The sequence below is a fragment of the Novosphingobium sp. ES2-1 genome, assembly GCF_015169775.1.
GTDB lineage: Bacteria > Pseudomonadota > Alphaproteobacteria > Sphingomonadales > Sphingomonadaceae > Novosphingobium > Novosphingobium subterraneum.
The window spans coordinates 230,686-287,101 of sequence record NZ_CP063447.1 but is presented as its reverse complement, the minus strand read 5'-3'; the positions used below and the strand labels follow the sequence as shown (position 1 = coordinate 287,101).

Sequence of the window (56,416 nt, the reverse complement as noted above, 5' to 3'; positions counted from 1 at the left end):
AGGATAAGCTTCTTGAATGCGGCCGAGCCGGTAACGTTGGTGCGCTCGCCGACGTTGACGAAGCGCGAGCCGGTAAATGTATCGGTCATGGAAATCAGGCAGCCATTACAAAAGGTTCAAGCCCGGCGAGTCGGGTAACGGTGGCAGGCACGGCCATCTTGCGGGGCGGCAGGGCTCGCACCGCCTGCGCCATCGCCGCGATGTGAGCCGGCGTGGAACCACAGCAGCCGCCGAGCACGTTGACCTGGCCTTGGGTTGCCCATTCCTTGACGAGGCCCGCCGTGGTCTGCGGCATCTCGTCATATTCGCCGAGCTCGTTCGGCAGGCCGGCGTTGGGATAGACCATGATCAGCGTGTCGGCGATTTCCGACAGCGCCTTCACGTGCGGGCGCAGCTGGGTGGCGCCGAACGAGCAGTTGAGGCCAATGGTGAGCGGCTTGGCATGGCGGATCGCGTACCAGAATGCCTCGACCGTGTGGCCCGAAAGGTTGCGGCCCGAAAGGTCGGTCAGCGTCATCGACATCATGATCGGGATCTCGCGACCGAGTTCCTTCTCGACCTGGCGCACCGACATGACGCCGGCCTTGGCGTTGAGGGTATCGAACACCGTCTCGATCAGGATGAAGTCCGCGCCGCCTTCGACAAGGGCATGGACCTGCTCGGCATAGACGTCGACGAGGTGGTCCCAGTCGATCTCGCGGAAGCCGGGATCGTTGACGTCGGGGCTGAGCGAGAGGGTCTTGTTCGTGGGGCCGATGGCACCGGCGACGAAACGGGGGCGCTTTATACCCTTTTCGGCATCCTGTGCAGTGAACTCATCGGCCACGCGGCGGGCGAGCCTTGCCGATTCCACGTTGATCTCGCGCACCAGATGTTCGGCGGCATAGTCAGCCTGGCTGATGCGGTTGGCGCTGAAGGTGTTGGTCTCGGCAATGTCGGCCCCGGCTTCGAAATAGGCGCGGTGGATCGATTCCGGCACTTGCGGAGCGGTCAGCGCCAGGATGTCGTTGTTGCCCTTCTGGTCCTTGGCCAGGCCCAGCGTCCCGGCGTAGTCGGCTTCGGACAGCTTGAAGTTCTGGATCTCGGTGCCGAACGCGCCATCGGTGATCAGGATACGCTTGGCAGCCTGCTCAAGGAAAGCGGTGCGGGCGGCGGAAGGAAGCAAGGTCACGCGGCTTTCTCCAGCGCTGGAGCCTTGGGGCGAAGGCCAAGCAGGTGGCAGATCGCGTAGGACAGTTCGGCGCGGTTGAGGGTGTAGAAGTGGAAATCGCGCACGCCGCCGGCATAGAGGCGACGGCAGAATTCGGCAGCGATGGTCGCGGCGACAAGCTGGCGCGAGGCGGGATGGGTGTCCAGCCCTTCGAACAGTCCATCCATCCAGGCCGGGATCGCCGCGCCACAGGCCGCGGCAAACTTGCGCGTCTGGGCGACGTTGGAGACCGGGAGGATACCGGGCAGCACCGGTGCGTCGATGCCCGCTGCTGCCAGTTTGTCGCGGAAGCGGAAGAAGGTTTCGGGCTCAAAGAAGAACTGGCTGATCGCGCGGGTGGCACCGGCATCAAGCTTGCGCTTGAGGTTGTCGATGTCGGCTTGGCTGCTCGGCGAATCCGGGTGCGATTCCGGATAGGCGGCCACCGAAATCTCGAACGGAGCGATCTGCTTCAGGCCGGCCACCAGTTCGGCAGCGTTGGCATAGCCGTCCGAGTGCGGCGTGAACGGCACGCCGGGTGCGCCCATGTCGCCACGCAGGGCCACGATGTGGCGCACGCCCGCTTCCCAGTAGCTTTCGGCGACTTCGCGGATCTCGGCCTTGCTGGCATCGACGCAGGTCAGGTGCGCGGCAGCGGGAAGGCGGGCTTCCCTGATGATGCGGGCGACAGTGCCGTGGGTGCGGTCCCGGGTGGAGCCGCCCGCGCCGTAGGTGACCGAGACGAACTTCGGCTGCAGCGGCCCCAGCGTTTCGACCACGTCCCACAGTTGTGCCATCAGCGCGTCGGTCTTCGGTGGGAAGAATTCGAACGACACATTGATGTCGCCTGGCAGCCCGGCGAAGAGCGGGGTGTCGAGCGCAGTGCGGGCTTCGCGCAACTTGTCGTAGGTGGGTTGATCGTAGCTGGCGTTCATGGGGCTTTCCGGCTTTGCCGTGGTTCAAGTTGCGCCACGCTGTCTTCCCGGCGCGTGCCGGTCCAGAGCTTGACGACGAGTTCATGACCCGCGAGCGCGCGGGTTTCGTGGGGCACGAAACCGGCATCGCGCAGCATCGCCTCGATCTGGGCATCGGAGAAGCCGAGGCGCGCGTGGGCGTGGGTCTGGCGCAGGTCTTCGCGATCGTGCGCGGCGAAATCGACGATGGCGATGCGGCCGCCCGGCGCGGTGACGCGGGCAGCGCCCGCCAGCACGGCTTCGGGTGCCTGGGCATAGTGCAGGACCTGGTGGAACAGCACCGTGTCGAAGCTGCGCGCGGCGAACGGGATCTGCGCGAAATCGCCTTGCACCAGCTCGACACTGTCGGCGCGCAAGTGCTGGAGCCGGGCGCGGGCAATGCGCAGCATGTCGTGGCTCTTGTCGAAGGCGACGACGTGGCTGGCATGCGGTGCCAGCAGTTCGGCGATGCGGCCGGTGCCGGTCCCGACATCGAGCACGCGGCCCAATCTGCCTTGGGATGGCGTTGCCTCGCCTGCAAGATCGAGCAGCATCTCGGTCAGCGCGGCTTCTACCGGGCCATCTTCGATATGGAGCGAGCGCAACTCGTCCCACTCTTCGGCATGGCGCGAAAACCAGTCGAGAGCGTGGGATTCGCGCGAGGCGCGGATCGCGTCGAGGTGCTGGCGGTCTTCGGCGCAGCGACGGCCGAAGGCGGTGTCCTCGTGCTCGGCCACGGCGAGCAGCCGTGCGATCGCAGCGGCCAGCGGTCTGTCCGAGCTTTCCGAGATCGAGCTGCGCAGGAACACCCAGGCGCCTTCCTTGCGACGCTCTGCCAGGCCCGAATCGCACAGGATCTTGATATGGCGCGACACGCGCGGCTGGCTTTGCCCCAGCACTTGCGCGACTTCGCCCACCGCCAGCTCCATGCTGGCAAGGAGGCGCAGGATGCGCAGGCGCGTCGGGTCGTCGAGCGCGCGAATGGCATTTTCAAGGTTCATGTGGGGCTTCATATAAAGAAACCTTTATGCCTGTCAATTGATATAAGGCTTTTGTTATATCAATTGTTATAGTTTTTCCAGTGCCTGCCTATTTTGCGCACAGGATGCATTTGCCTTAGCCTCTGGCCACTTATAGAACAGCCTCGTTCGGCTTCACGCCGGGCGGAGTTCCGTCCGCGAACAGCCCAGAAACAGCCCAGAGAGGGAATTCGATGAAGAAGTACGCAAGCCTCGCGATCGTCGCCTCAGCAGCCCTTGCCCTTTCGGCATGCGGCAAGTCCGACGATGCATCCGAAGCAGCTGCCGAGGACACGGTGGAAATGCCCGCAGACGAACTGCCGGCAATGGAGCCTTCGGCTGCAGCGGCTCCGATGGCACCTGTGGTTGATGCTTCGGCAGCAGCGGATGCCGAAGCCAACGCCGTGCGCGATACTGCCAACAATGCGGCAGCGGTGGCAGCCGCGGCACAGGCTGCGGCTGATGAAGGCGAAGATCCGCAGACCCCGGCGCAGTAAAGACACAAGCGGGCGACGCGCTCACGCGCCGCCCGCAACCTTAGCCCCCGCAACCTTAGCCATGGCGACGCCCCGCGACACATTCCGCATATTCGCCATCGCTGCACTGGTCGGCCTTGTCAGTGCGTGCGGTCCAGGCGAGGACGAGAAGCCCGGCGGCGTATCGCGCGATGACGCAAAGGCACTGGATGCTGCGGCCGAGATGCTCGATGCCCGCGCGCAGCCTGCCCTGCCGGAAGCCACGGTTCCCGTTCAGGAAGCGCCCATGCCGTCCGCAAGCTGACTGCGCAGACGCGCCACGAGCCACAGCCTGATTGCGCCGGCGAGCCCTGGCGCCACTTCCACCCTGATCCTCTCGGCATCGATCCGCGCAACCAGCGCATTGATCGGCATGCCCTCGGCGGCAGCAGCTTCGCGCAGCATGTCCCAGAACATCGGCTCGAGGCTGATCGAAGTCTTGTGTCCGGCAATCTCGACCGAGCGCTTTGCCGGCGGGTGGTACGGGTTGGTCATGCGCCAGGGATTGGAATTATTGGGGGTGGCCCGCAACCCGCCTCGCTCCTCCCCCTGCATGATGGCAAGAGGCTACGAAGCACTGAGCGAGAAGGAGCAGGCGTCCGACAACTTTCTGCAGTTATTAGCCTCTGGCAGAAAAATAAGCCGAAGTCATAAAGCTGGTCATAAAAAGCGACGATCAGTCGCACATGTCTACGCACCCAAGCGAACAACCGACACATCCCCTATCACGATGGAAGCCTCTCCTTTTACCTCGGAGAACAGCTACCAGAACGATGAGCCCAATGACAATGAGTCACCATGGAACTGTCACCCCTCCGATGCCGACTGACGATTGAGCGTGGTCCGTGCGGCTCGGCATCTGGCTCAAGCTTGCGGAAGGGGCAAGCCCCGGAACCAAGCTCGGCGCGTGCATCCTCAGTGCAATGGGAGCGGCCGCTCGTATCAACTGCTCACTCTTAGGATTGGCGCATCGTTCGCCCATTTGAACGGATTTACCGGGCCGCTCGGCTCACGTTAGTTCAGTTCGACCAAGACTACCTTCGTTGACAGCGTTGCGGCGGTTTGCGCCAATGGTGTTTACCTCGACCAGACTACGAACACGCTGGCGATGAGTGCGATCACGCTATTGGTGTTCATTGCGCTCACGGTCCTGCTTTTGACGCACCCGACAGAGCGTCTCTGACGGCGTTCAACAGATCCCTCACAAGGAGAGAGGCGGCGATTGCAGCTCGTTGGCTCCTGATCCTGATCAGCAGGAGCAGTGTGCGCCAACGGATGGACGCAGGTGCACTGGCAGCCTTGGCGCCGAAAAGACGCCATCCATGCACCAAGGGCGAGGCAGCAACCGTCAAGCAGTAGAGCAGCCCGCCAGATCGGCCCGCACCATGAAAACGGTGGAAGGCGTGCGTTTCCCGTGCGACGCGCGCCCACCGTGCGCGCAGGCGCTTCACGTCATCTAGTGCGACATGCATGACGGCAAGGTCGGATGAGAACGTCGGCAGATAGCCCATGGATCGCGCACGTATACACCAATCGCGATCCTCCGAGAGGCCCGTCCTGAAGTCACCAACGCGAAAAAACGTCTCTCGCGATGTCAACAGATTGCCGGAAAGCAGAAGGCCATCAAGGCGGAAGCTGCGCGCGACATCAAAGCCGTACAGTAGGTCGAAGAGCTGCGCCGGATTGATCTTATCGGCAGGTAGCGAGCCTACTGATACCTCGACAGGACCGCCGACAACCGCACCAGGTGTAGCAAGCAGTCGCTCGGCCACGCTTAGCCAATCAGGCTCGGGAAGACAGTCGCAATCGAGAAAGGCGATCAAATCACCTCGCGCCGCGCGCGCGCCAGCGTTACGTGCAGGTCCTGCTCCTACAATAGGTGCTTCGACAAAGGTTATGTCCAGCTGATTGAACCGGGCAGTGACGACTTTGACGCCGTCAACGCCACAAGCTGAGCGATTGTCGACGACGATGACCTCAAACGATGGCGTAGCGTCAAGGCGGGTAAGCGCCGCGAGGGTGCAAGAGAGACCCACGGAATCGTCCCTATGCGGGATGATGATGCTGAAGCGCGGCGGTGTCACGCCCGCTGCCAGATGTAGTCTCGGCGTTTGCGCCAGTTGCGCCAGCGCCGCTTCAGCCGCTCATATCGCGTCCGCCATTTGCCATCACGCAGGCTGGTCCGGTCGATTGCAAGGCTGGCGCCATCAATATGACGGCTGACGTAAAAGTTAGGGACTGCCTGAATGTTCGCCATAGGCAGATGGAATGTCGGGCACGCCGCTGCAGCTTGCGGCGGTACGATCCAGGGCCACTCGCCTGAGGGCGTTCTGCCGGCACGATGTTCCAGCTGTGCAAAAGTAACGTACTGATCACTGACGCTGTGGTGATCTGCAATGGTGATCCGGGCTTGCCTGAAACTGTCGAGCACAGCCTGGTTCAGTTCAGTTAGCGTGTGATCCTTCCAGAGAGAGCGCTCTTGCTTATCGGGACTGAAGCCGAAGGCGCGTGCGATGGTGTCAAGCAGATCATAGCGCGTTGGATCGATGAAATTGCGCGATGCGATTTCCGTCGCGACGTAATGCCCACTGAACGGTGCGCAGGGATAGTCGATGCCGCCGATGGTCAGCACCATATTGGTGACGACGGGCACCCCATACCATCGTAGCCCAAGGTCGCTCAGGCCCGGAAAGCTGTTGTGATGAATTGGTACTTCATGCCTGAGGTCCGACGGGATGTTGTAGGCATGTCGCACGCCATCTGCCGTCCGCATGATAAGCGGCAACAGGTCGAAGTTGGTGGGTTGCGCCGGTGCGATCCAGCCAAGCCGCTGAGCGATCTGCGTAAGCTCAATATTCGCTCGATCTCCGATTACAGCACCATCATTCAGCATATAGCCTGCGTATCGAAAGATCTGCGCACTTTCGAATGTAGGCGGCATGGATGCAACGGTCGCGGGCGCGAAGATGGTGATCGCGGATCGCAGCTCGCCGCTGGAAAGGGACTGGCGCAGAGTCATCAGGGTTCGATCGACGACCTCATCACAATCCGTGATCGTCCGGCAATCGTTGACCTGCAGGGATTTCCACGTGAGACGCCCCACGCAGCGCGCATGATTGCGCCAGGCGACGCGGGCGCCGAACACCAGCTCGTCGGGACTATGCCAATAGGTTCCCTTCTGCCGAATGCTGCGACGAATATCGCGGATACGGAGATCGGCATCTGCTGAACTTTGCCCGGTTTCGGAAGCAAACTGACGGATGAAAGCAACGGCTTCCTCAATCCGTTCCGAGCGCGTAAGACGTCGTAACCGCCTGCGCACCGGATCGGATTGAACAAAGCGATCTGCCTCGTTCGTCACATCAGCCCGTCAAACATGCGCGCCTCATCGCGAAGTGGTCTGCGGTTGATGCCATAGACTGCTTCAAGCACTCGTGCTCGCGCCCTGCGATACTCGGGATGGCGCGAAGGTGTGTAGGCGTAGGAAGCCTTTGCATGACGCTTGTCGATGCCTTTGATTGATAGCCCGGGATAGGAGTTAGCCTCCGCCATCAGCTTGTGCCAAATCGGCGTATCCTCCAAGATCGAGAAGTCATTGAAACGGACACGATCAATGTAGCGCTCATTCCGGACGAGGAAATCGGCGGTCATGGAGAGGTCTTCGGCGGTTTCGCCCGGAAATCCCTGAAACATTGTGCAGCGCACGGAAATCCCAGCCTCGCTGGCATGACGAATGAAGGCTTCGTTGCCTTCAACAGATGAGCCCTTATCCATCAGGTCGAGCACATGCTGGCTGCCTGATTCAAGGCCAAAGCTGACCCGACGCATTCCGGCTCGAGCCGCAGCGCGTAGTTCATTTCTGGACAGGCCATTATCTTGCCGACGGTCGACATGGACGGTCCCGATCCACTGAGCGCCCGGTACGGCCGTCTGCACATGTTCGACCAGTCCACGCAAGAGATGTGGGTTTGAATTGAGCTTGAGGTCCAGAAAAAGGAAGTTGGTTGTGGCGCAGCGCCGCGACTGTTCCCGCATTTCATTGAGGACGGATTCGACGCTCCGTGTCCGGAACGTCCTGCCATTTGCAGAAACGACGTCCGAGCAGAACAGGCAGCGCCCCCACTGGCAACCGCGGCCAGTCATGATCGGCACGATCCGCACCGGATAGCGATCCCACGGGAAATCGGTGAAATCTGGAACCGAAGAGCGATCCAATTCTCTAAATGGCGGCGCGGCAGGCGTGCCCCGCCCGTCGCTCAGGGTGATGCCGGGAACCCCGGACATGTCCTGCTTGGCGAGGATGGCGGTGACGAGTTCGGGCGCGACAAGATCGGCCTCACCGCCGTAAATTGCGGTCAAGCCGGGAATGGTGCGCCACGCTTCAGTCGTACCCTTCAAGTTGAAGGCTGGGCCGCCCAATAGCACTGGAACGCTGCGCTCCTTCGCTAAGCGGCACAGCTCCACGACGGTTGCGTGATGCTGAAGATAGGCGGACAGCAACAGGATGTCTGGCCGCTGATCCAACGCGCGGCCAACTTCACGGATCACTGTTTCGTGGGGACGCCTGTGATACCAGTAAAACGCCGATCGCATGGCATTGCGGAACACGATGAGGCCTGGAGTCGTCGAGAGGTGCAGAGCCCGCATCCATTTATGATGCAACCGATCCGGCTTTTCGCGCGCTGCGGCTGGAACGTCGTACGCCAGCGGAACGAGCAGATCAACGCGATGCCCGGCATTTCGCAGCGATGCGACCAGCAACCCCACAGCAAGCGTCGGGAATGAAGCGAAATTGTTGAGATCGACGAGGAGAATGCGTTTGCCGTCATTCGAGGACAGGCGCTTCGCACCGCGTCTGGTCACTATGTCCGACAGCGTCACCTCCGCTCCAGTGTGCAGGTGCAATGTCAGACAGGTATCTGATTCGCCGCGGTTTTGGAATACCTGGGCTCAGAACTCATTGATTGGCTGTGCTCCGCCGAGGCGTTCCTTGCCTTGGTTGACCGTGATGACTGGGCCGCAAGCTGGCAGGCAACGCACAAGTCGTTCCAGTTGCTCAACACCGTGGACTGGTGGGCGAAGGCCTCCGAGGGCGTGCGGGGCCGCGTCGGCAAGCCGATCACGCGCAGGCTCGAGAGGGTCGATTTCACGCCTGCACCGCCCAACGGCTATTGGACCGTAACCTTCAAGGCGCGCTACGCGAAGGCGGGGGACGTGACCGAGACCCTGCAAATGGCGTCGGAAGACGGCGGCTGGAAGGTGACTGCCATAACCGTCGAGTAAGCAGGCAAAGGCCCCGCCCTCTGCGTGAGGCGGGGCCTTTGCGCATCAGTACATGTGCTGGCCGCCGTTGAGCGACATGGTCGAGCCCGTGACGAAACCGCCCTCGTCCGCCGTGAGGAAGGCGACGCCACGAGCAATTTCCTCGGCGTGGCCGAGACGGCCCACCGGGATCTTGGCAACGATCTTTTCCAGCACCGGCGCCGGCACGGCGGCAACCATGTCGGTGTCGATGTAGCCCGGCGCGATTGCGTTGACGGTCACGCCGTACTTTGCGCCTTCCTGCGCCAGAGCCTTGGTGAAACCGTGGATGCCGGACTTCGCAGCGGCATAGTTGACCTGGCCGTACTGCCCGGCCTGGCCGTTGATCGAACCGATGTTGACGATGCGGCCCCAGCCGCGCTCGCGCATGCCGGGGAATGTGGCCTTGGCCATGTTGAAGCATCCGCCGAGGTTGATGCGCATCACCTCGTTCCAGTCATCGAAGCTCATCTTGTGGAGCACGCCATCGCGCGTGATGCCGGCATTGTTGACGACGATGTCGATCTCACCGACTTCGGCGGCGATCTGTGCGCAGCCGTTGATCGTGGCTTCATGATCGCCCACGTCAAAGCGGTAGGCGGGAATTCCAGTTTCCGCGGTGAAGGCGCGGGCCTTTTCCTCGTTTCCTGCATAGTTGGCGACAACCGTGCGCCCTTGCGCCTTTAGTGCCAGGCAGATCGCCTGACCGATTCCGCGCGTACCGCCGGTAACCACTGCAACTCGCGACATGCTTTACCCTCCATTGTTCCCTCTCGCGGGTAGGGTAGGTTCATGACGGAGATGCGACAAGTTGCCGAATACGTAAATGCTGCAAAAGAACGAGGAAACACAGCGCAGAATTGCTGCAGCAATGAAGCTAATAGTGTCAGATGCTGACCGCGATCAGAAGCGGAACTGCGTCCCGACATAGACGGCCTGATTGTCCTGCTTGCCATCGGTCAGCGGACGCAGGCGATCACGCTCGGGCGAGTAACGCACGCCCGCGGTGACGTTCAGGTTCTTGGTCAGGCGATAGCTGCCGCCAAGGTCCAGTTGGTAATCGCCCTGGCCCTCAAGAGTGCGCGGCGCGCGGCCAACCTGATCGCGGCCTTCGGCTTCGATCCGGGGCGCAAAGCGGCCCGGCGTCGACGCCGGGCCGGAAGCCTTGAACTTGGCCAAATCGGGCATCTCGATCCGCTGCAGGTCATGCAAAGGCGAAGGTGCGGCAGCTGGCGATGCGAAGCTGGCGTAGCCACGGGCCATGCCGAGGTTGAACGCCATCGGCGCGATGCGGACCGGCGAAGCCCCCGGCTGTGCCGTATCGGCCATTGCGGTGCGGACCGCGAAGTTCGACGAATTCAGCGCATCGACACGGACCGCAACGGTAACCGAGCGAGTCGGCCGGGTATCGGTGCCGGTGGGCGTGAAGCGGAACAGCTTGCCGTTCTTGAGCGCACGAACGGTGATTTGCGAAGCAAGGCGTTCGTCAACCGAGGCCGGCGTGAAAGAACCGATGCCACCGCGCGCCGCAAGGCTGACGGGCGCCATGTCGAAACCGCTGGAGAAAGCCGAGGTGACCGTTGGCGAAAGGGCAAGACCCACCACGACCGCCAGCCCTAGCGTCACAGGCGCGCGCAGGCGGCGGCGCATCGCACCCTTACCTGCAGCCCTGTTGCCGTTGCCGACCATGATACGTCCGTTCTACCCCAACCCGGGCTGTAATCCGCCCCATTATGCTACCGAGAGCGGCTTGCCGTCATAACGACTCCGCGCACCACTCGGACTGTTCTGTGCAATACCTCTAATGCGTGAAGGTTTCCAGTCCCACACCAGATAGAAGTAGCGGCGGAAGACTCTTCCTTGTGAGGTGTGGCGCAATATCCACAGGTGCCTGGCAAGCGACTGCGCTTTGCCGCTGTGCAGGACATGTGATGTTCAGTCACGGTTCACGCGGGCCTTGACCATTTGGCCACGCAATTTCGTGCCTCGTTCATCGTGCTTGCCGCATGGCGCGCGCCGGTGATAGAGGCTCTTTCGATCACGCGCGTTCACATGCGCGCAAACCTGCGGCAATGCCCGGAAACGGCATGCCCGCAAGCCAAGGACTGTTTCGTAGTGACCATGACCGTCAAGACCGCGCAGAGCACCCGCAAGCTGATTCTTCGTGGGCTGATGATCGGGACCATGGCCCTGGCTGTCACCGCCTGCGGCAAGAAGGAGCGCCCGCGGGCGGATCTCGCCGCCAGCCAGGTGACCACGATCGGCGTCAACGCCTACCTGTGGCGCGCAACGCTCGATGCGCTTTCGTTCATGCCTCTGCTGCAGACTGACAGCAACGGCGGCGTGATCGTGACCGATTGGTATGCCAACCCCAAGAACCCGGGCGAGCGCGTCAAGGTGACTGTCTCGATCGTCGACCAGGACTTGCGCGCCGATGCGCTGCGCGTTGCCGCCAGCCGTCAGGTCTCGCAGAACGGCCAGTGGATTGATGCCCCTGTCCAGGCCGCCACCGTGCAGAAGCTCGAAGACATCATCCTGAGCAAGGCGCGCGATCTGCGCCGCGCCGCAATCACGGGATAAGGCGCCGGTCCAGAGCAAAGGGCCGGCCTGATCTGCCGAGAGGCGAATCTTGCGTGTCGCGCCAGCGCTCCCTAGAGGAGCGCGCATGACCGAGAACACTGCTCCCGCCAGCTCTGCTCCTGAGCGCTTCGATCCCGCAATCGCCGACACCCGCTGGCAGCAGGTGTGGGACAGCCGCCAGTCGTTCCGCGCCGACGATTCCAGCACCAAGCCTCGCAGCTACGTGCTGGAGATGTTTCCCTATCCCTCGGGCCGCATCCACATCGGCCACGTGCGCAATTACACGATGGGCGACGTACTGGCGCGCTACAAGCGGATGCGCGGATTCGAGGTGCTGCACCCGATGGGGTGGGACGCCTTCGGCATGCCGGCGGAAAACGCCGCCATGGAAAAGGGCGTCCACCCCGGTGGCTGGACGCGCGACAACATCGCCAACATGAAGGCGCAGCTGAAGCGCCTTGGCTTCGCGCTCGACTGGAGCCGCGAGATCGCGACCTGCGAGCCGGAGTATTACGGCCACGAACAGTCGCTCTTCCTCGATCTCTATGCGGCAGGCCTGGTCTATCGCAAGGAATCGACGGTCAACTGGGACCCGGTCGACATGACCGTGCTGGCCAACGAGCAGGTGATCGACGGACGCGGCTGGCGTTCGGGCGCTCTGGTCGAAAAGCGCAAGCTCAACCAGTGGTTCCTCAAGATCACCGACTTTGCCGACGAATTGCTCGAAGGCCTCTCGACGCTCGACAAGTGGCCCGAGAAGGTCCGCGTGATGCAGGAGAACTGGATCGGCAAGAGCCAGGGCCTGCAGTTCCGCTTCGACCTTTCCAATGGCGAGAGCGTGGAGGTCTACACCACCCGCCCCGACACGATCTTCGGCGCAAGCTTCGTTGCCGTCGCTGCGGACCATCCGATCGCGCAGGGTGTCGCGGCGGTAAACTGCGAAGCAGCCAATTTCATCGCGCTGTGCAAGAAGGGCGGCACCACCGCCGCCGAACTGGAAACGGCCGAGAAGCTGGGCTTCGACACCGGCATCGGCGCGAAGCACCCGCTGACGGGCAAGTACCTGCCGGTCTACATCGCCAACTTCGTGCTGATGGAATACGGCACCGGTGCGATCATGGCCGTGCCGGGGCACGACCAGCGCGACTTTGATTTCGCCACCAAATACGGCCTGCCGATCCTGCGCGTGGTTGCCTCCGATCCGGCAGATGCCGACAAGCCTTTTGCCGGTGAAGCCGAGGCGGGGGACGGCGTTCTCGTCAACTCTGACTTCCTCAATGGCATGAACGTCGTCGAGGCCAAGGCTGCGGTCATCGGCCGCGCACAGAGCGAAGGCTGGGGCGAAGGCAAGACGGTGTGGCGCCTGCGCGACTGGGGCGTTTCGCGCCAGCGCTATTGGGGAACGCCGATCCCGTTCGTGCACTGCGAGGTGTGTGGCGTTGTGCCGGTGCCCAAGAAGCAGCTGCCCGTGACCTTGCCCGAGGATGTCAGCTTCGACGTGCCCGGCAACCCGCTTGACCGGCATCCGACGTGGAAGCATGTCGATTGCCCGCAATGCGGCCATCCCGCCCGGCGCGAGACCGATACGCTCGACACTTTCGTCGATTCGTCGTGGTACTTCCTGCGCTTTGCCAGCCAGCCGGAAGATCGCCCGTTCGATCCCGAAGAAATCAACCGCTGGATGCCGGTGGAGCAGTACATCGGCGGGATCGAGCATGCGATCCTGCACTTGCTTTACGCGCGCTTCTGGACCCGTGCGCTCGCCCGCATCGGCAAGATCGAGGTGACGGAGCCGTTCGGCAGCCTGTTCACCCAAGGCATGGTCACGCACGAGACATACGAGCGCCGGAATCCCGAGAATGGTCAGCCGGTGTTCTACTCGCCCACAGAAGTTGAACGCAGCAGTGATGGCGCAACGCTGAAAGCTGACGGTGCGCCGGTCGAGGTCGGCCGGGTCATCAAGATGTCCAAGTCCAAGAAGAACGTCGTGGACCCGGACGAGATCGTAGCAAAGTACGGTGCTGACGCGATCCGCTGGTTCATGCTGTCGGATTCCCCGCCCGAGCGCGACCTGCCGTGGTCGGAAGCCGGGATCGAGGGTTGCGCACGCTTCGTTCAGCGTTTGTGGCGCCTGTTCGGCCAGTACGACGCTGCCGCAGTGGGTGAAGACAAGGCGCTGGACCGCAAGGCGCACCAGACCGTCCACGCGGTTGCCTCCGACATCGAGGCATTGGGCTTCAACAAGGCCGTGGCGCGGATCTACGAACTGACCGGCGCGATTGAAAAGGCTGCGCCTTCGGCCAGCCGCTCCGCCGCGATCAGGAAGGTCCTGCTGCTCGTCGCGCCGATGATGCCGCATCTTGCCGAAGAAGCGCATGCGCGCTTCGGTACCGGCTTGATCGCCGACGAGGCCTGGCCCGAAGTCGATCCGGCATTGCTGGTCGATGATGAAGTCACCGTTGCCATCCAGGTCAAGGGCAAGCTTCGCGATACCCTGACTGTGGCCAAGGGGACGCCGAAGGAAGACCTCGAACGCCTTGCCCTCGCTTCCGAGAAAGTGCAGCGTGCACTTGAAGGGGCGGAAGTGAAGAAGGTGATCGTCGTGCCTGACCGTCTGGTGAATCTTGTCGCCTGAGCGCCTCGTCCGGATTCTCGCGCCGCTTGCGCTGCTTACCGGTTGCGGTCTGCAGCCAATGTACGCAGGCGGCGGCAAGGGCGAGGTGGCGCGGGCGCTTGCCGACGTCACCATCTCGCCGATCGAGGGGCAGTCCGGCTGGCTTGTCCGCAATGCGCTTGTCGACCGATTGGGCGCTGGCGCGGCAGGGACCGGCGCCCGCTATCGTCTTGATGTCCGGCTGGACGATCGCGTGGAGGGGCTTGGCCAGCTTTCCAACGACGCCATCACGCGCGAACGCCGTACCCTGCGCGCCCGCTACCAGCTGGTTGACACGCAGAACGGTGAGGTCGTCCTTGATGCAACCGCGGGATCGGACGCCGGGTTCGACGTGGTCAACAGCGAATACGCGGTGATCGCGGCCGAACAGACGGCGCTTGAAAACCTGTCACAGGAAGTGGCCGACCAGATCGTCACACGCGTCTCGGTCCGCCTGCGCAAGCGCTCCTGAGACGGGGCGTGAAGGTTACCCAGAAAAACTTTTCGGCAAGTGCGGCGCGCGCGGTAAATGACTGCCGCATCTTCTATTTCTGCGGGCCGGATGAATCCGGTGCCAGCGATGCCGCCGCGAAGATCGCAGGCATGTTGGGCGAGGCCGAGAAGGTCGATCTGAGCGGAGCCGAACTCAAGCGCGACCCGGTGCGCCTCGCCGACGAGGCGCGCTCGGTTTCGCTGTTCGGCGACAGGCGGATCATTCACGTCCGGGCGACCGGCGACGATGCGCACGACGCCGTCGAAACCCTGCTGCAAAGCCCTGTCGACGGCTGGCCTGTCGTGATCGTCGCCAGTTCGGCCACGGACAAGTCGCGCATTGCGAAATTGCTGGAAAGCCGCGCCGATGCGCTGGTCGGCATGTTCCATCCGCCAGACCTCAAATCGGTCGCCAGTGCGATCCGGAGTTCGGCCGATGCGATGGGTGTGCGCATGACCGACGAGCTGTCGGAGCGAGTCGCACGCGCGACTGCGCTCGATACGCGCATGGCCCGAAGCGAGCTTGAAAAGATCGCTCTCTATCTTGATGCCAGCCCGCAGGCGCCGCGAACAGCGACGGCGACTGACCTCGACGAAGTCTGCGCCGTCAGCGAGGACGACGGCATGATGCCGTTGGTCAACGCCGTTCTTGGCGGTGAGGTGCGGCGCATTCCCGCCGAGCTATCCCGCATGCGCGAACAGGGCATGAACCCGGTCGGGCTGGTCCTCGCACTTGAACGCCGCGCCGGGCAGTTGGTCCAGCTCGCTGGTCGGCTTGGGGAACGCGGAGACGTAAATGCTTTCATGCAACAGGAAAGCGATGCGCGTCGGGTGTTTTTCCGTGACCGCGCCGACCTGACCCAGCAGCTCAAGCGCTGGCGCGGTCCGCGGCTAGTCCGCCTGTGCCAAAGACTCGTTCAGCTGCATCGCGTGCTGATTGCCGACAACAGGAACGGGGAACTGGCGCTGGCTCAGGGCCTTGCGGAAATTGCGCGGGCCGCAGCACGATGATGTCTGGCGCAATGCCTTCGTTTTCAGGTGCCCCTGTGGCATAGAGGCCAGGAAAATCCTTGCCCGGCGGACGGCATCACTGTCCTGGAGTGGAGCCGCAAGTCAGGTGTGGTGGCGGCAGGGATCGGGCCCGAGCGACAGGGGTTCATGTTGGCGGAGGGCCTTCAGGTGCTACGATGCCCGGCCACGAAAGCCTGGAGACCACACAGATCTCCACCCGGGTCTCGGCCTTGAAGCTTCCCGATATCCACGCCGCCGCGCCTCCCGGCGCGCCTTGTCCTTGACCGCCATGTTCGATGCCGTGCTCGATAGCGAAGGCGGGAGGCTGCATGGCGCATGCTATCCGCGCGCGTTCCTCTGCGTCGCGCATCCAGCCCAGAACCGCCACAAGGGCAGATCCGCCGTTCCTACGCAACCCGCAGCCGCCCTATGCACGCCAAAATGCCCGGCTCGGCTCGCTTGGGAAAAGCCTCGTCAGTGTCGCTGGAGTGCGTCAAGCGGATCGATTGTCCGCATCGGAGGCGGCTATGTGGATGAACGGGTTACTGCAAGCGGCTTGCCGCCACCCGCGCCATTGCCCGCCGCCTCAGGTAGTCGGCCTCAATGTCCGAACCTTCGGCTTGTCCTCCCATAATACCCAGCGCCGCGCCCAGGCCATGCGCGGCGAGTTCTCCCAGCGCGGCGTCGGTGTCCTGTCCCAGTTCAGCCGCCAATGTCTTGAGCACGCGCGCCATCTCGGCGAACTCCACTTCGCTTTCCCACGCCGCCTTGCATTCCTCGCGGCGAACGAAGCTGTCGCGCATCTCGAAGCCCATGACCATTCTCCTCTCGCGGCGGACCAACCCGCCATGCGGAGAAGCTGTCAGGCCTCGGCAAACTGTCGCTTAACCGACCGCAGCGCACCTTGCCTGAGCCACGTGATGGTTAAGCGGTAAGATTCCTGTCAGCCGAGTCTTACCGGAGACGGATCGCCACGCTCCTCGATCAGCTTTGCCCGCGCATTCGCCCGGCAGCGCAGGTAGTCAGCCTCGACATCGCGCCCGGCCAGTTGGGCAAGGTGATTGAGCGCTCGGCCGAGCCCGCGTTCGGCAAGCACGCCCAGCATCGGCTCGACTGGCACGGCAAGCTCCGCCGCCAAGGCCTTCAGGGCCCGCACCATCTCCGCAAATTCGAACTCCGTCAGCCTTGCGGATTCGTATTCTTCCTTGCGCAACAGGGCCTTGCCGAGGTCAAAGGTCATGGGCCAACTCCTCCAGGCAGGATATGGCCCTTGAGATCAGTTGGACAAGCCGCCGCATCCTTGCATAGACGACGGCAACTCGGGGGATAGACGGTGACGGCAATTGCGCCCGCGATGGGCACGACGGAAGTGTTCCTGATCGCGCTGACGATCATCCTCGCCGTACCCTATCTGGTCTGGCGCCTGCTGCGAACCGACTACTGGGCGCCGCTCGTCGTCGTGCAGATCATCGGGGGCATCCTGCTTGGTCCAGGCGTGCTGGGTGCGGCATTTCCTGACTATTACGCCTTCGTCTTCAACCCGCAGGTCATCGGTTCGCTGAACGGCATCGCCTGGTGGGCGGTGATGATGTTCGTCTTCGCGGCGGGGCTTGAGCTTGACCTGACCGATGCCTGGGCCAATCGCCGCGAAACCGCAATCACCGCTGCGGGCGCACTGATCACGCCGCTGCTGTTCGGCGCGGCTGCTGCCGCATTGCTCCTGCAGACGCCCGGCTGGATCGGCCCCAAGGGCAGCTATGCGCAAGTCGTCCTCGGCATCGGCATGGCCTGCGCCGTCACCGCGCTGCCGATCCTCGTCCTGCTGATGGAGAAGCTCGGTATCTTCCGCGAACCCTTGGGCCAGCGCATCCTGCGCTACGCCAGCCTTGATGACGTGGCGATCTGGGGCGTCCTCGCGCTGATCCTGGTCGATTGGGAGCGCGTCGGGCGTCAGGGCATCTTCCTTGCGACCTTCGCCGTGGCCTCGTGGGCCGTGCGGGCCCTGTTCCGCCGCCTGTCCGAGAACGATCGCTGGTACGTCTCGCTGATCTGGCTTGCCATGGTCGGCTTTGCCGCGGACTGGTCCGGCCTGCACTTCATGGTCGGCGCGTTTCTAGCAGGGGCGGTGCTCGATGCGCAGTGGTTCACGCGCGAGCGGCTCGACGGCTTCCGCCAGTTCCTGTTGCTTGCCGTCATGCCGGTGTTCTTCCTCTCGACGGGTCTGCGCACCAAGTGGGACGTCGGCGGCCTTGCCGTGTTTGGCGCCGCCTTCCTGTTCCTCGTCGCCTCGGTCGCGGGCAAGCTTGTCGGCGTGCGCATCGCCGGACGCCTGCTCGGCTGGGCCAGGGGCGAGGCCTCGATCATCGGCTGGCTGCTGCAGACCAAGGCGCTGATCATGATCATCTTCGTCAATGTCCTGCTCGACAAGGGCATCGTCACCAACGAGACCTTCACCGCCTTGCTGCTGATGGCGGTGATGAGCACGATGCTGACCGTTCCGCTGGTCACCCCCAGGCTGAAGGCGCTGGCCAAGCCAACGCTCCATTAACGCCGTCGCGATAAGGATCGCGGGCATGGAAGCCGTCGATCTCCTCATGGCGGGCGTTGCCGCACTCGTGCTCGGCCTGTGCTGGTGCCTCTACCGCTGCGTCACGCTGCTCGCTGGCTGGCAGGTTGCCGTCGCCCATGTCTGGCGCGGCGGCTACAGCGATCTCGAGCGGCTGGACGACTTCGTCCACCTGCAGCAATCGATCGGCACCCTGCGCGGCTTCGACATCCGCGATGGCGAGGGCAAGCGCTGGATCGAGGACGAGGTCGTCTTCGAAACAGCCGAGGGCACCCGCGTTCATGCCATGGTCGGTCGGCAGGTGCAGCGGTCGTGGAAGCCCTCCAGCGTGTTCCGCATCTGGTACCGCCGCGATGATCCGCAGCGCGTCACTGCCTATGGCCCGGGATACTGGTTCACGATGGCCCTGCTAACCTCCGCTGCGCTCTATGCCACGTTCGCCTGGGGCATAGACTGGGCGCGAACTGGCCAGCCCCCACAATGGCTGGTCGATCTTTCGGCCGCCGAAGTCTCGCACAAGTAAGAGTGGCGCAGGCGCGCAATCTCGCTTCTCCTGTCGCAAAATACCGGAGAGGCCCTGCATGTCCGTCATCGACCCCGTCACCCGCCTGATCGCCATCGAGGAAATCAAGCAGCTCAAGGCGCGCTATTTCCGCTGCATGGACACCAAGGACTACACTGGCCTGCGTGCTGTCTTTGCCGACGACGCGGTGTTCGATGCCTCCTGCTCGCTCTCCATCGAACCCGCTGAGGACGCCGAGAACTGGACGCATGCGGGCGGTGACGCCATCGCCGCCTTTGTCGAGGCCGCAGTCGCCCCCTTGCGCACCGTCCACCACGGCCACTGCCACGAAATCGAACTGCTCTCCGAAAGCGAAGCGCGCGGCGTCATCGCCATGGAGGACCAGATCTGGGACGCCGACGGCAAGCCTTTCCTCCACGGCATGGGCCACTACCACGAAACCTACCGCAAGGAGGCAGGCGGCTGGAAGATCGTGACGAGCCGCATAAGCCGCCTGCATGTGATCGTCGGCGAGTAACCTGGGCGCATCCGGCGTGGAATGACTGCGCACGATCTGCCATAGCGCTGGCGTGAACATCGCCGACACCGCATTCCCGGAATCCGAAATCCTCGATCGTCTCCACGCCGTATTCGGCTTCAACGCCTTTCGCGGCGTGCAAGCGGACGTGGTCGAGCGCGTGCTGGCGGGTCGCTCGACGCTCGCCGTCATGCCCACCGGCGCGGGCAAGTCGCTGACCTATCAGCTGCCAGCGGTCATGCTGCCGGGCACCTGCGTCGTCGTCTCGCCGCTGATTGCGCTGATGCATGACCAGCTGCGCAGCGCCACCGCCAACGGCATCCGCGCCGCCACGCTGACCAGCGTAGATATTGACCGGGGCCAGACCATCGACCGGTTCCTGTCGGGCGATCTCGATCTGCTCTACGTCGCCCCCGAACGCGCCAGCCAGCCGCATTTCCTCGAGATGCTCATCCGCGGCCGCGTCGCCATGTTCGCCATCGACGAGGCGCACTGCGTCTCCGAGTGGGGCCACGACTTCCGCCCCGATTACCGCCTCCTGCGTCCGCTGATGGACGCTTTCCCGGACGTGCCGCGCCTCGCGCTGACTGCCACTGCTGACCGCCACACCCGCGCCGACATCCTCACCCAGCTGGGCATCCCGGAAGAGGGCCTGATCGTTGCCGGGTTTGACCGGCCCAACATCCGCTACGCCATCACGTCGCGCGACAATCCCTTGCGCCAGCTGATGACGGTCATCGCCGAAAACCCCGGCCCCGGCATCGTCTATGCCCCCACCCGCGCGCAGGTGGAAAAGCTCAGCCAGCAGCTGCAGGCCAGCGGTCGCCCCGTCCTGCCCTATCACGCCGGGCTCGATCCGCAGGTAAGGGCCGACAATCAGGCGCGCTTCGTCGCCTCCGAAGACATGGTCATGGTGGCGACGGTCGCCTTCGGCATGGGGATCGACAAGCCCGACGTGCGCTTCGTTGCCCACGCCGCATGCCCGAAATCGATCGAAAGCTATTACCAGGAAACCGGCCGTGCGGGGCGCGATGGCGATCCTTCCGTGGCAGTCATGCTGTGGGGCGCAGAAGACTTCATGCGCGCCCGCCAGCGCCTCGCCGAAGTCGAAGAGCACCGCCGCGCCGGCGAACGCACGCGGATCGATGCGCTCGCGTCCTTGGTCGAAACCGCGCACTGTCGCCGCGCCCTGCTGCTGCGCCACTTCGGCGAAAACCCGCCACCGTCATGCGGCAATTGCGACAACTGCCTGGAAGCCCCGCGCGTCACTGATGCTACCGAGGTTGCCCGCAAGCTGCTCTCCGCCGTCTACCGCACCGGACAGTCGTTTGGCTTCGGCTACGTCGAGAAAGTTCTCACGGGTGTTGCCGACGATCGCGTGACCCAGCGCGGGCACGACCAGCTTTCCGTGTTCGGCATCGTAACCGGCGATGAAGCCCCCCTGCTGCGCCCGCTCGCCCGCGCCCTGCAGGCAAGGGGTGCCTTGGTGGCCACGGAACACGGCGGCCTTGCCCTGGGCGGCGATGCCCGCGCCATCCTGAAGGGCGAAGCGGACGTGCCCCTCGTCCTCGTGCCGAAGAAGGAAGGCCGCTCAGGTCGCCGCCGCAGCGGTACAGGGGCGGCACTGAACCCTGTGGGCGATCCCCTGTTCGATGCCCTGCGCAATCTTCGCCGCGATCTCGCGCGCGAAAATGGCGTGCCCCCTTACGTCATCTTCCACGATTCCGTGCTGCGCGAGATGGCGGCTACGCGCCCGGGCAGCCTCACCGAACTCGGCCAGATCGGCGGTGTCGGCTCGCGCAAGCTTGATGCCTATGGCGATCGTTTCCTCGAAGTGATCCGGCAGTGGTAAGCTGAAAGCAAAACCCCCTCCCGGTCAGGGGAGGGGGCGTGCTCAGTTGATCGTGCCCGAGGCAATCGGCTCGGCCGGATCGTGCAGGGGCTTGCCCCGCGTCTTCCACAGCGAATAGGCCACGCCCCCGGCAATGAGCGCGAAAGTGACGCCAAGGCTGAGCACCGGCGGGAACTTGTCGCCGCCGAGCAGGAAATCGGCGACGAAGATCTTCGAGCCGATGAACACCAGCACGGCGGCCAGCGCGTATTTGAGGTAGGCGAAGCGGTCGATCATCGCAGCCAGCGCAAAATAGAGCGCGCGCAGGCCGAGGATCGCCATGATGTTCGAGGTATAGACGATGAAGGTATCGGTCGTGATCGCAAAGATCGCCGGGACCGAATCCACCGCGAACACAAGGTCGGCAAGGTTGATGACCACCAGCGCCAGGAACAGCGGCGTAGCGGCGTTGACCATCTTGCCGGTCTTCTCGTCCGGCACCTTCACGAAGAAGTGCTGGTCATGCAGCTCCTTGGTCACGCGCATGTGGCGGCTGATCCAGCGCACCGCGGGATTGTTGCCGATGTCCGGGTCATGGTCGTTGGCGAAAAACATCTTGATGCCGGTGAACACCAGGAACGCGGCAAAGATGTACAGAACCCAGTAGGCCTGTTCGACCAGCGCGGCGCCGCCTGCGATCATCGCGCCGCGCAGGAATATCACGGCGACGATGCCCCACAGCAGGGCACGGTACTGGTACTTGGGCGGAATGGCGAAGAACGTGAAGATCAGGCTGATCACGAAGACATTGTCGATCGACAGTGCCTTCTCGATGAAGAAGCCGGTGTAATACTTCATCCCCAGGTCCGCGCCCTTCTCGGCCCAGACCCACGCGCCGAACAGCAGCGCGATGGTGATGTAGAACGCCGTCAGCTTCAGCGATTCACCGATGCCCATGGCCTTGTCCTCCTTGTGGAGGACGCCAAGGTCAAACGCGGTCAGCGCCACGACAAGGCCGAGGAAGGCCAGCCAGAACCACGCAGGCGTGCCCAGCCAGTCTGCGAAAAGGAACTCCATCAGTCAGACTCCTTGTGCCCCCGCACGTCCCGCGATTGCCTCGGCAATGCTCGGGCCGCGGGGGCGTTCCTCTGTGTCAGACTGTTGCCAAGGACGCCGGAAAACCAGCGGCTTCGGGACGGCGCAGGAACAGCGCCGCAAGCCGCGCCTTCACGGCGTTCTTGAGGCTGCGCAGCCGCAGCACATCAAGCGGGTCGCGTGCGATGCGCAGCGCATCGTCCAGCTTCTGGTGACGCTCCATCAGGCGGAAGTAACGATCGGACATTGAAAGTTCCCTTGTCGAAACGGTTGCGTTCGATCGGGAATGCCGAAGCCCGCGAGGCCAAAGTCGGAAACGAGGGGAAGAGACCCGGACCCGCATGACATCGGCATTACCGATGCGGTCCGACATCACGAAGCGCACTGCCGCTATGGCCAGAACGCCGCGCCAGAGGGGCCCGGTCCGCATGAGCAATGTGGAGGGATTTGGTCCGGATTGCAAGAGGGCACGTTGAGCGGGGTCGTTCAGGTAGGTTTCCCTGAAAGGGGTGGCCACCGTCGATCGACGCTGGGCATAAGCGATGACGCTTCGAGCGCTCCACCGAGGCTGACCATATGAAGCTGCTTGACCGGCACAGGTCGATCAAATCGCTTCGTGGCGAAGTGGCCTGGTCCGGTCGTCGAGGGGATCATTCGCGTCTCCGCCATACCAATCCCTGCAGCGCGGGCCATCCGAGCGTAGGCCTCATCCAAGGGCCCGAAATCTACAGGGTCGTTGGTCGCTGCAAACTTGATGATCCATTCCTTTCCAGCGCTCTCGGTAGCCAGCACGTTGCGCCTATGATGTATCGAAACCAGACAGCTAGACCACCAGCGGATACTAAACATCTTTCAGGCTCATTGCGGTTGATCGCGGACGGTAGATCAATCATACTGCACGTGCGCTTAGGCGCTAACTGGCCAAGCGCGTCGATCAAACAGCCGCAGGCGTTGGCATGGAACCAGCGTTCAGGCGTTGCAGGACGGTTCATCCTGGACGGGTTGGGATACGTCGAGGGTGCCGATTGTCAGGCATGCCTCTATCGATCGTTCGCGAATTTGGCCCCCACCTGATCGAAGCCAAGACGCCAATCTTCTTGTCGGACTGCCTCTCGCATGTCGCACGAGAACTCGGGTTCCATCACTTCGCATTAGCCTACGAACCACGAATTCGGTTCGAGGAACGGAAATCCATTCTCATGCACAACTACCCAGCAGAATGGGCCGAGGTATATGTATCGTTCGACCTTGCTGGACAGGATCCGGTACGACGTGCCTGTGATCGAGCGCTGTTGGGATTCGAATGGCGAAACCTCGCCAAACTGATCCCCATGACCATCGGTGACCACCGCATGCTGTCTGTGGGCCGTGAGGTTGGGGTCGCGGACGGTTATACCGTGCCCCGCCACATCCCCGGAGAAGGCAGCGGATCTTGTTCGTTTGTCGTAAGCGCGCAGTCCGAACTCCCGAGAGAGAGGCTGGAGGCTGCAGAGTTGCTGGGCGGAATTGCGATAGCGGCCGCTCGAAGACTGACCGGACTGGGGCAGTACAATTGTAAGCCAGCCCTGTCGGACAGACAACGCGAATGCGTATTGTGGTCCGCCAGAGGAAAGACGGCCGCAGAGTCAGCAATCATCATGGGAATCACTGAGACGACAGTGCTCAAGCATCTGCGCGACGCCAGAGAACGCTATAACGTCCATTGCGGCCAGACACTGATCCTCTGCGCCCTCTTTGACGGGCTGATCAGCTTTCCGGACCTCTTGCGCTGGTGGAACAACATGCTGCGCTGACTCTCAAAAATTAGGCATTCTTGCGTCGGCTATTCTCAGATCTGAGAATACCGCGAGGCATCCCAGCCTGTTTGGATGCGCCATCCCCAACTGGAGATGGCACTATGCCCAACCTCACTGATGCTGCAGCGAATGAAGCCCACGCCTTTCGCACCATGTTTGCCGCGCGCAAGCGGGTATTTATCGACCTTTTGCGCTGGGACCTGCCAGTGCTTGCCGACAAGTACGAGGTCGATCAATTCGACAACCAGCACGCCGATTACCTGATACTGCTCGATGAGAACGGTGAGCACCGCGCATCGACCAGGCTGCTGCGCACCGATACCCCCCACATCTTGCGAGACATGTTTCCGGTGCTGTGCCCCGGGCCAGTTCCGTCCGGACCCGCGACCCGGGAAATAACCCGCTTCTGCCTCGATCCGCGGCTTACTGCTGCAGAACGCAAGGTCGCGCGCAACGAGCTCGTCACCGCCCTGGTCCAATACGCACTGAGAAACGGCATCACGGATTATACCGGTGTCGCCGGCCTTGCCTGGTATCGGCAAATCCGGACATTCGGGTGGCAGTGCCGGGCGCTTGGCGATGCTGTAACACATGATGGGCAAATGCTCGTCGGTCTGCACATCAGTATCGACCGGAATACCCTTGAAGGGCTCAAGCAGGCAGGTTGCTTTGCCGAGCCGACTATCGAAATGCCCGCCGCGACGGGAGGAGCGGCATGACGCCCATCACAATCGAGCCATGGCTCAATGAGCTGATGGCGCAAGGCTACTGCGTCATCCCGCAGCTTCTTTCGCCGAGAATCTTGTCCGATCTGGCTAGCGACTTAGAGGTCCCGTTCAGAACGACCCCATTCGGCCAAGGTCATTTCTATGGCTATCGGACCAAGCGCTTCGGCAGCCTGCTTCGCCGATCGACGCGGGCTCCGGAAATCGTCATGGAGCCCACTGTGCTCGCCCTGGCGCAGGCGGTGCTGGGGGCCGCCTGTGACAGAATCCAGCTCAACGTGGCACAGGCCATCGCAATCCACCCGGGCGAACTCGAGCAATTCCCTCACTGCGACCACGACATGTGGGCCGGGGTGAAGGGGGCGCACGAATATCTCCTGAACGTGGTCTGGCCTCTGGATCCCTTCACGCCTGAAAACGGTGCCACTCGGATATACCCCGGCACGCATCGTAATCCGCCAACTGATTTCTCGGAGCTTCCAGACCCCGTCATCACGGAGTGCGAACCTGGCTCTGCCATATGCTTTCTGGGCTCGACGCTTCATGGCGCAGGTCCAAACCGCTCCTCGGGCGTCCGCCGCGCGATCGTTGTCGGGTACAGTCTGGGCTGGCTCAAACCATACGAGAATATGTGGCTGGCCTATCCGCCGAAAGTCGCAAGGACATTCTCGCCCGAACTCGCGGCGCTTGTCGGCTATGCTCAGCACCGCCCCAATCTTGGAAACTACGAAGGACAATGCCCGTCCGTGCTGCTCAATCGCGGCAGGCGAGGCAAGCTCGGTGCGGTCGATGCACTACGACCCGACCAGGCTGCAATGCTCTCGGAATTTGCGCGGGGGCAGGGGGCACAGCGATGAGCCCGGCGCATGTCCTCGAACCGACATACACGGCCATCAAGCAAAAGTTGCTGGATGGAGCCTGGCCTCCGGGCTCTCGCCTGGAGAGCGCGCGGATCGCCGATCTGGTAGGCGTCAGCATGACCCCGGTTCGCGACAGTCTCAATCGCCTTGTTGGCGAGCGCATGGTGGACCTGAGGCCAGGTTTCGGCTTCCATGTGCCGCGGCTCTGCACGTTCGACCTTCGTGACCTCCTGGAGCTCAACCTTTCGCTGGTGGGACTCGCAGTGAAGCGCACGGGCCAAGCTGGGATCACTGATATCGGGACCGGCGAACCCGACCTCGCCCTGCGCTCGCGTGCGTTGTTTAGCAGCATCGCTGCAGCCGCGCGCAACGAGGCCCTGGCGGACGCAATAGAGTCGCTCAATGATCGCCTTCATCCTTTCCGGCGGATCGAGGTCGAGGTCTTGCGCGACGCCAAACAGGAAGTCGCAGATCTCGAGGCCACGGTGATAGACTCGCCCGGGCGGCAGACTGCGGTCGCTATGCGGCGTTATCATCAGCGCCGGATTTCTGCTGCGCCACGCCTCGTTGCCATGTTACAGCAAATTCATCCGACCAGAAGCTGACGCCGCTTGGTCGTTGACTCTTGCCAAGTCCCTGCAATCGCGCCATCTTCTGCGTAGGCAGCACGAACAGCTGGCATAAGCTGCCCGGACTACAATTCCGCCAGGCATCAAGCACGCCTGTCCTGATGGACCGGTGGTCGGTCATCGCCACGTGAGGCCGGCACAGACCTGACTCCAAACGCAGTCGGCAACTACCTTGCCCGGCTGCCGGGATCATGCCGGCTTCGGTGCCAATGTGTCTCCTACCAGATTTTCCCCTGCGCTGACGTCGCCGCGCGACAGCACGCTCGACAAGGCGTACCGCGAAGAGGAGGCCAGATTGAAGCGCTATTTCGATTGGAAGGCAGGGCCAGACGCATCCGCGGATCTGGTGCAGGATGTTTTTGTCAGGGCCTTGGGCAGAGGTCAGACTGAGCGCCTGGAGAACCCGGCAGGTTATCTCTGGCGCATTGCCCAGAACCTCGTGATCGACACGTTGCGTGTCCGGAAACGACGCGGACCGCTGGTCCAGTTCGACGAAACGCAGCATTCGCCCGATCTTGCCGATCAGGCTGCGATACTCGAAGCTGCCCAGTTGCAGTTACGCTACGAGACGGCACTTGCGGCACTCCCCAAGAGGACGCGCGACATATTCGTGATGCATCGGGTTGATGAGCTGACCTATCAGGAGATAGCTCTGGTCACAGGCCTCACCACTGCGGGGGTCGAATATCACATGTCCAAGGCGCTTGCACACCTTGCCAAACGTCTCGCAGTGCACAGGTGAGTCTTCAGCGATGAGTGGTGAGGGGGGATCCGACAGCGAACGCAACGCGGTCGCCACCGACGAGGCCGCGCACTGGTTTGTCATATTGAGGGGGCCTGATCCAGATCGACACCGTCCGGATTTCGTGAAATGGCGCGACGCAAGCGAGCTGAACCGCGTGGCGTTTGAGCAGGTGGCTGCCACCTTTGATGGAGCTGAGGTGCTCAAGAGGTCGGCCGCGCCGCGGCATCGTCGGCCGCCGCTTCTCCGTCTGGATACCCGTTCATGGATTGGGGGCGCTCTTGCGACAAGTGTCGCTGTCGCCCTTGCCACAGGTGTTGTCAGGGGACCACTGCTCAAGCTGCAACAGACTGCGTCAGATGGGCGTGCCACCACATTCGCTACCAGGCATGGCACGATGCGCACCGTGCAACTCGCGCAAGGCGCAAGCCTTGCATTGGATTCTGCGACTGAAGTGCACTTCGAAGAGCAAGACGGCGAGCCAGTTGTCACCGTGGTCAAGGGACGTGCCCAGTTGCGTCTTCCCGGCGGTGGGACTGAATGGGTGGTGCGTGTGGACGACAGCGAGATAATCTCCCGAAACGGCATCTTCGATGTGAGCTGGAGCGGTGGCAAGGCGCCATATGTGCAGCTCTATGCAGGAGAGGCCATGACGCGGCCCGTCCTGCAAAGCGCAGGCTATGTCGTCGGCGGGCATGGGCTTCCCACAGGCCTGTCCATGCGTCTTGCGAGAGGCCGGGCCGAGCCGCTGCAGCCGCGCTTTGCTGCAGATGAGCGAGATTGGCCACAAGGGTGGGTGCAGTATCGCAGTGTCCCTTTGGCTGACCTCTTGCACACCGTAAACCGCTACGCCGCCAAGCCCATCATTCTTTCGGATCCTGCGCTTGGTAGACTTCGCATTTCCGGTCGCTTCCGGATCGTTGATCCATCCGCGGTCGCCCTAAACCTGGGGCGCGTATTCGCCCTGACAGTCACGGAACGTCCCGAGGGATTCTACATCGATCGACCCTGAAGAAATATTTGCAACTGCAACTAGGGTCCCTGCAGATCCCGACGTCATTGCCCTCATCGCCCGGCTGCTCTCGCGCAACCGGGTCAACGAGAATGAGGGAACTATCGATGATCTGCTCACCCCGACTGCTTGCCAGTTTGCTTGGCGGCGCATGCGCCGTGCTGATCGCAACGCCCGCTCAGGCGCAAGAAGCGCGCTATGATTTCGAGATCTCCGAGACCGATCTCGGTGCAGCACTCATGGCTGTTGCCGCCAAGGCGGGGTGGCAGGTTTATGCTCCGGCCGAGGCTGTCAGCAGTCGTCGGGTCGAACCATTACGCGCAAGGATGACGGTGGAACAGGCCGTGGCCAGGCTTCTGTCGGGAACTGGACTACGGGCAAGTTTCTCAAACCGTACGATCGTCATTACCATGCCCGACAAGGCCGCATCCCCCGCTGATGCCGATGCGTCGATTGTCGTCACGGGGTCCTTGATCCGTGGTGCCGAAGTGGCAGCGCCCGTGATCAGGCTGTCGCGCGAGACTATCGTGGCTGCCGGGCAGACCGATACCGGCGAGGCTTTGCGGGCGATTCCGCAGAACTTTGCAGGTGGCCAAAACCCGGGGGTCGGAACAGGTGCGGGCCTCATCAACACCAACGTCAATTCGGCAGCCAGCGCGAATCTGCGCGGCCTCGGTCCAGACGCAACACTGACGCTGCTCAACAGCCACAGACTGCCCTACGATTCGGCTTTTGGTGGCGTCGATATCTCCGCCATACCGGTTGCGGCGCTCGAGCGCATCGAAGTTGTGCCCGACGGTGCCTCGGCCCTCTACGGTTCGGATGCCGTCGCCGGTGTCGTCAATGTGATCCTGCGGCGGAACTATAGCGGCCTTGCAACGTCCGCGCAGATCGGCGCCGCAACCGATGGCGGCTATTTTCGCCAGCAAGCCGATGTCGTGGGCGGCACGCAGTGGTCCTCCGGCGGCGCCATGCTGGCTTACGACTATGCGCACAATTCCGCCATTTCTGCCGAGCAGCGCAATTACGCATCCTCGCTCGACGCCCGGGCGTCGTTGTACCCAGAGCAAAGGCGGCACGCCGCGCTGATGACGCTTTACCAGGATTTGGGTGAGCGCCTCACCTTCAGCATGGATGTGCTCTATTCCAGGCGGACATCGCGTACGATCGGCGGTACCACATCTGCGCGCTATCTGTTCGCGCCGCGGGTCACCACGTTTTCCATCGCGCCAGAGCTGCGACTGGAAGCAGGAGGTGACTGGAGCATCAAGCTCCTGGGAGCCTTCGGGCGCGACCGCACTCGCTACCATACGACCTCCACCCCCTCGAGTAGCACGCCCACGGTAACCCAGGGTTGCTACTGCAACGATGCTACTTCGGCAGAAGTCAATGCTACCGGCCCACTCTTCGCACTGGCCGGTGGTCCCGCTCGCCTCGCCATCGGCGGCGGCTATCGCGATAATGGCATGAGCTTCACGCGGGTTGTCGGAGGGACGCTGGCACAGGCCTTCGATGTGTCGCGCCACAGCGTCTATGGATTCGGGGAAGTGTTCCTGCCCTTTGTTGCCTCAGAAAATGGCATCGCCGGGATCAACCGGCTCAGCCTGTCAGCCGCAATGCGTTACGAAGACTACCCGGGCATGGCACAGGTTGCCACGCCACGACTGGGCCTGATCTACGCTCCAGTGCACGATGTTACCCTCAAGGCCTCGTGGGCGCGCTCGTTCAAGGCGCCGACGCTGTACCAACAATATGTCGGGTACCAGGCCTACCTCCTGCCTGCAGCAGCCTTCGGGGCCGGCACAGGCGCTCAGGCGGTTCTATATACCAGCGGCGGAAATCCTGTTCTCAAACCCGAGCGGGCGCGTTCGTGGACGGTCGGGTTCGTGATTGCCCCCACAGCTTTGCCAAACCTGAACTTCGAGGCGAGCTATTTCGACATCCGTTATCGCGACCGGGTCGTCCAGCCCATTGCCGGTTCGATCGCAGCTGCCTTTACCGATCCTGCTTACGCTTCACTGATTGATCGCGACCTTGATGCAGGTCGACTGAGCCAGCTCATAGAAGGGGCACAGCTCGGTCTGCAGAACTTTACAGGCCGCCCCTATGATCCCGCCGCAGTCGTCGCGCTGGTCGACAATCGCAATCTCAATGTCGCCATCCAGAATATGAAGGGGGTCGATGCGTCTCTTAGCTGGCGCAAGGACCTGGGATCGGGTCGTTCGCTCACGGCGAATCTTGCCGGCTCGTGGCTCGACAGCGGCCAACAGGTCAACGCGGCGTTGCCCGAGGCCGATCTTGCGGGGACCCTGTTCAATCCGCCGAAGTTCCGCGGTCGCGGCAGCGTCGCTTACCAGTCGCGTGAGGTTCTGGCTTCGGCCTATGTCAATTACACCGGTGCGCTTGCCGATCGCCGCTTCGCGACGCCTGTGCGCATTGCATCACAAGCGACAGTCGATCTTGCGATTCGTTATACCGCGATTGCCGGTGCAGGTGACGAACCGGGTCTGGCCCTCTCGCTTGTCGTCAACAACCTCGCCAACAAGAAGCCGCAGATCATTCGCACGACGGGGCCGACCGATACGCCCTATGATTCGACCAACTACTCCCCGATTGGCCGATTTGTGGCCCTCGGCTTGTCGAGGCGGTGGTGATGCTGACCGGCGCGGCGCTCATGTTGGCTCAGGCTGTCGTGCCCGGGTCTTCCGTCCCTGAAACGTCTGCAGCAGTCGACCCTTGCCTGTCGCTTGAAGCGGAAGCCTTGAGGCCAGGCGAGGACAAGGGCAGCGAACTCACGTCCGGCCATTTGGCGGCTCTAGCCGATATCGGGCGTTCGGATCCCAACGAATCTGCCAGCCCATTTGGCGTATCGCCCGACGGGAAGCAGATCGCCTTCGTTGTGCGCCGGGCCAATCCGCAAGCCAATGCCTTCTGCCAGAAGCTCATGGTCGCGAGCCTGGTCAGGGAGGGAGCGCCGCCGCGAGAGATTGACCGCGGCGGCGCTTTCATCCGCGCGACATTCGCCTTGCGCAATTTCCCTGTTGTCGGCGCAGGGTACGCTCAGGTCATCACCCCGCGCTGGTCTCCGGATGGCCAGCGTATTGCCTTTCTCAAGCGCGTGTCGGAACAGACCCAGGTCTGGACCGTGAACGTGAACGGTAACGCTCCGGCGAGGCAAGCAACGGCACTGCCCGACGATGTCGAGGATTTCCGCTGGAGCACGGACGGGAAGGCACTCATTGCGCAAACGCGGCCGTCCTTGCGTGAAATGAACGCGCAGATTGCAGCCGAGGCGCGGACGGGCTTTGTGTTCGACGATCGCTTCTCGCCGCAGTTTGCGGATCGTCCCATGCCCACGGGGCCGATGATCACGTCGTATACCGCGGTAGACGATGCTGGTCTTGTGCGCCCTGCCACTGATGCCGAAATCAGTGCCTTCGCGAACCGGCGCGACAGTCTTGGCGACGAACTCCCGGTCGGCGCGCGGGGTTTTACGAGGAGAGCGGATGGCGGCGCAGCCTGGATAGAAAGCAAGGCACCCGGTCGATTGATCGCGCCGACACGCCTTGTCCTGCGACTGCCAGGCGGTGCAACGCGGCTTTGTGACACGGCGCTGTGCGACGGCGGGCGGCACCTGTGGTGGTCAGCCAATAGTGGTGACCTTTATGTGCTGCAGAAAACCGGATGGGGGCAGGGCCAGACGGGCTTGCTGCGTTGGCACGTGTCCTGGCCTCGCCCAAAGCGTGTTTTCGTGACCGAGGATGCGTTGATCGGCTGCACGATGCCTGGACCGGAGCTTGTCTGCGCGCGCGAGAGTGCCGCGCGACCGCGCCGCCTCGTCGCGATTGATCCTTCGACGGGTCGTGAGCGCCTTCTCCACGATCCGAACTCCGACTGGTCGCGGTTCAGACTTGGCACGGTCCAGCGGTTGCGGTTTCGCAATGCCTATGGTGTGGAAAGTTTCGCCGACCTCGTGCTCCCGCCGGATCACAGGCAAGGGCAGAAGCACCCCCTCGTTGTCGTCCAGTACGGCAGCGACGGATTCCTTCGCGGCGGCACCGGTGATGAAGTCCCTGTCCAGGTGCTTGCCGCGAAGGGATTTGCGGTGCTGAGCTTTGCCCGGCCCGATTTTCCGGCCTGGGTCATGGAAGCAAAGGACGAGAGCGAACTGCGCGCGCGCAATCGTACCGACTGGCTCGATCGCCGAAGTGTGCAGTCCTCGCTCGAGATGGCCATTGCACAGGCCATCACCACTGGCGCTGTCGATGCCGACCGAATTGGGATCAGCGGTTTCAGCGACGGAACGTCCACTACCCAATGGGCGCTGATCAATTCGAAGCTGTTCAAGGTTGCAAGCCTCGGCGCGTGCTGCGAGGATATGGTGTCCTATCCTCTGGCGGCAGGCCCCTATTTCGAGAGGTTCGGGCGCGAAATGGGCTACCGCTTCTTCGAGGCAGACGCCCCGGATTTCTGGAAGCCGATGTCATTGGTGCTAAACGCGGACAAGATTGAGGCACCGATTTTGGTCCAGACCGGCGACAGCGAATACGAGGCGGGTCTCGATGTCTTTGCAGCGTTGCGCAAGCAGGGCAAGGCCATCGAAATGATCGTGCTGGACAACGAGCCGCATTTCAAATGGCAGCCAGCGCATCGGCTTGCGATCTACGAGCGCTCGGTCGACTGGTTTCGCTTCTGGTTGATGCACGAGATGGATTGCTCGCCCGTCAAGCGCGATCAGTATGAGCGCTGGAAGGCCATGCCAGGCGCGCCTGCGCCCGCTGCTCTTCGCTGCAAATGACCAGATGGGGAATTTTGAGCCACGCTGGAGATCAAGGCTGCCAAGAGCGCGACCAAGCCTCAGCTTCGACAAAGTCCAGGAGCCGATAAATTATCGGGTCTTTTCCATGTGGGTCGCTGGCTATGGCCTGCTCAATCGCGACTGCATCGAGTAGTCCGTTGGCCCTCAACAGGCCACCGAGAAGCATGTCCCGGATCAGCGCCCGATTCTGGGCGAAGATCACGCGCATGGCGCTGTCGGGACCGGCCTTGGACACACGGCGTACGATGGCAGCGGGCAGTTCTTGCGAGAACGCTGCACGGGCCAGTGCCCGATTGATTCCGCCCTGGCACCAGATCCATGTCGGGATCGACAGGCACAGCTCGACTAGGGGTTGGCTCATCAAGGGTGAGAACTGTAACGGGTCTGCAGGACCGCTGGCGGAATGGATGAAGTTCTGCGTACGCAGCAACAACGCCAGGTGATCGACCTTGCCCTGATGCTTGAACGGAACCGCGAGTACCTGGTCTTCGATTTCAGCCCGCGCGTCACAGACGGGCACATCACTTGCAAGCAATCGCCGATCAGCCATCCAGGCTGCAGGTCGAGCTCCGCGCCGCGCCCGCATGGCCAAAGCCCGTGCCATGCCTGGCAATGTCGTTTGCGCGATCCGGCACATGTCGAGATAAGTTGCCGCCGTGCCGCGCGAGAGGCCCTCGTTGCGCCAGCGGTCGAGGATCGGCGCCGGAGAATGCAGATAGCAAAACAGATTGTCGCCGCCATTGCCATCGACGACCGCGCTGGCCCCAGACCGGCCAGCGGCTTCGATTGCGTGGCGCCGGACTTCCTGCATGAACGCTTTGCCAGTGGGGCGCGCCAAGCCCAGCGAAACCGGAGCGGCCAGATCGACCCTTCGGGGATCGTAGTAAGCCTCGAAGGTTTCTACGCTTAACGCATTGGCAAGCATCCGCACTGGCACGCGCTCGTCGCCGCTAGGGTCACCTGTCGCCATCGTCAGGCAGGCGAAGTCCTGACCGGCCGTCGCAAGCGCGGCTGCGATCAGCGAGGAATCGACTCCGCCCGAGGCTGATACCAGCAGGCGGCCGGATACGCTTCCCCACGCTTGCATGACGCGTTGTGCCGTCGTGCGCAATTCAACGGCCAATTCGTCAAAAGGTTGGGTCTCTCTGTCCGGCATGAAATGGCTGGCTTGCCACACGGCGACCGACGTTGCGCCTTCCTTGGTCCACGACGTCATGTGTCCAGCGGGCGCTTCTTCGATGCCGGTAAGACAGGTTCGCTGACCGCGCCAATCCGGCCGTTGGAGATGCGAGGCGAGGTCAGACCAGGAAACGCTCGCTTTGGTAACGGAGTGCGTATGCAGCAGCGTCGGGTCGCTCATGCAGGCTTGGCCCTCGGCGGTCTCCGACCGGAAAACTGGCAGCAGTCCTGACGGATCCGGGTAAACGCACAAATGCGGCCCATCGATAAGCAGGGCTGCATAGGCGCCCCAATATTCGCGCGTAAGCCATGTCGCGAAACTTGATGCGTCAGGAGCCTGAAGGATTTCTCGGGGCAGGCGGGTGACACGTCGGCCGGTCGCCCTCTCGAACAGATAGCCGATCACGACGCCGCATTCGCCAGCGTCCAGAACGTGCTCCTCGTGCTCGGCCCACAGGCGAGGGCTATCGAGTCCTGGAACACGGATCGTGGAACCGGTCGACAAAGCGAAGTGCTCGATGTTGCCCGCACTCGCGTCCGGCCAGGTCAGCAGGAAGCGGACCGGTTTCACAGGACCAGGATCGGTGTGTAGCGCGCCGCCTCTTCCACGCTTTCGTTAAGTACGAGGTGCCCGGCCTGTACCCAGCAATGGGCGGCAAAGGGTCTAAGTTTGACACCCATGATGACCTGGCAGGAGTAGCCTGAGCGCGCCAGGAGTCGGGCAAGTGCAACAGATCGCGGCAGGCATCGATCGACTGCACTTCGCACAAGCGCAGAGTCCTCGAAGGCCTTAACCAGCGCTGCCCCATTATCGCCTAGAGGTCTGTTCGCTTGTTGCCCGCGCAGAGCTGACTGCAGTTCGGACAGGACCGTGTGCATACCACGTTTGGCCAGCCTTCGCTCCGTGGCGCGCTGCTCCCAAAGCGAGCGGGCGATCAGGTATGGCGAGAAATGGCACCCCCGCAGATCGGCGCACTCTCGGGTGTGGATGTTACCCCCTTGTGCACGAAGTGGAGCGAGTGAAACGAACTGGTCTAGTCCGGCAGACTGCAACGCGGGGGCAAATGCAACGCCATTGACCAGACTGGCGAGAAAAGCGGCATTGGCACTTTCCGGCAACCGGAAGTAGCGGTCGCGAGCCAGATCGAGGAACAGCGCCGTATCTTCGATGACGCAGAAGCTCAATGCGCGGAGGGGAGTGGTCATGGGAAACTGCACCGAAGGGCGCATGCCCTGAAACAGGGGCATGCGCCCGATCCGGTCACTCGGCAGCGATGCCGGGGAGGAACCGGAGGTTGCCACCGCTGACATCGAGTTCGACGATCGCTTGGCCCTTGGTGGTGGTCGAGGCTTCACCCAGATCGATCAGGGTGTCCTCGCGGGGAGTGTTCTCGGTCATGATCTTCATCCTTCTTGGCTAAATGCGACTCCATTGTCGCAGGCCAAGGATGATCCCGACCGGCATTGCCAGCCATTTTATAATGGCTTTATTTTGAGCGGCTTGGGACAGGGATATGAAATGACCGGGACATGAAACGGATCGTTGGGGACCCACACCGCAGCCTTTAGCTTTTCGGCCTGGACATGCGCAGCGGCGACCCGGTCACTCAGGAGCAGCGGCGCAACGCAAATCAATTGCATCATGGCCCTGCAACGGCCCGGAGAAGAAGCACACTTCTTGATAAATTCATAGAATACAATGTGTTAAAGAGCATTCATATTGGTGCATTGCTCGTAATTTGCTGCTAGGCTGACGCCAAGATGCGGACGAGTCTCGATCATCTCCCAGCACACAAACAACGTGAGCTTGAGCGCGTCGTACAGCTTGTTTTCGAGGAGTTTGAAGACAGCTTTGCTCTAGCGCGCCGCGAATGGAAGAAACAGGGTCGGATCCTCAAGGTGGTGCTATACGGCTCATATGCGCGCGGTGGCTGGGTCGACGAACCCCACACTGCAAAGGGCTACAAGTCCGACTACGACCTGCTGATCATCGTCAACGATGCGCGGCTGACCGACCGGGTAAAGTACTGGTCACGGCTCGATGAGCGCCTGATGCGCGAGTACGGAGTGACCGGCACTCTCAAGACGCCAGTCAACTTCATCGTCCACACGCTGGGCGAGGTGAACGACGGCCTGGCGCATGGGCGTTACTTCTTCATCGACGTCGCCCGGGATGGCATCGCGCTCTACCAGGCAGACGAGGAGGAACTGCATCAGCCAAAGCCCAAGACACCGCAGCAGGCGGTTGCGATGGCACGGGAGTATTTCGAGGAGTGGATGCCGGGCGCCCAGCGGAAACTTGAACTGGCGAAGATTGCAGCTGAGAAGGATTACAGCAAAGACGCGGCCTTCCTCCTGCACCAGACAACTGAATGCCTTTACCACTGTGTCCTTCTCACGGTGACATTCTACACGCCACACGTGCACAACCTTGGCTTCTTGCGCACCCAAGCTGAGCGGCTTGATCGGCGGCTCGTTCATGTCTGGCCGACGGACAACCGCAAGCAGCGCGGGATGTTCGAGAAGCTCAAGGAAGCCTACGTCAAGGCCCGATATTCCAAGCATTACCGGATTTCTGGCGAGGAATTGGCTTGGCTCGCAGAGCAGGTCGAAGAGCTCGGTCGCGTAGTCCATGCGATCTGTTCGGAGCGCATAGCCGAACTCGAGGCACAGGTCCGGCGGCAGACGGCATGAGCCGTGATTTCGTTGATTGGTCCCGACAGCGTTTGACTTGGCTGGCTGGATCGAGTCAAATGCTTCTAGCGCAATTCCTGCCGAGCCGGCACGCCTGTGGAGGCGTGAATGCTTCGGTATCTGGCACTTGGCCTGGTGGCTCTCGGATTTGCCCCGTCAGCGCATGCGCAGTCTGTCGAGGTGATGGTTTTCGGGCCATCAACTTCTGCTAGTGTTGACGACCTGCGCAAATCAAAGTCGGCCTCGAGGTCCAGCAGTCCTGTAGACAGGGCACTGCGCTTCTTTCTTCGCACCACAGCCGATCCGCGGACGACACCAGCGCAGCATCACCTTGCCTATTCCTCCTGTGCTTCCGCGCCGTATGTTCCTGCACCTTGGCTCTCTGCCAAGGTCGAACGACGACGGCGGATGCATTACGCCGCTATTGCGAAAGCGGCATGCGAATCCGGTATTTTGCCAAGTCTGTTAGAGGCCTTGGTAGCCCAGGAGTCCGGTTACAGAACACTGGCCACCAGCAGAGCAGGCGCCAAAGGGCTGACCCAACTCATGCCCGGAACAGCCGATGCGATGGGAGTCGCAAGGCCATTTGAGCCGATGAGCAATTTGCGCGGTGGAGCCCGTTATCTGCGCGATCAGTTGGTCCGGTTCCGCAGAATCGACCTTGCGCTGGCAGCGTACAATGCAGGTCCAGAGCGTCGGGCGCTCAGTGAAGGCCGCATTCCAAACATCAGCGAAACGAAGGCATACATTCGATCCGTTCTGAACAATTGGGAGAGGATCGCCAAGCACGCTCGTCACGGCGAAATCTTACAGCGACAAACCCGGATGGCGGGCGGTCCATCAACCGGGAGGACGGCTGTCTTGGCAACATTTAAATAGCGGGGTTCCTCCGATGTATGGCGATGATTGCGGACTGACCGGAACGGCTACTCTGCCACGGGGATTGGCCTAAGCCGCCCTTCGTTCATCGGCACAAACATCGGCGCGAGCATGCCAAAGGGTGCAGACGCTGAAGACTTTCCAGCATCCGGTGCCTGATCGTCTAGACTGCCCTTCGTTAAGCCGATTGCGCCTATGGTCCCAAACCAGATGCGCTACCAGGCTGCGCTACTCCCCGACCGGGAGAAACCCCTGCTTCCGGGGGTTTTGGGTTTCGTCAAAGATGCTGCATGAGTCACGATATGCACCTTGTCAGGCGTAATCTGGACGTAATGAAGCGGCCTTGATCGTCTCGATTGCGGCCAGCCAATGTGGCGGCGCCCGGCAGGTTGAAGCGGGCGCGTCAATTTGTCTCATCTCATCGTGATGAGGGCTCACAGCATCAAGTGCCGCTGGCTGTGCCTGTTAGTCTTCCGGCGCGATCCGCAAAATCATGCCGTGCATTGTTTGGTCCAGCATGATCTGACATGAAAGACGTGAATTTTCCTGCCTGTGGTCTGAGCTGTCCAACAGGTCGTCCTCGTCTGCACCGTCCACTTGATTGGCTCCAATTGGCCCGGCCTCAACATAGACATGGCATGTGGCACAGGAGCAGCAGCCGCCGCAAAGTGCCAGCAGCTCGTCCAGGCCATTGTCTCGCAGTGCCTCCATCACCGAGCAGCCTGGGTTTGCCTGTATGGAGAGTTCGGTGCCGTTGCGCTTCACGACTTTCAGATCGATCATAATTTGCCTACTGAAAAAAGGGGTGAGACTGAGGAATCGCAGGCTCAGGCCATTTCGAAGCCTTCGTAATCGCAATAGGCGACCTGCTCGCAGCGGCGGCGATACTCTGGGCCTCCGCCTACATATACGAGCGTGCGTCGAACCACGCTGCCGTCGGGCTTGTGGGTGACCTTGATCCACCAAGCGTTTGTTTCGGCCATCAGCGTCCGTTCGAAGTCACGGTAGATTGCCTCGGTCCATGCGGCTTCCGCCGCTTCGCTCGGCTCGGCAGTCTCGAAGCCACGCGCCGCCATATAGAGCAGCATCTGCGTGACCCATTCAGCCTGCAGCGCACCACAGACACCGACGTTGCAGAAAGCCGAGCCGTTGTGCGGCCCGACAAGCGCGAAGAAATTCGGGAAGTTGCGCGTCTGCAGGCCCAGGTAGGTCGTCGGCCCGTCGGCCCAGGCGTCGATCAGTCGTTGGCCCTGGCGTCCACGGATGTCTATCCGGTCAAGCGAGCCGGTAACGCCATCGAAGCCGGTTGCGAAAATGATCACGTCGACCTCGAGCAGTTCGCCGCCGATGATCACGCCGTTCTCGACGAACTCGTCGATTGGCGCGGCCTTCAGGTCCACGAGATGCACGTTCTCGCGATTGTACGCCTCGTAGTAGTTCGTCTCCATCGGGACGCGCTTCGAGCCGAATGGGTGGTCGGTGGGAATGAGCTTTTCCGCAACCGTCTGGTCCTTGACCCGCTGGCGGATTTTCTTGGCCACGAAATCGGCAAGGAACTGATTGGATTCACGGCTCAGCAACAGGTCGCGAAAGCCACTGAGCCAGATGCCGTAGCCGGGCTGGTCATACAGTCGTTCGAAGAACTCCTCGCGCTCTTCGGCTGAGACCTGAGATGCCTTGCGCGGATCGCGGTGATACGGGAACGCGGTGTCGGTAGTTTTCACGTATTCGAGGATGGTCGGGTAGCGGGTGCGGATCAGGTTCATGTCCTCGTCGCTGAGCGGTGTATTGCCCAGCGGCGTGCACCAGTTCGGATTGCGTTGCAGCACGAACAGCTCGCCCGCCGTCTCCGCCGCGATCGGAATGATCTGCACGCCGGTCGCCCCGGTGCCCAGCACTGCAACGCGCTTGCCGGCGAAGTCCATGCCTGCAAGATTGCCCTGGTCATCGCGGGGCCAGCGCGAGGAGTGGAAGGCCTGGCCCTTGAACAGGTCGATGCCCTTGTAGTCCGGCATCTTCGATGCCGAAAGCGGACCGGTGGCCGAAATGAAGAAGCGTGCGTGGATCGTCTCGCCGCTGTCGAGCGTGATCTTCCACCGCTTCTCGTCGTCCAGGAAGTGCGCGCTCAGCACTTTCGTCTTGAACCTGTAGTGTCGGCGCACGTCCATCGCATCGGCCGCCGCATTCACGTAACGCAGCATCTCTGCCTGCCCCGCGAAACGCTCGCTCCACTTCCAGTCGGGGATTATCCCCGTCATCGCAAAGTAGCCGTAAGCGTAGCTCTCTGTATCAAGGCGGCAGCCCGGATAGCGGTTCCAGTACCACGTTCCACCAACGTCGTCGGCGGCGTCCACGCCGAGAACCGACATGCCTTTCCGGTGCAAGAGATACGTCTGGTAGATCCCGGTGACACCCGCGCCGACAACGACCGCATCAACCACGATAGGACTATTTGAATCTGACATTGGCGTTCCTCGGCCTTGTTCGGGCGCAGGGGCGTGCGCTTCTGACGGTACCCCTGAATCGCTGAATCCAGCCTAATTAGAATTAGGTTGGATGGCAACACGATTTGAAGAGTGTTTCAAGATTCTCGGAAATATGCCTGATGATGGGAGATATTTGAGCAAATCTGGCCCGCGAAAGCGCGGGGTTTGGTGAAATGCACTCTAACCAATCTTAGGTTAGTTGCTTACATGCCGGTCCAGTGCGGGTTCCGGCGCTCGGACCACGCGCCGATTGCCTCGGTGCGATCGCCGCTATCGGCATAGCGGCTGATGCCGGGGTAGGTGCGGGAAAGCGCCTCGGGAAGCGAGCCTTCCAGCCCTGCGAGGGCGGCTTCCTTTGCAGCTCGTGCCGCAAGGGGCGAGCAGGCCAGCAGCTTCTCCGCCCAGCGTGCCGTCGCCTGTTCAATGCAGTCGGGTGCGACGACTTCGTTGACGAGCCCGTATTGCGCGGCTTGCACGGCATCCAACGGCTCGCTGGCGAGGATCATCGCCATGGCGACATGGTGGGGCAATTGCCGCACTGCCCGGTGCACCACTCCGCAGTGTTCGATGATTCCCGCGCGAGCTTCGGGAAAGGCGAATCTCGAGGTTGTGGCAGCGACGATGATGTCGGCGCACATCGCGATCTCGAAGCCAAGCCCCAGAACGTGGCCGTGCGTTGCACAGATCACCGGTTTGGAGATCGGCCGCAGCCGCCCCCCAATGCCGGTGATCCCGCCTCCGAACGACAGGCCGCTGCTGCCCGTGGGCGGTGCGTGCATGTCACCCCCGGCGCAGAACGCGCGTTCGCCGTTGGCGCGCAGGACGATGACCCAGATTCCGCTCTCGGTCTCGAACTTGTCCCACGCTGCGCCGAGAAGCTGGTCCATCTCCTCGTTTAGGGCATTGAGCGCTTGCGGCCGGTTCAAGGTAATGTAGCCGACGTGCCCCACGGTGGATGTTTCGATCAGCGCCATTTGTCCTATCCTTCCCCGGTTCCCGCCTGGGCCTAGTTCAGTCTTTTGACTCAGTGTGCCAGCATGCCGGCATCGACGAGGTGTTCCGCGCCCGTGATGTAGGAAGCCTCGTCCGACGCCAGGAACAGCACGAGGTTGGAAACCTCGGACGGGTCGGCGATGCGGCCGAGGGGGATCTGCGACAACGCATCACCGCCCACCTCGTCTGTGGCCTCGACCATCATCGGCGTCTGGATGAAGCCCGGGTGCACGGAATTGACGCGGATGTTGTACTTGCCGAATTCCACGGCAGTCGCCTTGGTCATTCCGCGCACGGCAAACTTGCTGGCAACGTAGGCAAGGCTGGGAAAGCCGTAGTTTGCGGCCATTCCGGCAATCGACGAGATGTTGACGATCGAGCCTTTTTGCGCCTTGACCATGACGGGCAGGACCGCGCGCATCCCGAAGAAGACCGCGTCCTGGTTCACAGCGCAGACCTTGCGGTAGCCGTCGTCGTCAAGGCTGTCGGTCGCCGCCATGGGGCCAAGGATGCCGGCGTTGTTTACGAGGATATCGATGGACCCGAATTGGCGGACTGCGGCTTCGACGATGCCATCCCAGGAGCCGGGGTCCGTCACATCCTGCTTCAGGAATATGGCATCGTTGCCCAGTTCCTCGACCAGTGCGTGGCCTGCAGCTTCGCTGAGGTCGGTAAGGACGACCTTTGCGCCTTCCCTTACGAAGGTGCGGGCATGCGATTCCCCCATTCCCCGCGCGGCACCCGTGATTATTGCGGTTTTGCCTGCCAGCCTTGCCATTGTTCGTCTCCTCTCGAACGTCGCTACCTAATCCCGATTCAGGTAATGTTATCAAATTTTGTCGGAACGACAATGGCTTTTGTTGAGGGAGATCTCGCCGCTTGTCGCTAAGCGGAATTTGAGAAAGGCCGTAAAAACGGGTATTTTGCCGCTTTGCGCGTTTGCGTTTGTTCGCTTGAGACAATCCTACCGCAGGTGGAATCAATCCTATGGACTAATTGTGATTAGTTGGATAGCTTCACAGCAACGAAAGAGCTGCGAGGGCTTCCGGCGGCTTCATGTCGAGAGGAGATGACGGATGAAGGGCAGGGCAACGGTCCTGGTTGAGACCAACCGCCTCGAAACTTGGGAGGTGAACGTCCATTCTCCCGAACCGGGAGGGGCGCTCGTGCGCACGGTGCTGGGCGGCGTGTGCGGCAGCGATGTCCACATCATGACCGGCGAGGCCGGCGAGATGCCTTTCCCGATCATCCTCGGTCACGAAGGCGTCGGCGAGATCATCGAGCTCGGCGCGGGCGTATCCACCGATTACGCAGGCGTGCCGGTCAAGCGCGGCGATCTCGTCGTGTGGTCGCCCATCGCGCTATGCCACCGTTGCTATTCCTGCACGATCCTTGAAGAGACACCGTGCGAGAACAGCCGCTACTTCGAGGATGCATCGAAGCCAAACTGGGGCAGCTACGCCGATTTCGCATGGCTTCCCAATTCGATGCCATTCTACCGGTTGCCGGATGGCGCCATCCCCGAAGCGGTTGCTGCGCTCGGCTGCGCGCTGCCAACCGTGCTGCGGGGCTTCGATCGCTGCGGACCGGTGCGCTTCGGCGATAGTGTAGTCGTGCAAGGCGCCGGACCGGTCGGACTCTCTGCGGTCCTGGTTGCGGCGCAGGCCGGAGCCCGCGAAGTGATCGTGATCGATGCTGCGCCCGCCCGGCTCGATGCCGCGGTGAAGCTCGGTGCAACCGCAACGGTGTCGCTCGGCCTGCCACAGGACGAGCGCAAGCGGATGATCTACGATCGCGCCGGCAAGCAGGGCCCCGATATCGTGATTGAAGCGGCAGGCGCACTGCCCGCCTTTCCCGAAGGCGTGGACATCAGTGGCATCCACAGCCGCTACATCATCCTCGGGCTCTGGGGTGCGATCGGAACGCAGCCAATCTCGCCGCGTGACCTGACGCTCAAGAACCTCACGGTCGGCGGGGCATCGTTCCCTGCGCCGAAGAACTACTATCACGGCATGCAGTTCGCCGCGCGCGTGCAGCACGAGGTGCCGCTTGCAGAACTGGTCAGCCACCGCTTCGGCATCTCGCAAGCTGCCGAAGCGCTTCACGCCACCAAGACCGGCATCGCTACCAAGGCGGTGATCGACCCGTCGATCAGCTGAACCTTAGGGTGACAGACCAGAATTCAAGGACAGGACCGATGAACGCCGAAACCCCGAAAACACTTGAGAAACATCGCGTGTCCCCGCCCCCCCACGTTCCCGCTGACCTGATACGCGAGATCGACGCCTATGACCTTGACGGACTGGAGGCAGGTTTCCACGAAGCCTGGAAGCAGGTGCAGCAGCCGGATACCCCGCCGCTGGTCTGGACTCCGTTCACGGGTGGGCACTGGATCGCAACGCGCGGCGTGGTGATAGATGAAGTCTATCGCAGCCCCGAACGCTTCTCGAGCCGGGTCATCTGGGTCCCGCGCGAAGCGGGTGAAGCCTACGATATGGTGCCCACAAAGCTCGATCCGCCCGAGCACACGCCCTATCGCAAGGCCATCGACAAGGGTCTGAATCTTGCCGAGATCCGCAAGCTCGAAGAGCAGATCCGGACCATTGCGGTGGAGATCATCGAGAGCTTCGCCGATCGGGGAAGCTGCGACTTTGGCAGCGAGTTTTCAACGGTCTTTCCAGTGCGGGTCTTCCTCGCACTGGCGGGATTGCCGATGGAGGATGCACACAAGCTTGGCCTTCTCGCAAACGAGATGACCCGTCCGTCAGGCAAGACGCCCGAGGAGCAGGGCCGATCGCTGGAAACGGCCAACCGCGGCTTCTTTGAATACGTGGCGCCCATCATTGCCGAGCGCAGGGGCGGCAGTGGGACAGATCTGATCACCCGCATTCTCAATGTCGAGATCGACGGCAAGCCCATGCCCGACGACCGGGCGCTCGGCCTCGTGTCGCTCCTGCTGCTCGGTGGGCTTGATACCGTGGTCAACTTCCTCGGTTTCATGATGATCTACCTCGCTCGGCATCCGGAAACGGTGGCTGAAATGAGGAGCGATCCGCTCAAGCTGCAGCGCGGGGTTGAAGAGCTGTTCCGTCGTTTCGCCGTGGTTTCCGATGCCCGCTATGTCGTTGCCGACATGGAGTTCCATGGCACGCAACTGAAGGAGGGCGATCTCATTCTCCTGCCGACAGCCCTGCATGGCCTTGACGATCGGCAGCATGCCGATCCGATGACCGTCGACCTCTCCCGTCGGGACGTCACCCACTCCACCTTTGCGCAAGGGCCGCACCGCTGCGCAGGCATGCACCTTGCGCGGCTGGAAGTGACCGTGATGCTGCAGGAATGGCTTGCTCGCATTCCCGAGTTCAGGCTCACGGACGGGGCAAGGCCGATCTACCATTCGGGTATCGTCGCGGCGGTCGAGAACATTCCGCTCGAGTGGGAGCGGCAGAAGGTTTCGGCATGATGGACGACATCAAGGCATCTTTCCGCAAGGTCCTCGGCCATTATCCTACCGGGGTCTGTGCAATCACGGCGATGTCCTTGGATGGCGCGCCAGCTGCGATGATCGTCGGTTCGTTCACGTCCGTATCGCTCGATCCGCCTCTTGTCGGCTTCTTCCCCGACAAGCAGTCGGGCAGTTGGGGCGCGCTGTCCCTTTGCGACGGGTTCTGCGTGAACGTGCTGGGTGCGTCACAGGAAGATATCTGCCGCAAGTTGGCGTCGAAGGACCCGCGCAAGTTCGAAGGCATAGCGCACTCCACCTCACCACGCGGCGCTCCCTTGATCGACGGGGCACTCGTCTGGATCGATTGCTCGACGCACTCCGTAAGCGATGCCGGGGACCACCTGCTGGTTCTCGGTGCTGTCGAAAGCTTCGGCGTCGCAGGCGAGGGCGATCCCCTGCTGTTTCACAAGGGAAGCTACGGCAAGGTTGCATCCCTCCCGCCTGCAGCCTGATCGTCCGAATGCCGGTCGCGGCCCTGCACCCGGGGCGGGCCGAGTTACTCGTTGGCAAACCCGTTCAAGGCGAGGTCCGCAGCCTGCTCCGCGATCTGGGCAGGTGCAAGCTTGCCCGGCCGGTACCATGTGGCGCAGGAGTCGAGCATCGCGATCAGGAACTTCCTGACGACCGTCGGATCAAGGCTGCTTCTTGCAGAGCCATCGGCTTGCGCGGCGGCAATTAGATCGCGCCAGTAGTTGTCGAAACTGGAATAGGCCGCCAGGACCCGGCCCTTCATCTCCGCAGGCAGATCGTCGAATACGCGGGAAACCGCCGACGAATAGTCATCGCCGGTCAGGAGAAAGCCGATATGTGCTTCGATCGCCGCCCGCAGCCGTTCCAGCGCGGTCGCCGATGGCCCCAGCACTTCAACCTGAGCCATGATGTGGCGATTGTTGCGGTATATGCCTTCCATCATCACCGCCTCGACCAGATCGTCCTTCGAGGAAAAGTGATGATAGATGCTGGGCGCAAGCATCCCGGCACCGGCCGCAATCTCTGTGAGTTTCGCGCCGGCAAGGCCCTTCTGTCGAAGGGCGGTCGCCGCCGAATCAAGAATGCGCGTCTTGCCGTTTTCAACTTGTGCCATGATCAATCTTCGTTTGGTTCAGGCACAACTGATGCACCGGGGCTTTGTGATCAACCTGCAAATGGAACGTTTGGCACGCCAGCGGCAGGGGGATCAAGAATTTCGAAAAGCCCGCCGGCCAAAGGCTGCTGCGCGAACTGGTCGGCGCCGTACCCCTGTGACCCGGTGATCAGGAACAGCCGCGAATAGTCCGTGCCGCCAAAGGCTGGGCGAAGGCCGCGCCTTACCGGCAGGCGGCGCTCTTCCAGCAGCGTGCCGTCCGGAGCAAACCGGCGCAGCATCCAGCTTTCGTAAAACGCCATCCAGATGCAACCCTCGACGTCCACCGCCATCCCGTCAGGATAACCGTCGTCCGGCTTGAAACGGAGAAAGTCGCGCCGGTTCGAGAGGTTGCCGTCAGCATCGACGTCATAGGCCCAACTCACCAAAGGCATCGAGTCGTTGACGTAGGCGGTCCGGCCGTCGGGGCTGAAGGCCGGACCGTTGGCCGTCACGATGTTCTGCTCTTGCGACGACACGGTTCCGTCCGCGTCCAGGCGGTAAAGCTCGCCCGTATTGCGCGCGTCGAGATTGCCGAGCGTGCTTTCCTTGTCCTCGGCCGTGGTGCTTTCGTCCCACTGGCTGCAATCACACGAACCTGACCAGTAGCGACCGCTGCGATCGACCACGCCATCGTTCAACCTGGCGATGCGCGGATCGGCAATCGGGTGGACGAGCGGATGGTAGGTTCCCGCTTGGGGATCGATATGCACGAACCCATCGGCCGAAGAGGCAATGAACCCACCCGACGATCTGGGCGCTAATGCACTGACCCATTTGGGGGGAACCCAGGTGCCCTTGCTGCCGGTCTCGATATTGAACCAGTTCACGCTCGGCGCTTCTATGTCGACCCAGTAGATGCAGCCATCGCGGTCATCCCAGATCGTACCTTCGCCGAGGATAGCCTTGGCGTCCCAGAGGCAGCGCCACCGTTCACCTTCCATCATCGCATCATCCTGTCTCGAAACGTCGAACGCTGAGCCCAGCTGTTCGAACTCCTTTTGTCCAGCCTAATTCAGATTAGTCTGAATCGGCAACTCTTTTGTCACCTCGGTCGTGGTTCTCGGCGCCAACCCGATGGCGGCGGAAGATTTCCTGCGAGCTTTCGCCGGCGTAATCCTTGACCACGGCCTTCAAGTCCTCGCCCTTGAGGCGGTTTCTGATCCTCGAAACCTCGGGTTCGAGGTGGAGAAGCGCGTCGCTTTCCGCAACTGCGGAGAGGGCTGCATGGAAGCCCGCTGCTTCCATGGCCCGGTTGATCGAGCGCTTTTTCATGGTGAGAACCGCAGGTGGCACGAGTTTTATTCGCTCGGCGAGGCTTTCGCAGCAGGCGATGAGTTCCGACGCGGGCACGGCGCAGTTCGCCCATCCCCATTCGGCCGCTGTACGCCCGTCGATGCGGTTGCCTGGAAGGAACGCGAATTCCTTGGCCCGCCGCGAACCGACATGGCTGGCCCAGGTGGGGGCGATAAATCCGCCGCCGATCGGAATGGTCGGCTCGCTTATCACCGCATCATCGGCCACCACCACGATGTCTGCAAACGAGGCAAGTTGTGCCCCAACACCAATGCAATAGCCGTGCACCGCCACGATCACCGGCTTGGGGTGCCGCCAGAGGTCGAGCCAGCGTTCGACATAGGAGGAAAGCCTCAGCACGTCGCTCGTCGGGCCGCTCGTCGCGCTGTATTCGCCAAGGTCCATTCCGGAACTGAAGCCCCTTCCGTTTCCGCGAATGCCCAGAACCGGGGCGCCCCTTGTCTGACGGTCCTTCACCAGCGCGGAAAACTGCTCGAGCACCGCTGCCGAGAAGGCGTTTGCGGCTTGGGGCCGATTGAAGACGATCCAGTCGATCGCCTCGCCTTCCTCAAGGGCAACTCCATCCACGTCCATCGTCATCTCCTGTCCGGACACCGGTCCGGGTCATCCTGCCAGCAACGCCCCTCGGACCTGTGGCGCCACGCGCCGACCGGTCGTTGCATCTCGTTGGCCTCAACTGTTTACACGTGGCTTAAATTAGGGCAAACCTAAATCTCGTTAGGCAGAAGTCTTGGTGACGAAGCCAGATCCATGCCTTAACGGATATTTGCGCTCTGACCGGCTAGACGTCGGAATGCGCATCGGGAGAGACGACTGACATGTTTGCGATGAGTGCAGATGACCGGAGGCACGCGATTGCCGCTCGCCATCCTGCCTGGGCGTGGAGCAACCTCCATGGCTATCTCGATTGGAGCACGAACGATTTCGGCAAGCGTCCGCTGGTCATCACGGATGAGGACGTACTGACCTACGCCGACGTTGCCCGCCAGTCCGTTGCACTTGCTGCCGGTCTGAAGGCGCGGGGCATTGCCAAGGGCGAAAGGGTCGGGCTGATCATGGCCAACGATCCCCTGACTGTCCCGCTGCTGTTCGCGATCTGGCGCGCCGGTGCGATCGCGGTGCCGCTCAATACCCTCTACAGGCCCGACGAGATCAGGTTCGCGCTGGCCGAAGCTGGTTGTGCCCTGCTCATCGCCATGGACAGGTTCGGCTCGCGCAGCTTCGAACAGGAACTCGACGACGGTCTCCCCGGCTGGCAGTCGGGTACGTGCGGCGACCTGCCAGAACTGCGCGGAGGTCTGATCTTCGACCGCGCCGATCCTGCGCGTCTGGTCAGGCAGCTCTCGGGAGCGGTCCCTTCTGACGAAGGCAGCGGGGACATCGCGGCAGACGATACCGCGCTTATCCTGTTCACCTCGGGCACCACCGGCTCTCCGAAAGGTGTCGAGATCACGCACGACAACTTGCTACGGGCGATGTACGCCGGCGCCTATCATCAGGCGTTCGAGGATGGCCGCCGTGCCGTCTTCTCACTCCCCCTCTACCATGGCTTCGGCCTCGTCGTCGGCCTGCTTTCGGGCATGGTCGCGGGCGGCGCGATCATTCCATTGCTACGATTCGATCCGCACCAGATCCTCGATGCCACGCAACGCCATCGCGCCACCTACCTGATGGGCGTGCCCACGATGACCATCGCCCTGCTCGAGCAGGCCAAGCGACAAGCCTACGATCTGTCGTCGCTCAACGCGATCCACAGCGCTGCGGCACCCACGCCGAGCTGGGTGTGGGAGGACATCCAAGCCACTTTCGGCTGCGATGAAATCATCACCAGCTATGGCCAGACCGAAGTCACCGCGACGGTGATCTGTACCGCGCCTGGAGATTCAATCGAGATCGTATCGGAAACGCAGGGTCGCATCGTCGAGGCCGGGGTTGCAGGCATGGCCGATCAGGACGGCCGGATCGCGCAGTTCAAGACGATCGATCCCGAAACCGGGGCAGACCTGCCTTGGGGCACGCCCGGCGAGCTGTGCTGCCGAAGCCCGATGAATAGCAAGGGCTACTTTCGCCGACCCGAGGCGACCGCATCGCTGTTCCTCGACGGAGGCTGGATCAAAATGGGGGACCTCGGTCAGTTCCGTCCGGACGGCAACCTGTTCCTGACCGGGCGCACCAAGGAACTCTACAAGAGCAAGGGCGAGCTCGTCTCGCCCAAGGAACTCGAACAGATCCTCACCGCCTATCCTGCGGTCTCGCAAGCCTTCTTCATCGGCATGCCCGACAACCAGTTCGGCGAATGCGGCTGCGCCTGGGTCGTGCGTGCAGAAGGCAGCGCGATCACCGTAGAGGACGTCATGGCCTACCTTCGCGAACGTATTCCCGCGTTCAAGATGCCACGCGACGTCTGGTTCACGACAGACGAGGCGCTGCCCAAGACCGGGACCGGCAAGGTACAGAAGGCGGAACTGCGCAAGATCGCGCTGGAGATGCTCGCCGAACAGAAGGCGGTCTGAGGATGCGATGCAATCCGGCTGCACGAGAATCGAAGGAATGCCCGCAATGATCGAGGCCGAAGTCTCCCCTATTGAGGATATCATCCGCGAAGCCGTGGAAGGCCGCCCGTTCATCCTCGTTGATGCCGACGACCGCGAGAACGAAGGTGACATCATCATCCCGGCGCAGTTTGCAACGCCGGCGCAGATCAGCTTCATGGCCTGTCACGCCCGCGGGCTGATCTGCCTTGCCATCACGCAGGAACGCTCGGCGGAGCTGAAACTGAGGCCGATGGCCCCGCGCAACCGGTCCGGTTACGGCACGGCGTTCACCGTGTCGATCGAAGCGAAGGAAGGCGTTACCACCGGAATTTCTGCGCACGACCGGGCGCGAACCATCGCCGTCGCTGTCGATCCCACCAAAGGTTCAGACGACTTGGTCACACCTGGCCACGTGTTCCCACTGACAGCTCGCGATGGCGGAGTGCTGGTCAGGGCAGGGCACACCGAGGCGGCGGTCGACATATCCCGTCTCGCCGGGCTTACGCCCGCCGGCGTGATCTGCGAGATCATGAATGACGACGGCACCATGGCACGCCTGCCGGACCTGAGGGTCTTTGCCGCAAGGCACGGGCTCAAGATCGGTACGATCGCTGATCTTATCGCCTATCGTCGCTCGTCCGAGCAACTGGTCGAGAAAATGGCATCCGCGCCTTTCCAGAGCCACTTCTGCCCCTCTCCCATGACGGTTCATGTCTATCGCAACAAGATCGACGGGGGCGAACACGTTGCTTTGGTCAAGGGTGAGATCCGGCCCGACGAGGACACACTTGTCCGCGTGCATCAGGTCGATCTCACGACCGACGTACTTGGCTGGAACACCGCGGCGCCCGATTACCTGCGGCGGGCCCTCCGTTTCATCTCGGATCATTCCGGTCCGGGCGCGCTCGTGCTGGTGCGCGATCCGGATCCGGAGTCGATCTCCCGTCGCGTAGCGGGGGGGCGGCGCGAGTACCACGAGAAGAACGCGAACCGCGATTACGGGATCGGCGCGCAGATCCTGATCGACCTCGGCGTTCAGCAGATGACCTTGCTGACATCAAGCAAGGCCAAGCTTGCCGCGCTGCAAGGTTTCGGCCTGACGATCAACGGGCGAACCGAATTGCGCGAGAACCGCCCCGACTCACCGCTCAGGATCCTGCCGGATTTCTGAGCCGGATCTTCAGGCGGCGATTTCTGTGCCGACCCGCACCGGCGCAGCGAATGCGGCAACGATCTGGCCGATGGTGTCTTCCACGGCATCCTCGAAGCGCTCCTCCTGGCTGTCGCTGTCACGGGTGTGGATGACGAGAATGTTGAGGAACATGAAGCACGCGGTGATGAGGCGGCGCTGCGCTGCTGCTTCGCTCAGATAGTCGAGGCACGCGCGTAGCAGGGCCAGCGTCCGCGCGAGCTGAGGGGCAACGTGATCGCCGAACTGCCCGAACTGCTGCGCCTGATAACGCTGCAGATAGGCCGTCAGGAACGCCGCGTACGAATGGTCGCCAAAAGCGTCGATGAGCTGGATCTGTGGCAGGAAGATCACTTCGACGATTGTGCGCAGGTCGTTCAGCTTGCCTTCCGCTTCCGCCTTAGCAAGCATCAGGCCGCGCATCTCTTCCATCTGGTTCATTCGGTAATCGAACACCGCCTGCACCAGCGAATCACGCGAGCCGAAGTGATATTGCACTGCATGGTGATTGCGCTGACCGGCCTGCGAAGCGATTTCCCGCAGGGACGCTCCTTCTATTCCATCACGAGCAAAAAGGACCTCAGCCGCCAGAATCAGGGCCACTTTGGGCCCCTGATTCAGGGTTGAACTCGTCGGAGCGGACGGCCGCAAGGCAGGTTTTGTAGGCATTTAAGCCATTTGGGCTAATCCGCCAGTTTCGTCAAGAAACCAGGCATTTCGCAAGCGACCAGAGCACGCCGGCATCGGCTTCGAGATGTATTTTCCTGATTGACGAACCCTGCACCTAAGGGCATGTAACCCACATGGCTTAATTTTAAGGCACATGGGAGAGACGACATGGCCATGGACACCGGTTTAATTTTTCACCCCTACATGCGTCCGGGCCGCACCGCCCGGCAGACGTTCGAATGGGGCGTGCAGAGCGCGGTCCACTGTGACAAGATCGGCTTCAGCTCGATGATGATCTCGGAGCATGCGTCGCAGATCTGGGAGAACATCCCGAACCCCGAACTGATCATGGCGGCTGCTGCCCTGCAGACGAGCAACATCAAGTTTGCTCCGATGGCGCACATCCTCCCGCACCAACACCCGGCGAAGCTCGCTATGATGGTCGGCTGGCTCTCGCAGATCCTTGAAGGGCGTTACTTCATGGGCATCGGCGCAGGCGCTTATCCGCTCGCCTCCTATATCCATGGCATCAAGAACGGTCAGGACACCGCGTTCCTCAACGAAATGGTCCGTGAATCGCTCTTCATCATGGAGAAGATCTGGAAGCGCGAACCGTTCTTCTACGAAGGCAAGTTCTGGAGCGCCGGCTTCCCCGAGGAAGAGCCTGCGCAGACCGAGGAAGATGAGCAGCACATGCTCGCGAACTACGCTCCCTACGGCGGAAGCTTCCCCGAATTCGCCGTCACCGGGTTCAGCTACAATTCGCCGTCCATGAAACTTGCGGGCGAGCGCAACTTCAAGCCGGTGTCGATCTTCTCGGGCATCGATGCGCTCAAGAAGCACTGGGAAACCTACTCGGAAGCCAACATCAAGGCCGGCTTTACGCCCGACCGTCAGCGCCACGCCGTCTCGCAGACGGTCTTCTGCGCCGACACTGATGCCGAGGCCAAGCGCCTCGTGATGGAAGGCCCGATCGGCTACTGCTTCGAACGCTACCTGATCCCGATCTGGCGCCGTTTCGGCATGATGGACGGGTTCGCCAAGGACGCCGGCATCGATCCGCTGAAGGCCGATCTCGAGTTCCTCGTCGACAACGTCTTCGTCGTGGGATCACCGGATACCATCGTCGACAAGCTCAACACCTTGTTTGCCAAGTGTGGCGGCTGGGGCACGCTCCAGGTGGAAGCGCACGATTACTACGACGACCCCTCGCCGTGGTTCAACTCGCTCGAACTCCTCGCCAAGGAAGTGGCCCCGCGCGTCAAGCTGCCTGAAGCGCTCGCCGCAGCCTGAAACTAAAAGTGCTTGGTGCCGGCGCGCTCGCGACCGGCACCAGATTTCCAACGAGAATATAGACGGGAGAAGGGACAATGACCAATTCGCATCAGGGCCATGCCGCGTCCAAGAACGGGGTGCGCCATTTCAGCGGCGCAAGTCTTGCAGTAATCGCATCGTGCTTCCTGCTGCCTTCAGTGGCTGCAGCTCAGGCAGAAACCACAGAGCCGCAGGAAGAAGTTGCCACCCAGGACATCGTCGTCACGGCGCAGCGTCGCGAAGAGCGCCTTTCGAAGGTTCCGGTTTCGGTCGTGGCCTTCGGGGCCGAGGCCTTGCAAAACCGCAATATCACCAGCGAACAGGATATCGGCACCTTGGTGCCCGGCCTGCAGGTCAAGAACGGCCAGAACTCCAACCAGCTCAGCTACAGCATGCGCGGCCAGTCGCTGGATCCGTTCTCGGGTACCAGCCCGGCGGTTCTGCCCTACCTCAACGAAGCGCCGTACAATCCCGGCAACACGGCCACGGCCTTCTTCGATCTAGGATCGATCCAGGTGCTGAAAGGGCCTCAGGGAACCCTGTTCGGGCGTAACGCCACCGGCGGTGCGGTACTCTACACGACGCCCATGCCCGGCGACAGCTTCGGCGGCTACGTCACGGTGCGCGGCGCATCGCGCGATTATGGTCAGATCCAGGCAGCCGTCGATCTGCCCATCGCCGAAGGCAAGGCCGCGTTGCGCCTCGCTTTCGACGCCACGCGCGGCAACGGCTACGTGACCAATGTCAACACCGGCAACACGCTGGGCGACAAGAACAGCCGTTCGGGCCGTGCAACGCTGCTGCTCACGCCTACCGACACGCTCAAGAACGTCACGATCGTCCAGTACGATCGCGTGAAGGGCACCGAAGGCGTTGGCGGCATTTACACCTACTATTCGGCAACGAACCCGCAGTTCGTCAGCGATGGCACCAATCACATCCCCGCCAGCGGACTGACCAACACCCTTGCGGCCATTTACGGCTTGAACGACGGTCCTGCAGCCCCCGGCTTCTGGCCGGGTGCTGTCGAAGGTTACACCCGCTTTACTCGCGCCAATCCCTACAAGGTCTGGCTTCAGTACGATCTGCCGCACAGTGCCGAGAACGTCTTCGTATCGAACACGACCGAGCTCGAGATCGGCGCCGATACCAAGCTGAAAAACATCTTCAGCTACATGAATGGCAAGTCCAACACCCCGGGCAACCTGGGCGGCGGGCCGTTCGGGTCCCTCTGGCTGTTCAAGCTGGCAGGGATCAACGCAACCGGCGCGCCCGGTGGCCAGACCTTCCGATCCAAGATCTTCAGCGAGGAACTGCAGATCCAGGGCAGCCTGATGGATGACCGCCTGAACTACACCGCAGGCGTGTTCTATTCGAACCAGAAACGCTTCGAAATCATCCCGATCAATATCGGCGCGGACGTGGTCCCCGGCGGCATCGCGGATATCTCCTACGCCTATCGCAACCGTCAGGAATCAAAGGCGGTCTTCGCTCAGGTGAGCTACAAGGTTACCGAAGCGCTTACAGCAACGCTTGGTGGACGCTATACATGGGAGAACGTCGGCATCCGGCAGGCGCCCGGCAACGTGTTCGGCGTCGATCCAAACTCGCCGGCCGCAGATCAGAGCAGAAAGCTTTCGGCTCCGGCATGGACCGCCAGCCTGCAATACCAGATCGACCCGAACAACATGGTCTACTTCAACCAGCGCGGCAGCTTCCGTTCGGGCAACCTGAACGGCACGGTGGCACCGTTTACCGATCCGCTCACCGGCCAGCCCGCCAACTTCTTCAAGAACGAGAAGGTCCACGATTTCGAACTGGGCTACAAGTTCAACGGGCGCATCGGCAGCGCTCCAGTCCAGTTCAACATCGCCGCCTACAAGGTGATCGTTAAGGACGCACAGCGCGCCCTCTACGCGCTTGTCGGCGGGGCTCCGGCAGGGTTCACCGTCAACGTGCCGCAGGCCGAAACCAAGGGCTTCGAAGTGGACGCCATGGCGGGCCTGACCTCATGGCTCGATGTCGGGTTCAACTTGGCCTACACCGATGCGAAGTACACCAAGCGGACAGTGCCAATTCCGTTCGTCGGCAGCCTGCAGGTTGATTCCTATCCTGACGCACCGAAGTGGGCAGGATCTGCAAACATCGAGGTGAAGTTCCCGGTACCCGCCGAGATCGGCAAGATCAGCCTGCGCGGGGACTACTACGGCCAGACCGGCTTCTTCTTCTCGAACACCAACGGCACTTCGACTCCCGGTACGCATCTCGATGGGTACTGGAACGTCGGCGCAAGGCTGAACTGGAAGGAGATCATGGGAAGCCAGGTTTCCGCAGCAGTCTTCGTCCGCAACCTTACCGACGAGACCTACTACATTTCAGGTTATGCGCTGGGTGCATCCAACGGCGTCAACACGGCATACCCGGGCGAACCCCGCACCATCGGTGCGGAAATCTCGGTCAAGTTCTGAGGTTTCATGCAATGTGCGTCCGGGGCTTCACTCGCGAGCTCCGGACCCGCAGTTTCCTGGCCAAGTAAGATCTATTTTGTTTTACCTGTTTCGCTAAGTGTCCGCGACCGTAACAGCCGCTACCTTCAATTCTATCCCATTTCCCTCGGGATCCTTTAGGTAGACCGACAAGCCAAATCCTTGCGCTCCGAATCGGGTCTTGGGTTCTTCTATCTCTAAACTAAACTCGCGAAGATACTTTCCGAGCGCCTCGGTTTCGATAGCGTCGACTTGGAAGCAGATATGGTCGACATTACGCCCAGTTCCCTCCGTAGCCGCAACGCCAGACACACCCAGCGGACCATCTATGCTAACAATGTCAAGCAAGGCTGATCCGGCCCTAAGATGATACAGTCCCAACTCTGGTCTTTCCCACTGCATAGTGCAGCCAAGAGCTCTTATGTAGAAATCAACTAAACGAGGCGCGTCGACTGCGCGCAAGACAACGTGATCGATCCCTAGAAGCCGAAAGGGAGGAAATGCGTCTTTCAAGATGTTCTAGCCCGCTTCTCAGTCTATGGAAAAAACGCTTCTGCTACCGTCATAAGACGCGGTATGACGTATCAAATATGGTCTTTGGAAGCGATGTCAGAAAAGATGAACGAACGGCGGCATCTGATTGATCCATTTTTCGACCAGAATGACCGCTATCAAGGCGGCCGCGGCCTTCACCGGATGGCTACCTTTAGGGTCGGTATCGCGGCGCTGTGATTGATGTCGGCCACGCTGTGGAGTGGGGCGTGTTAACTTTCTTTGCCTTGCTCTGGCTAGCTGTGGCAATTTTGCTACCGCTCCGGGCCGCCACGAGCCCGTCGAGGCAATGGCCGCGATGCTGCTTGCCTTTGCTTCTTGCAAAACCAGAAGCTCCACACTGAAAACGATCCAAGCATTGCGAGGGCCAGACCGACGGCTGTGAGGAGCAGCCGATAGGCAAGTCCTCCAACCTTTCCCGCATGGATGGGATAGGCCATGTTAAAGGCCTGTGTGCCCACTTGCATCCTGGTTGCATCTCGGCTGCCCAGTAGACGTCCGTCAGCGGGATCAAACCACAGCATGGTACGGCCATTTGGCAACCATTCGGCCGATTGCTTCATGCGAATGGTGACCGGATCCCCCGGCTTTTTCGGTACCGCAAGGATGCGCAATTCGGCAGTCGGGAAGGCATCGTGCGCGGCGCTGATGATCGCCTGCCAATCGAG

Annotated in this window: 56 protein-coding genes (2 of these 56 running past the window's edge); 28 read left to right on the top strand and 28 right to left on the bottom strand. The window is 61.9% G+C overall.

Annotated features, from left to right (window positions below):
• The 4 genes in view from metH to IM701_RS19435 are tightly spaced (at most 5 nt apart) and all read right to left on the bottom strand, a layout consistent with a single transcriptional unit that may run on beyond the window.
• Positions 1 to 89, bottom strand: partial view of a methionine synthase gene (gene metH / locus IM701_RS19450; protein WP_039335320.1) — the 5' portion only. Its footprint begins 2,563 nt before the window's first position; only the first 89 of its 2,652 coding nucleotides appear in the window; the start codon lies at positions 87 to 89; the stop codon falls past the left edge of the window.
• A 5-nt stretch (positions 90 to 94) separates the two neighbouring features.
• Entirely contained in the window at positions 95 to 1,171 is a 1,077-nt protein-coding gene (locus IM701_RS19445; protein WP_193828944.1) for a homocysteine S-methyltransferase family protein, read from the bottom strand.
• Positions 1,168 to 2,124, bottom strand: coding sequence for a methylenetetrahydrofolate reductase [NAD(P)H] (metF, locus tag IM701_RS19440; RefSeq protein ID WP_039335324.1), 957 nt, complete (start codon positions 2,122 to 2,124; stop codon positions 1,168 to 1,170). The genes IM701_RS19445 and metF overlap by 4 nt, the downstream gene beginning before the upstream one ends.
• Complete coding sequence (locus tag IM701_RS19435; RefSeq protein ID WP_156135800.1) at positions 2,121 to 3,143, bottom strand: metalloregulator ArsR/SmtB family transcription factor; 1,023 nt, start codon at positions 3,141 to 3,143, stop codon at positions 2,121 to 2,123. The genes metF and IM701_RS19435 overlap by 4 nt, the downstream gene beginning before the upstream one ends.
• Positions 3,144 to 3,355: 212 nt before the next feature.
• On the opposite strand from IM701_RS19435, the gene IM701_RS19430 reads away from it, so the two are divergent.
• Together IM701_RS19430 and IM701_RS19425 are read left to right on the top strand one after the other, a co-directional pair.
• Positions 3,356 to 3,658, top strand: coding sequence for a hypothetical protein (locus IM701_RS19430; protein ID WP_039335329.1), 303 nt, complete (start codon positions 3,356 to 3,358; stop codon positions 3,656 to 3,658).
• A gap of 61 nt (positions 3,659 to 3,719) precedes the next feature.
• Entirely contained in the window at positions 3,720 to 3,941 is a 222-nt protein-coding gene (locus IM701_RS19425) for a hypothetical protein (protein ID WP_062341738.1), read from the top strand.
• Here IM701_RS19425 and IM701_RS19420 read toward each other — a convergent pair.
• The 4 genes from IM701_RS19420 to IM701_RS19405 form a co-directional block, all read right to left on the bottom strand.
• Complete coding sequence (locus tag IM701_RS19420) at positions 3,911 to 4,171, bottom strand: ribbon-helix-helix domain-containing protein (protein ID WP_062341740.1); 261 nt, start codon at positions 4,169 to 4,171, stop codon at positions 3,911 to 3,913. The two genes, IM701_RS19425 and IM701_RS19420, sit on opposite strands and share 31 nt — an antisense overlap.
• 647 nt (positions 4,172 to 4,818) lie before the next feature.
• Positions 4,819 to 5,760 (bottom strand): glycosyltransferase family 2 protein, encoded by a 942-nt coding sequence (locus IM701_RS19415; RefSeq protein WP_052242490.1) that lies wholly within the window; start codon positions 5,758 to 5,760, stop codon positions 4,819 to 4,821.
• Positions 5,757 to 7,037, bottom strand: a complete 1,281-nt coding sequence (locus IM701_RS19410) for a nitric oxide synthase oxygenase (protein ID WP_193828943.1) — start codon at positions 7,035 to 7,037, stop codon at positions 5,757 to 5,759. The genes IM701_RS19415 and IM701_RS19410 overlap by 4 nt, the downstream gene beginning before the upstream one ends.
• Entirely contained in the window at positions 7,034 to 8,557 is a 1,524-nt protein-coding gene (locus IM701_RS19405) for a radical SAM protein (RefSeq protein ID WP_052242492.1), read from the bottom strand. Before IM701_RS19405 ends, IM701_RS19410 begins: the two co-directional genes overlap by 4 nt.
• Positions 8,558 to 8,611: 54 nt before the next feature.
• Here IM701_RS19405 and IM701_RS19400 point away from each other — a divergent pair, with 54 nt between their 5' ends.
• Positions 8,612 to 8,959: a DUF4019 domain-containing protein gene (locus IM701_RS19400; protein WP_255527856.1), complete on the top strand. Its 348-nt coding sequence runs from the start codon at positions 8,612 to 8,614 to the stop codon at positions 8,957 to 8,959.
• A gap of 45 nt (positions 8,960 to 9,004) precedes the next feature.
• Here IM701_RS19400 and phbB read toward each other — a convergent pair whose 3' ends face one another.
• Positions 9,005 to 9,727: an acetoacetyl-CoA reductase gene (gene phbB, locus IM701_RS19395; protein WP_193828941.1), complete on the bottom strand. Its 723-nt coding sequence runs from the start codon at positions 9,725 to 9,727 to the stop codon at positions 9,005 to 9,007.
• A gap of 153 nt (positions 9,728 to 9,880) precedes the next feature.
• Entirely contained in the window at positions 9,881 to 10,666 is a 786-nt protein-coding gene (locus IM701_RS19390; protein ID WP_230487945.1) for a hypothetical protein, read from the bottom strand.
• 483 nt (positions 10,667 to 11,149) lie between these two features.
• On the opposite strand from IM701_RS19390, the gene IM701_RS19385 reads away from it, so the two are divergent.
• The 4 genes from IM701_RS19385 (at position 11,150) to holA (ending at position 15,713) form a co-directional block, all read left to right on the top strand.
• Positions 11,150 to 11,557, top strand: coding sequence for a DUF3576 domain-containing protein (locus tag IM701_RS19385; protein WP_370584389.1), 408 nt, complete (start codon positions 11,150 to 11,152; stop codon positions 11,555 to 11,557).
• A gap of 85 nt (positions 11,558 to 11,642) precedes the next feature.
• On the top strand, positions 11,643 to 14,192 hold the full coding sequence (gene leuS, locus IM701_RS19380) for a leucine--tRNA ligase (protein ID WP_193828940.1): 2,550 nt from the start codon (positions 11,643 to 11,645) through the stop codon (positions 14,190 to 14,192).
• 58 nt (positions 14,193 to 14,250) lie between these two features.
• Positions 14,251 to 14,682 carry an LPS assembly lipoprotein LptE gene (lptE, locus tag IM701_RS19375; RefSeq protein WP_174544606.1) on the top strand — a complete coding sequence of 144 codons (432 nt, stop codon included), beginning with the start codon at positions 14,251 to 14,253 and terminating at the stop codon, positions 14,680 to 14,682.
• An 8-nt stretch (positions 14,683 to 14,690) separates the two neighbouring features.
• Complete coding sequence (gene holA, locus IM701_RS19370; protein WP_193828939.1) at positions 14,691 to 15,713, top strand: DNA polymerase III subunit delta; 1,023 nt, start codon at positions 14,691 to 14,693, stop codon at positions 15,711 to 15,713.
• Positions 15,714 to 16,255: 542 nt separating this feature from the next.
• On the opposite strand, the gene IM701_RS19365 is transcribed toward holA, so the two are convergent.
• Together IM701_RS19365 and IM701_RS19360 are read right to left on the bottom strand one after the other, a co-directional pair.
• Entirely contained in the window at positions 16,256 to 16,528 is a 273-nt protein-coding gene (locus IM701_RS19365; RefSeq protein ID WP_062348366.1) for a hypothetical protein, read from the bottom strand.
• Positions 16,529 to 16,656: 128 nt separating this feature from the next.
• Positions 16,657 to 16,953, bottom strand: coding sequence for a hypothetical protein (locus IM701_RS19360; RefSeq protein ID WP_193828938.1), 297 nt, complete (start codon positions 16,951 to 16,953; stop codon positions 16,657 to 16,659).
• Between the two features lie 114 nt (positions 16,954 to 17,067).
• On the opposite strand from IM701_RS19360, the gene IM701_RS19355 reads away from it, so the two are divergent.
• Genes IM701_RS19355 through recQ form a run of 4 tightly spaced genes read left to right on the top strand, consistent with a single transcriptional unit; the run spans position 17,068 to position 21,171 of the window.
• Positions 17,068 to 18,261, top strand: coding sequence for a cation:proton antiporter (locus tag IM701_RS19355; protein ID WP_062348353.1), 1,194 nt, complete (start codon positions 17,068 to 17,070; stop codon positions 18,259 to 18,261).
• A 25-nt stretch (positions 18,262 to 18,286) separates the two neighbouring features.
• Positions 18,287 to 18,802 carry a hypothetical protein gene (locus tag IM701_RS19350; protein ID WP_193828937.1) on the top strand — a complete coding sequence of 172 codons (516 nt, stop codon included), beginning with the start codon at positions 18,287 to 18,289 and terminating at the stop codon, positions 18,800 to 18,802.
• A 58-nt stretch (positions 18,803 to 18,860) separates the two neighbouring features.
• Positions 18,861 to 19,319, top strand: a complete 459-nt coding sequence (locus IM701_RS19345) for a nuclear transport factor 2 family protein (protein ID WP_052242495.1) — start codon at positions 18,861 to 18,863, stop codon at positions 19,317 to 19,319.
• A gap of 52 nt (positions 19,320 to 19,371) precedes the next feature.
• A complete protein-coding gene (gene recQ / locus IM701_RS19340) occupies positions 19,372 to 21,171 on the top strand; it encodes a DNA helicase RecQ (RefSeq protein ID WP_193828936.1) in 1,800 nt (599 codons plus the stop codon).
• A 42-nt stretch (positions 21,172 to 21,213) separates the two neighbouring features.
• On the opposite strand, the gene IM701_RS19335 is transcribed toward recQ, so the two are convergent.
• The 3 genes from IM701_RS19335 to IM701_RS19325 all read right to left on the bottom strand — a co-directional run bounded on the left by IM701_RS19335 (position 21,214) and on the right by IM701_RS19325 (position 23,094).
• Positions 21,214 to 22,227: a TerC family protein gene (locus IM701_RS19335; protein WP_193828935.1), complete on the bottom strand. Its 1,014-nt coding sequence runs from the start codon at positions 22,225 to 22,227 to the stop codon at positions 21,214 to 21,216.
• Between the two features lie 76 nt (positions 22,228 to 22,303).
• Positions 22,304 to 22,492: a hypothetical protein gene (locus IM701_RS19330; RefSeq protein ID WP_039335347.1), complete on the bottom strand. Its 189-nt coding sequence runs from the start codon at positions 22,490 to 22,492 to the stop codon at positions 22,304 to 22,306.
• Positions 22,493 to 22,731: 239 nt separating this feature from the next.
• Complete coding sequence (locus IM701_RS19325; RefSeq protein ID WP_193828934.1) at positions 22,732 to 23,094, bottom strand: HipA domain-containing protein; 363 nt, start codon at positions 23,092 to 23,094, stop codon at positions 22,732 to 22,734.
• A 185-nt stretch (positions 23,095 to 23,279) separates the two neighbouring features.
• Here IM701_RS19325 and IM701_RS19320 point away from each other — a divergent pair, with 185 nt between their 5' ends.
• From IM701_RS19320 to IM701_RS19285, 8 genes are all read left to right on the top strand, one after another.
• Positions 23,280 to 24,038 (top strand): LuxR family transcriptional regulator, encoded by a 759-nt coding sequence (locus IM701_RS19320; RefSeq protein ID WP_193828933.1) that lies wholly within the window; start codon positions 23,280 to 23,282, stop codon positions 24,036 to 24,038.
• Positions 24,039 to 24,142: 104 nt separating this feature from the next.
• Positions 24,143 to 24,760, top strand: coding sequence for an acyl-homoserine-lactone synthase (locus IM701_RS19315; protein WP_193828932.1), 618 nt, complete (start codon positions 24,143 to 24,145; stop codon positions 24,758 to 24,760).
• Complete coding sequence (locus IM701_RS19310; RefSeq protein WP_193828931.1) at positions 24,757 to 25,623, top strand: phytanoyl-CoA dioxygenase family protein; 867 nt, start codon at positions 24,757 to 24,759, stop codon at positions 25,621 to 25,623. Before IM701_RS19315 ends, IM701_RS19310 begins: the two co-directional genes overlap by 4 nt.
• Positions 25,620 to 26,231 (top strand): GntR family transcriptional regulator, encoded by a 612-nt coding sequence (locus tag IM701_RS19305; RefSeq protein ID WP_193828930.1) that lies wholly within the window; start codon positions 25,620 to 25,622, stop codon positions 26,229 to 26,231. Before IM701_RS19310 ends, IM701_RS19305 begins: the two co-directional genes overlap by 4 nt.
• Before the next feature lie 319 nt (positions 26,232 to 26,550).
• Complete coding sequence (locus tag IM701_RS19300; protein WP_193828929.1) at positions 26,551 to 26,997, top strand: RNA polymerase sigma factor; 447 nt, start codon at positions 26,551 to 26,553, stop codon at positions 26,995 to 26,997.
• A 10-nt stretch (positions 26,998 to 27,007) separates the two neighbouring features.
• The gene (locus IM701_RS19295; protein ID WP_193828928.1) at positions 27,008 to 28,009 is read left to right on the top strand and encodes a DUF4880 domain-containing protein; all 1,002 of its coding nucleotides are present in this window, start codon (positions 27,008 to 27,010) and stop codon (positions 28,007 to 28,009) included.
• Between the two features lie 107 nt (positions 28,010 to 28,116).
• Entirely contained in the window at positions 28,117 to 30,663 is a 2,547-nt protein-coding gene (locus IM701_RS19290) for a TonB-dependent receptor (RefSeq protein ID WP_193828927.1), read from the top strand.
• Positions 30,663 to 32,807, top strand: coding sequence for an Atxe2 family lasso peptide isopeptidase (locus IM701_RS19285; protein ID WP_193828926.1), 2,145 nt, complete (start codon positions 30,663 to 30,665; stop codon positions 32,805 to 32,807). Before IM701_RS19290 ends, IM701_RS19285 begins: the two co-directional genes overlap by 1 nt.
• A gap of 31 nt (positions 32,808 to 32,838) precedes the next feature.
• On the opposite strand, the gene IM701_RS19280 is transcribed toward IM701_RS19285, so the two are convergent.
• Genes IM701_RS19280 through IM701_RS19270 form a run of 3 tightly spaced genes read right to left on the bottom strand, consistent with a single transcriptional unit; the run spans position 32,839 to position 35,406 of the window.
• Positions 32,839 to 34,578 carry an asparagine synthase C-terminal domain-containing protein gene (locus IM701_RS19280; RefSeq protein WP_193828925.1) on the bottom strand — a complete coding sequence of 580 codons (1,740 nt, stop codon included), beginning with the start codon at positions 34,576 to 34,578 and terminating at the stop codon, positions 32,839 to 32,841.
• The gene (locus tag IM701_RS19275) at positions 34,575 to 35,213 is read right to left on the bottom strand and encodes a lasso peptide biosynthesis B2 protein (RefSeq protein WP_193828924.1); all 639 of its coding nucleotides are present in this window, start codon (positions 35,211 to 35,213) and stop codon (positions 34,575 to 34,577) included. The genes IM701_RS19280 and IM701_RS19275 overlap by 4 nt, the downstream gene beginning before the upstream one ends.
• Positions 35,214 to 35,268: 55 nt before the next feature.
• The gene (locus IM701_RS19270) at positions 35,269 to 35,406 is read right to left on the bottom strand and encodes a benenodin family lasso peptide (protein ID WP_168905529.1); all 138 of its coding nucleotides are present in this window, start codon (positions 35,404 to 35,406) and stop codon (positions 35,269 to 35,271) included.
• Positions 35,407 to 35,768: 362 nt separating this feature from the next.
• On the opposite strand from IM701_RS19270, the gene IM701_RS19265 reads away from it, so the two are divergent.
• Together IM701_RS19265 and IM701_RS19260 are read left to right on the top strand one after the other, a co-directional pair.
• Entirely contained in the window at positions 35,769 to 36,701 is a 933-nt protein-coding gene (locus IM701_RS19265) for a nucleotidyltransferase and HEPN domain-containing protein (protein WP_193828923.1), read from the top strand.
• Between the two features lie 108 nt (positions 36,702 to 36,809).
• Positions 36,810 to 37,580 carry a lytic transglycosylase domain-containing protein gene (locus IM701_RS19260; protein WP_193828922.1) on the top strand — a complete coding sequence of 257 codons (771 nt, stop codon included), beginning with the start codon at positions 36,810 to 36,812 and terminating at the stop codon, positions 37,578 to 37,580.
• 465 nt (positions 37,581 to 38,045) lie between these two features.
• On the opposite strand, the gene IM701_RS19255 is transcribed toward IM701_RS19260, so the two are convergent.
• The 4 genes from IM701_RS19255 to IM701_RS19240 form a co-directional block, all read right to left on the bottom strand.
• Positions 38,046 to 38,363 (bottom strand): 2Fe-2S iron-sulfur cluster-binding protein, encoded by a 318-nt coding sequence (locus IM701_RS19255; RefSeq protein ID WP_193828921.1) that lies wholly within the window; start codon positions 38,361 to 38,363, stop codon positions 38,046 to 38,048.
• A 44-nt stretch (positions 38,364 to 38,407) separates the two neighbouring features.
• Positions 38,408 to 40,021 carry a flavin-containing monooxygenase gene (locus tag IM701_RS19250; protein WP_370584383.1) on the bottom strand — a complete coding sequence of 538 codons (1,614 nt, stop codon included), beginning with the start codon at positions 40,019 to 40,021 and terminating at the stop codon, positions 38,408 to 38,410.
• A gap of 248 nt (positions 40,022 to 40,269) precedes the next feature.
• Entirely contained in the window at positions 40,270 to 41,040 is a 771-nt protein-coding gene (locus tag IM701_RS19245; protein ID WP_193828919.1) for an enoyl-CoA hydratase/isomerase family protein, read from the bottom strand.
• A 50-nt stretch (positions 41,041 to 41,090) separates the two neighbouring features.
• Entirely contained in the window at positions 41,091 to 41,837 is a 747-nt protein-coding gene (locus IM701_RS19240; protein ID WP_039337900.1) for an SDR family NAD(P)-dependent oxidoreductase, read from the bottom strand.
• 298 nt (positions 41,838 to 42,135) lie between these two features.
• Between IM701_RS19240 and IM701_RS19235 the strand changes: the two genes are divergently transcribed.
• From IM701_RS19235 to IM701_RS19225, 3 genes are read left to right on the top strand one after another with little or no spacing between them, the layout of a single operon-like run.
• Entirely contained in the window at positions 42,136 to 43,218 is a 1,083-nt protein-coding gene (locus IM701_RS19235) for a zinc-binding dehydrogenase (protein ID WP_193828918.1), read from the top strand.
• Between the two features lie 38 nt (positions 43,219 to 43,256).
• Complete coding sequence (locus IM701_RS19230) at positions 43,257 to 44,522, top strand: cytochrome P450 (RefSeq protein WP_193828917.1); 1,266 nt, start codon at positions 43,257 to 43,259, stop codon at positions 44,520 to 44,522.
• On the top strand, positions 44,519 to 45,016 hold the full coding sequence (locus tag IM701_RS19225; protein ID WP_193828916.1) for a flavin reductase family protein: 498 nt from the start codon (positions 44,519 to 44,521) through the stop codon (positions 45,014 to 45,016). The genes IM701_RS19230 and IM701_RS19225 overlap by 4 nt, the downstream gene beginning before the upstream one ends.
• A gap of 44 nt (positions 45,017 to 45,060) precedes the next feature.
• Here the strand turns inward: IM701_RS19225 and IM701_RS19220 are convergent, their stop codons facing one another.
• The 3 genes from IM701_RS19220 to IM701_RS19210 all read right to left on the bottom strand — a co-directional run bounded on the left by IM701_RS19220 (position 45,061) and on the right by IM701_RS19210 (position 47,577).
• Positions 45,061 to 45,648, bottom strand: coding sequence for a TetR/AcrR family transcriptional regulator (locus tag IM701_RS19220; protein ID WP_039337906.1), 588 nt, complete (start codon positions 45,646 to 45,648; stop codon positions 45,061 to 45,063).
• A 50-nt stretch (positions 45,649 to 45,698) separates the two neighbouring features.
• Positions 45,699 to 46,634, bottom strand: a complete 936-nt coding sequence (locus IM701_RS19215; protein WP_084281336.1) for an SMP-30/gluconolactonase/LRE family protein — start codon at positions 46,632 to 46,634, stop codon at positions 45,699 to 45,701.
• A gap of 73 nt (positions 46,635 to 46,707) precedes the next feature.
• The gene (locus IM701_RS19210; RefSeq protein ID WP_193828915.1) at positions 46,708 to 47,577 is read right to left on the bottom strand and encodes an enoyl-CoA hydratase/isomerase family protein; all 870 of its coding nucleotides are present in this window, start codon (positions 47,575 to 47,577) and stop codon (positions 46,708 to 46,710) included.
• 245 nt (positions 47,578 to 47,822) lie between these two features.
• Between IM701_RS19210 and IM701_RS19205 the strand changes: the two genes are divergently transcribed.
• Positions 47,823 to 49,517, top strand: a complete 1,695-nt coding sequence (locus IM701_RS19205) for a class I adenylate-forming enzyme family protein (protein ID WP_193828914.1) — start codon at positions 47,823 to 47,825, stop codon at positions 49,515 to 49,517.
• A 46-nt stretch (positions 49,518 to 49,563) separates the two neighbouring features.
• Positions 49,564 to 50,709: a 3,4-dihydroxy-2-butanone-4-phosphate synthase gene (ribB, locus tag IM701_RS19200; RefSeq protein WP_193828913.1), complete on the top strand. Its 1,146-nt coding sequence runs from the start codon at positions 49,564 to 49,566 to the stop codon at positions 50,707 to 50,709.
• A 9-nt stretch (positions 50,710 to 50,718) separates the two neighbouring features.
• On the opposite strand, the gene IM701_RS19195 is transcribed toward ribB, so the two are convergent.
• Positions 50,719 to 51,330: a TetR/AcrR family transcriptional regulator gene (locus IM701_RS19195; RefSeq protein ID WP_305082412.1), complete on the bottom strand. Its 612-nt coding sequence runs from the start codon at positions 51,328 to 51,330 to the stop codon at positions 50,719 to 50,721.
• Positions 51,331 to 51,564: 234 nt separating this feature from the next.
• Between IM701_RS19195 and IM701_RS19190 the strand changes: the two genes are divergently transcribed.
• Complete coding sequence (locus IM701_RS19190; RefSeq protein WP_193828911.1) at positions 51,565 to 52,689, top strand: LLM class flavin-dependent oxidoreductase; 1,125 nt, start codon at positions 51,565 to 51,567, stop codon at positions 52,687 to 52,689.
• Positions 52,690 to 52,766: 77 nt separating this feature from the next.
• Positions 52,767 to 55,178: a TonB-dependent receptor gene (locus tag IM701_RS19185; protein WP_193828910.1), complete on the top strand. Its 2,412-nt coding sequence runs from the start codon at positions 52,767 to 52,769 to the stop codon at positions 55,176 to 55,178.
• A 93-nt stretch (positions 55,179 to 55,271) separates the two neighbouring features.
• Here IM701_RS19185 and IM701_RS19180 read toward each other — a convergent pair whose 3' ends face one another.
• Positions 55,272 to 55,709, bottom strand: coding sequence for a VOC family protein (locus tag IM701_RS19180; RefSeq protein WP_193828909.1), 438 nt, complete (start codon positions 55,707 to 55,709; stop codon positions 55,272 to 55,274).
• A 293-nt stretch (positions 55,710 to 56,002) separates the two neighbouring features.
• Positions 56,003 to 56,416: the final stretch of a PepSY-associated TM helix domain-containing protein gene (locus tag IM701_RS19175; protein WP_370584382.1), read on the bottom strand. The gene runs 687 nt beyond the window's last position; only the last 414 of its 1,101 coding nucleotides appear in the window; the start codon falls outside the window, past its right edge; the stop codon is at positions 56,003 to 56,005.

Coding starts and splice junctions, on each gene's coding strand:
- metF (WP_039335324.1), bottom strand. CDS start 2,124: ATGAACGCCAGCTACGATCAACCCACCTACGACAAGTTGCGCGAAGCC.
- IM701_RS19435 (WP_156135800.1), bottom strand. CDS start 3,143: ATGAACCTTGAAAATGCCATTCGCGCGCTCGACGACCCGACGCGCCTG.
- IM701_RS19430 (WP_039335329.1), top strand. CDS start 3,356: ATGAAGAAGTACGCAAGCCTCGCGATCGTCGCCTCAGCAGCCCTTGCC.
- IM701_RS19425 (WP_062341738.1), top strand. CDS start 3,720: ATGGCGACGCCCCGCGACACATTCCGCATATTCGCCATCGCTGCACTG.
- IM701_RS19420 (WP_062341740.1), bottom strand. CDS start 4,171: ATGACCAACCCGTACCACCCGCCGGCAAAGCGCTCGGTCGAGATTGCC.
- phbB (WP_193828941.1), bottom strand. CDS start 9,727: ATGTCGCGAGTTGCAGTGGTTACCGGCGGTACGCGCGGAATCGGTCAG.
- IM701_RS19390 (WP_230487945.1), bottom strand. CDS start 10,666: ATGGTCGGCAACGGCAACAGGGCTGCAGGTAAGGGTGCGATGCGCCGC.
- IM701_RS19385 (WP_370584389.1), top strand. CDS start 11,150: ATGATCGGGACCATGGCCCTGGCTGTCACCGCCTGCGGCAAGAAGGAG.
- leuS (WP_193828940.1), top strand. CDS start 11,643: ATGACCGAGAACACTGCTCCCGCCAGCTCTGCTCCTGAGCGCTTCGAT.
- lptE (WP_174544606.1), top strand. CDS start 14,251: ATGTACGCAGGCGGCGGCAAGGGCGAGGTGGCGCGGGCGCTTGCCGAC.
- IM701_RS19365 (WP_062348366.1), bottom strand. CDS start 16,528: ATGGGCTTCGAGATGCGCGACAGCTTCGTTCGCCGCGAGGAATGCAAG.
- IM701_RS19360 (WP_193828938.1), bottom strand. CDS start 16,953: ATGACCTTTGACCTCGGCAAGGCCCTGTTGCGCAAGGAAGAATACGAA.
- IM701_RS19355 (WP_062348353.1), top strand. CDS start 17,068: ATGGGCACGACGGAAGTGTTCCTGATCGCGCTGACGATCATCCTCGCC.
- IM701_RS19350 (WP_193828937.1), top strand. CDS start 18,287: ATGGAAGCCGTCGATCTCCTCATGGCGGGCGTTGCCGCACTCGTGCTC.
- IM701_RS19345 (WP_052242495.1), top strand. CDS start 18,861: ATGTCCGTCATCGACCCCGTCACCCGCCTGATCGCCATCGAGGAAATC.
- IM701_RS19335 (WP_193828935.1), bottom strand. CDS start 22,227: ATGGAGTTCCTTTTCGCAGACTGGCTGGGCACGCCTGCGTGGTTCTGG.
- IM701_RS19330 (WP_039335347.1), bottom strand. CDS start 22,492: ATGTCCGATCGTTACTTCCGCCTGATGGAGCGTCACCAGAAGCTGGAC.
- IM701_RS19325 (WP_193828934.1), bottom strand. CDS start 23,094: ATGTTTAGTATCCGCTGGTGGTCTAGCTGTCTGGTTTCGATACATCAT.
- IM701_RS19320 (WP_193828933.1), top strand. CDS start 23,280: ATGCCTCTATCGATCGTTCGCGAATTTGGCCCCCACCTGATCGAAGCC.
- IM701_RS19315 (WP_193828932.1), top strand. CDS start 24,143: ATGCCCAACCTCACTGATGCTGCAGCGAATGAAGCCCACGCCTTTCGC.
- IM701_RS19310 (WP_193828931.1), top strand. CDS start 24,757: ATGACGCCCATCACAATCGAGCCATGGCTCAATGAGCTGATGGCGCAA.
- IM701_RS19305 (WP_193828930.1), top strand. CDS start 25,620: ATGAGCCCGGCGCATGTCCTCGAACCGACATACACGGCCATCAAGCAA.
- IM701_RS19295 (WP_193828928.1), top strand. CDS start 27,008: ATGAGTGGTGAGGGGGGATCCGACAGCGAACGCAACGCGGTCGCCACC.
- IM701_RS19290 (WP_193828927.1), top strand. CDS start 28,117: ATGATCTGCTCACCCCGACTGCTTGCCAGTTTGCTTGGCGGCGCATGC.
- IM701_RS19285 (WP_193828926.1), top strand. CDS start 30,663: ATGCTGACCGGCGCGGCGCTCATGTTGGCTCAGGCTGTCGTGCCCGGG.
- IM701_RS19275 (WP_193828924.1), bottom strand. CDS start 35,213: ATGACCACTCCCCTCCGCGCATTGAGCTTCTGCGTCATCGAAGATACG.
- IM701_RS19270 (WP_168905529.1), bottom strand. CDS start 35,406: ATGACCGAGAACACTCCCCGCGAGGACACCCTGATCGATCTGGGTGAA.
- IM701_RS19265 (WP_193828923.1), top strand. CDS start 35,769: ATGCGGACGAGTCTCGATCATCTCCCAGCACACAAACAACGTGAGCTT.
- IM701_RS19260 (WP_193828922.1), top strand. CDS start 36,810: ATGCTTCGGTATCTGGCACTTGGCCTGGTGGCTCTCGGATTTGCCCCG.
- IM701_RS19255 (WP_193828921.1), bottom strand. CDS start 38,363: ATGATCGATCTGAAAGTCGTGAAGCGCAACGGCACCGAACTCTCCATA.
- IM701_RS19245 (WP_193828919.1), bottom strand. CDS start 41,040: ATGGCGCTGATCGAAACATCCACCGTGGGGCACGTCGGCTACATTACC.
- IM701_RS19240 (WP_039337900.1), bottom strand. CDS start 41,837: ATGGCAAGGCTGGCAGGCAAAACCGCAATAATCACGGGTGCCGCGCGG.
- IM701_RS19235 (WP_193828918.1), top strand. CDS start 42,136: ATGAAGGGCAGGGCAACGGTCCTGGTTGAGACCAACCGCCTCGAAACT.
- IM701_RS19230 (WP_193828917.1), top strand. CDS start 43,257: ATGAACGCCGAAACCCCGAAAACACTTGAGAAACATCGCGTGTCCCCG.
- IM701_RS19225 (WP_193828916.1), top strand. CDS start 44,519: ATGATGGACGACATCAAGGCATCTTTCCGCAAGGTCCTCGGCCATTAT.
- IM701_RS19220 (WP_039337906.1), bottom strand. CDS start 45,648: ATGGCACAAGTTGAAAACGGCAAGACGCGCATTCTTGATTCGGCGGCG.
- IM701_RS19215 (WP_084281336.1), bottom strand. CDS start 46,634: ATGATGGAAGGTGAACGGTGGCGCTGCCTCTGGGACGCCAAGGCTATC.
- IM701_RS19210 (WP_193828915.1), bottom strand. CDS start 47,577: ATGGACGTGGATGGAGTTGCCCTTGAGGAAGGCGAGGCGATCGACTGG.
- IM701_RS19205 (WP_193828914.1), top strand. CDS start 47,823: ATGTTTGCGATGAGTGCAGATGACCGGAGGCACGCGATTGCCGCTCGC.
- ribB (WP_193828913.1), top strand. CDS start 49,564: ATGATCGAGGCCGAAGTCTCCCCTATTGAGGATATCATCCGCGAAGCC.
- IM701_RS19190 (WP_193828911.1), top strand. CDS start 51,565: ATGGCCATGGACACCGGTTTAATTTTTCACCCCTACATGCGTCCGGGC.
- IM701_RS19185 (WP_193828910.1), top strand. CDS start 52,767: ATGACCAATTCGCATCAGGGCCATGCCGCGTCCAAGAACGGGGTGCGC.